Here is a 57671-nt window from a genome sequence, read left to right as displayed (position 1 = left end):
ATGGACCGACCACGACAGCCAGGCAATCACGGACCTGTTGTCCGTGGTGTCCGACGACAGCGCGGGCCAGATCTCGCCGTCGGTCTACGAAACCGCACGTCTGGTGAGCGGCGCGCCATGGTTGGCCGGGCACTCCGCACGGGTACGTTTCCTGCTCTCAGCCCAGAATCCCGGCGGCGACTGGGGATCGCCCGACGGGTACGACGTCGTGCCCACGCTGAGCGCCACCGAGGCGTTGCTGACCGCGATGCGCCAGCCGGAGCCCATTTGCGACCTTGATCTCGGCGCTGTGATCCGGGCGACCACGGGTGGCCTGCGAGCGCTGGCCGGGCGGCTCGGCAGGCACCGGCCGGACCCGATACCCGACACCATCGCCGTTGAGCTGATCGTGCCGTGGCTGGTCGCGCGGCTCAACCAGCACTTGGGCGAGTTGCGCACCAAACCGATGGCAGGACTGGATTCATGGGTCACAGCCCGGCTCAACCTTCCCTCCAATCTGGACGGGACAGTAGCGGCGAAACTGCAGGCTGCTGTCCGCAATGGACATATCATCCCGGAGAAGACCTGGCACTCACTGGAAGTCTTCGACGACCACGCCCGGCAGGCGCCGTTCATCCGCCCGGAAGGCGGCGTGGTGTGCGGTTCCCCGGCCGCCACCGCAACCTGGACGGGCCCGGGTATCCGGCATCGGCGATCACGCGAGTTCCTGGAGGAGTTGCAGGCCCGGCACGGCGGAGCCGTCCCCGGCGTCACGTCGATCGAGTTCTTCGAACGCGCCTGGGTGACCGCGATGCTGGCCGACGCGAACATCAACACGGCCGTCCCGGACAATATCCCCGCAAGCATGCGGGCCGGACTCACCGAGTACGGCCTCGGAGCGGGTTCCGGCCTTCCAGCGGACGCCGACGACACCGCCGCAGTGCTCTACGCGCTGGCGAGGCTTGGGTTCCCCGGCCCGATCGACTCGTTGCACGACTACGAGCTGGACGGCTACTTTTGTTGTTTCCCAGGCGAACAAACCCCTTCGATCAGCACCAACGCGCACGTCCTCGACGCGTACGGGCTGCACCTGCTGCTCGCCCCCGAGCGCCCGGACCGGCTGAAGGCCGGTATCCGCAAGGTCTCCGCCTGGCTGCTCGCCCACCAGCGATCCGACGGGAGCTGGCAGGACAAGTGGCACGCATCCGACTACTACGCGACAATGTGCTGCACCGTCGCGCTGGCAAGGTTCGGCGGGCCTACAGCGTACGAGGCGATCGCGACGGCAATCTCCTGGACATTGGCAACGCAACGCGCCGACGGTTCCTGGGGCCGTTGGGAGGGCACGGTCGAGGAGACGTCCTACGCCGTCCAACTGTTGTTGCACAGCACGGCTCCCTGGAGTGATGACGCGGCCGCCGTGGCTGCCGCTCGCGGCCGGGACTTCCTGCGCAGGATGGGCGACACCGCGTCACACCCGCCTCTGTGGCACGACAAGGATCTCTACACACCCATCGCCGTCGTCCGGGCCGCGGGACTGGCGGCCCTGCATCTCGCCGCCATCCGCAGCGACGTGGCGCTGATGTCCGAGGTGGCCAAATGACGTTGCGGGAGCTGAGCTTCGCCTTTCATCCACTGTCGTTTCTGGACAGTCAGCGGACACGTCCGGACAAGCTCGCCGAGCTGTGCCCGTTCCCCCGGCGCAAGGTGCTGGTGTGGCAGCCGGAGGCACTCGGCCAGATCTTCCGGTCCGAACGGTACATGCGGCTCGACGGCTCCAGCACGCTGGAACCACTGGTCGGGCGCCATTCGCTGTTGTTCGCCAACGGTCCGCGTCACGTCGCGTACCGCAAGGTGATCGGCAGCCGGCTACGCGGCCGGGAGCTCGCCAGCCAGTACGAAACCATCAGAAGCGTCACCGAATCCACGGTCGACCTACTGCGGCCCGGGACGGTGATAGACGTCCCGGAATGGACACGGGCGCTGACACTGCGGATCATCTCGTTGATCATCTTCGGCCGGATCGACCAGCCGCTGCTGACCCGTTTCACCGACTGGACGCACAGCGCGCTGGGCGGCAGACAGCGGGCCCTGGTCTACCGGCACTTCCGACCACCGACCGGATTTCCTTCGCCCTGGCGGACCTTCCTGAGCGAGCGGGACCTTCTGCGTCAGGAAATCCTCGACGCGGCAAAGGAATCCGACGGCACAGGGCTGATCGGTCTGCTCGTGTCCGGGCAGCCACCACTTGGCCACCTCGGTGAAGACGAGCTCGTCGACCAGGTGCTGTCCATGCTTTTCGCCGGGCATGAGACGACGGCGTCCGCGACGACTTCCGCCTTGTACTGGATCGCGCGGGACGACCGATTGCTTGCCGACATCCGGGACGAGTTGGCGGCCGGAGACGCTACGTTCCCGCTGCTGGAAGCTGTGTGCCAAGAGACTCTGCGCATCTCCCCGCCCGCGATGGTCGCCGGAAACCGGGTGCTCACGCGGGAAATCACCGTTCTCGGTCAGCGCATGGCCGCGGGAACACGCCTGACTCCGTGCATCTACCTCGCACACAGCCAGCCGGACAGCTTTCCCGATCCGCACAGATTCGATCCCACCCGGTTCCTCGGCAACCGCCTTTCCGCGCATCACTACCTGCCGTTCGGCGGTGGCACACGGCGGTGTCTCGGCGCCGACCTCGCGATGCTGGAGATGCGGACGATCCTGGCGACCCTGCTGCGCCGCTGGACGTTGCGCCACATCGGTGGCACGGTGGCGAAGTTCACCACCCGCGGCCCCGCACTGGGCTTCGGCCCCGCGCTGCCCATGGTGGTCCAGCCGACCAGGGGAAACGGATGACAGTTCCGGACGTCCTGGCTCGTGTGCTCGACGAGGACACCATCGCCGATCCCTACCCGTACCTCAGCTGGGTCCGAGAGAACCACCCTGTGCACCAGGCCAAGTCCGGTGCTTATCTGCTCACCAGGCACGCCGACTGTATGGCCGTACAACTCGGCGGCCCGTTCCGGATGCCGGACGAGAACCAGCTCCCGGACATGCACGCCAAGGCGGCGCGGCATCGCTCGGTGTGGTTGCTGACCAAGACAATGACCATGCACAACCCGCCGGGGCACACCAGATTGCGCCGGCTGCTCAGCCGGGACTTCACCCGCAGGCGTATGGACGCGCTGCGGGCGGCGACCGAGCAGATCTGCGACGAATTGCTGTGTGCCGTCGAGGAACCTTTACGCGACGGTGAGGTCGTCGACCTGCACGGCGCGTTGTCGGTGCCGCTGCCTGTGCGCGTGATCTCGGACCTGATGGGCTTTCCCGAGCAGGACCGGACATGGCTGTTCGGCAAGGTGCCCACGGTGCTGGGCGCGATCGCTCCCGGAGCGTCCGAGGAAGTTCTCGCCTTGGCCGACAAGGAGAACGAGGCGATCGAGCAGTACATGATCGACCTGCTCGCCCGGCGCAGCCGGGACCCGAAGGAGGACCTCGCGACGGCGTGGGCACTTTCGCACGCCGAGGACGCCGACCGGTTCACGCACGACGAGTTGATCAGCATGCTCTGGGGAATGCTCGCCGGCGGGCTGGCGACCACCGCCGCGGCGATCAGCAACGGCATCAACCACATCACCCGCCACCCCGGCCAGACACACTGGCTTCGCGACGATGCCGCGAAGTTCGTCGACGAATCACTCCGGTACGAGTCACCCTCGATGGTCTCCGGCGTTCCCCGCTACACCGCTGAGGATGTCGAGCTCAGTGGCGTGCCGATCCCGCGGGGCAGCGAGGTGCGAACCATGCTGGCGCCGGCCAACCGGGATCCCGCGGTCTTCCCCGACCCGGACCGTTTCGACCCGTCCCGCGACACATCCAAGAGCCTGACCTTCGGCCACGGTATCCACCACTGTCTCGGCTTCAACCTCGCCCGGATGGAGCTGACAATTCTGTTGTCCGCGCTGCACCGGCGTTTTCCGGACCTCCGGCTCGCCGAAGCACCGCACTGGCGGCGTTCCCTGCCGGTCCGCGCGATCGAATCCCTGCCCGCGACACTCAACTGATCCGAGGAACACCATGCTCGCCAACAAGACGGACATCTTCGCCGCCCTCGCCGACCCGGAAACCCAGGGCACGGGCCTCTGGCAGCTGTGTTCCTGGCTGCGCGAGAACGACCCCGTGCACCGGACGGAAAGAGGAGTCGTGATGGTCAGCCGCTATCACGACACCGTGCGGCTGCTCACCGACCCGACTGTCCGCGCGCCCGAACCCGAACAGTTCGAGCGGATGTACCAAGGTGTGATCAGCGACCGCGCCCGCACGATGGTGACCAGCAGCTTCCCGACAACCAATCCACCCCGGCAGACCTTCCTGCGCAAGGTCGCGTCCAAGGGCTTCAACCAACGCGTCGTACGAGCCCTCCAACAGTCCACCACCCAGAAATGCACGGCGCTGCTCACCACACTCGCCGAGCGGCTGCGCGACGGAGAAACAGTCGACCTGCAAACCGGTTTCCTCGAACCGCTGGCCCTCGACGTGATCGGCACCCTGCTCGGCGTACCCGCCGACGACTGGGCATGGCTGGCCAGACTGGTCCCCCAGACCGTGGTCCTCGCCAACCCGGCCGCCAGCAAGGAACAACTCGCCGAGGCAGACCGCGTCACCCACACGATCGTCGACTACATCGAAGAACTGACAACCCGCCGCACCCCCGGTGACGACCTGATCTCCGTCTGGACAGCCGAATCCCGTGCGAATCCAACCGAGTTCTCCACCGACGACCTGATCGCCATGATCCGCCCAATCTGGCTGGGCGGCTTCGAAACAACGGCAACGGCGATCGGCGACGGAATCCTCAACATGATCGAACACCCCCACGAAGCCCCCCGCCTGACCGGGGACGCGGCCCAAGCAGGAAAATTCATCGACGAATCCCTGAGGCACGGTTCCCCAGTCCTGCTCACCGGCGCCCTAAGACTGGCCGGCGCCCCCATAACCCTCGACGACGGCACAGTAATCCCCACAGGCACCCGCCTCAGCGCCCTCATCGGCTCAGCCAACCACGACCCCGCCGTCTACCCGGACCCAGAGAAGTTCGACCCCGACCGCACCAACCCACCATCCCTCGCCTTCGGCCGAGGCATCCACAACTGCATCGGCCAGGTCCTCGCCCGAATGGAACTCCACACAGCGCTCCCTCAGATCCACCAACGCCTCCCCCACCTCACCCTCGCCGAGGAACCAAAACGCCGCGGCGGCCTCCCCTTCCGTTCCTTCGCCCGCCTAGCCGTAACCCACCCTCAATAAGAATTTCCACGTAGCTCTTGCGCAGCAGCGGCGCGACCTCGTCGGACTTGAACAGCTTCTGCCGCACAACGCAGTCGGGGCACCAGTCTGCCCCGAAGTCGAGCAGTGCCCATGATCATCCCCCAGATCGGCGATCTATGAGCCTACAATCATAGGCCCACTGTCCAGCGCAAGCGGAACCGGGAAAGCACACTCGAAATACACTGGCGCATGTACGAATTCCTTCAGCAATCGGCCGGAATCATGTTCTTGCGCGCCAATTGATCGGCGTGACACCATCCCGATCCGTGAATTGACGCCCGCGATGGGGAGAGTTTCTGGTGACCAATACGGCCAGGGCGAAGCTGGCGACCGATTTGGACGAACTGCGGCTGTTGGCGGGGTTGTCGTACCGCGAGTTGGCGCGCCGCAGTGGATGTGCGCGTAGCACGTTGCATGACGCGTTGACTGGGCGGCGGTTTCCCCGGCTGGAAACTGTGCTGGCTATCGTGCAGGCAGGCGGCGGGAATGTCGCGAACTGGCGGGAACGCTGGACCTGCGCGGTCAGGCAAAGACCGGACGAATACCCGCTTCACGCGCCGGGAACGGCCGCGAGAATGTCGCGGCAGTCGACCAGCCCCAGCTGACGGGAGTCCTGCGACCGGGGATTGTCGCCCGCCACGGCCACGTATCCGGCGGGCACGTGCGGCACGTCGGGCAGGACCGGGGTCAGCCAGTCGGGCAGCGGATCGCCCGCGATGGCCGCCACTCGCTTGATTCGGTGCGCGAGCTGGTCGTCCTGCACGCGGAACACGATCACTTCGCTGCGGCGTGGGTCCCGGCGCAATCGGCGTGCCAGCAGTCGCTGACCGTCCCGCAAGGTGGGCGACATGCTGTTGCCCTGCACGATCACTCTGATCCACCACATCAGCGCACCCTCGCGTCCTGGTAGCCGTCCGCCTGCAGGCTGAACAGGCGGGCGTACTCGCCTCCGGCGTTCATCAGTTCGTCATGACTGCCCTGCTCGGCGATCCGGCCGTCGACGAGCGTGACGATCTTCTCGGCGCCACGCAGTGCGGACAGCCGGTGTGAGATCAGCAGACGGGTGCGCCCCTCAGCGTGCTCGCGCAGGGTGGCGTGCACGCGGTGCTCCCCTTCGGCGTCGAGGCCTGAGGTCGGTTCATCGAGCACCATCAGCTCCGCGTCGGTGCGCATCAGGCACCGTGCGAGTGCAATCCGCTGCCATTGCCCGCCGGACAGCGTCACGCCCGTCTGCTCCTCGTCCGCGAACGTCCTGGACAGTACGGTGTCGTATCCGTTCGGCAGCGCTGCCACCGTCTCAGCGACGCGTGCCGCTTCGGCCGCGGCGACGATCCGGGACCGGTCGTTCAGCTGCTGGAGCTGCCCGATGCCGATGTTCTCCGCCGCGGTCAGGTCGTACGTCATGAACTCCTGGAACACCACACCGATCCGTTCGCGCAACGCAGCGATGTCCAGCTCACGGATGTCCGTGCCGCCCCACGTGATCGTGCCCCGCTGCGGGTCGTAGAACCGGCACAGCAACTTCACGAGCGTGCTCTTGCCCGCTCCGTTGACGCCGACGATGCCGACGGCCGCACCAGCGGGGATGGTCAGGTTCACGCCGCGTAGCACCCACGGACCGTCGTCGCCGTATCGGAACCACACGTCCCGCAGTTCGATCGTCGCCGGTCGGACTGGCGTGCCCGTGCCCACAGGCAGGTCGTCGTCGGTGTCGAGGACGTCGAGGTAATGACCGAACAGCCGCACCGCGCGGCCGGTCTCGCCCAGTTGAACCACCACACCGGACAGTCCGGTCTGTACGCCCGCCACCGCGCCGAGAAACAGTACGAGATCACCGACCGACGATCGACCGGTGACGACACCCACCGCGACCACAACCGTCCCTGCGCCGGTCACGGTCGCGCTCAGCAGCGCGAGCCCGCTCTGCACCAGCATACCGCGACGTGCCGCGGACAGCCGTGCGCTGGAGACCGTTGCCAGCGAATCGACCATCCTGGTGTGCAACAGTGAGCCGAGGCCGAACAGCCGGATCTCTTTGGCGGCACGCACATCGGTGAGCAGCGCGCGGTAGAACAGGCGGCGTCGGTCCGTCGCCACCCACGCCTCCTCCGTGGCCGCCTCGCGGCGCGCGATCGCCAGTCTGGCGAGCACGGCGGTCACTACCGATGCGAGCAACAGCAACGTCATCGGCGGCCACACCACGAGCAACGCGCCCGCGAAGCTGGCGAGCAGCACCACGGAGCGGATCAGCTCCTGAGTGAACTGCGAGATCGTGCCGGGTGCTTCCTGCGCCGCCTGTTCAGCGAGCCGCAACCGGTCGTGGAACGCGGGATCCTCGATGTGGCCGAGACCCGGCAATGTCGCGATCCGGCGGAACAGCCTGCTCTCCACGGTCAGCGTGACCCGTTGCTGGACGACCTCGGCAAGGTGACCGCCGAGGTAGAGCAGCGCGATGGTCAGCCCGCCGACAACAGCCGACGCGATGGCGAGGAACGCCGCACGGCCCGTGCTCGCAGCGCCGGACGTGAGCTCGTCGACAAGCAGCATCGTCAGCCAGGCCCCGGTTGCCGGCGCGGCACCGGCGAACACCGTGAGCGCAACAGTGACGGTGGCGACAAACGGTGTGGCTGAAAAGGGAAGCGCGAGCGCCGAGGCCGCCGCTCGGCGAACGGACCGGGTCATGCCACCGGCGACGGCTGGTCGGTGAAGTGGCTGAGCTTGGAACCGGAAGCAGTCACCACGCCGCCATGTGTGTGCAGAAGCGTCGGGAACGCGATGACTCCGAACGCGGACAGCACGGGGTCGTCGACATCGACAACCGCGACCCGCCCGAGGCCGCTGAGCTTGTCGGCCAACCGTGCGGTCGCGCCGGCATCCGACGGATCTCCATCCACAATGGACACGAAACGTGCCGCCGGCGGGTCGGCCAGCAGGGCGTCGCTGAGGGTCCGGCACGGCCCACAGCCGACCGAGAAGAAGCCGACCTGCATCGGGCCGTCGAGATCCGCCTGCGTGAACGTGATGCCATTGGTGTCGGCGACCGAGAACGCGGGAATGACCGTGCCAGGCTGCGGCAGGTTCGAGTCACGGACCTGGGCACCCTGCTGTTGCAGTTCGTGGATTCTGGAGACCAGCCCGAAGGTGAACAGCAGGTGCAGCGCGACCACAACGGTGAGCAGCACAACGGCGGTCGTGAGCAGAGCCATCGATTCCCCCAAACGTCTACTGTGGACAAAATGGCGCCGGCGGGGCATGCCCCCGCCGGCACTCAGGTCACCTGCAGCTGCTGCTCCTGGACGAGCAAATGCCGTTGCAGTTGAAGCGGTAACCCCTCCTGCAACACTGGCCGTGCTCTGGCACGCACGCACCGGCCTCCACCCTCGGCAGCACCAACCCGACCAGCCGCTCGCCTGCCAGCTGTGCGAATCGCCTCATGTCCATTCCTTCCCGATGATCAACAAGGACACCGCACACGTTGGCCCGGCGCGATCGGCGGCGCAAGGAAGTCGGACGATCTCGGACAAGCTCGGACTCGCGGCCCGCACCCTCAGGCTGGTCGCGACTATCCTTCGAGGTCGGCCGGGATCAGGCTGTAGCCCGCGAGATCACCTCGGCCGGACCGAGTCATGGCAGCGTTGCGCTGGACGCCTTCGAAACGGAATCCCGCTGCCTCGGCCACTCGGATCGACGCGATGTTGCCGACCACTGCCATCAGGGCAATGCGAGCAATGCCCTGAGTAATCAGCGCCCATCGGGCCACGGTCCGCACCGACTCGGCGGCGTAGCCACTGCCTCGTCCCCAGGGCGCCGTCCAGTAGTGGATCTCGGTGACCATCCTGGTCCAGTCGGTGCCGAACAGCGTGACATGGCCGACCAGCCGCCCGTCCGCGCTGCGCTCGACGGCGAAGATCGGTCCGCCCGAACACCACTCGACGGCCAGTTGCAGGTCGGCCCCGGCTGCGGCGTGCCCGGCGGGTGCGAAGCGCAGGTAGGCCTCGTCCTGCCACACCGCATGCACGTCGGCCGCGTCCTGCGCCCGGAACGGACGCAGCAGCAGTCGTTCACTGGCCAGGTTCACCTGGGGAAACTCACGCTCAGTCATGATGATTTCACTGCTTCCCGCTTGGCCGGGCGCTGCATCAGGCCGGTGACCCGCCGGCCGACGATCAGGTAGAACGTGACGCTCAGCAGCGCGAGCGAGCCGACGCCCAGGAACATGACCGTACCGTTCCAGCCGGCCAGCAGCAGCCCGCCGAGATAGGGGCCGACGAACCCGCCGAGCTGCGAGAAGCTCTGCGCGCCGAAGTAGCTGCCCCGGCGGGCTTCCGGCGCGATGCGGTCGATGATCGCGAATTCCGAGGGCACGATGAAAGTCTCGCCGATACTGAACACCACCATGGCCGCCACGAACCACCATAGCGACGGCGCGAACGCGAACCCGGCCATACCCGCGAACAGCAGCACACCTCCGATGACGATCGCGGTGACCGGATCGAACCTGAGCACGATCCTGGACGCGAACAGCTGGAAGACCACCACGGTGACAGCGTTGGCCGTCATCACCGCGGCGAGGATCTCAGCGCCGTCGGTGAAACTGAGGTCGAGGTCCTGCGCAAGCAATGCCGACACGCGTAGATGCACGGCCTCGAGAAGCAACCCCGCGACGAGGAAGCACAACAGCCGCACGTCCGAGCCCACCGCGCGCACGCTGCCGAGGAACCGGTTGACCACGCCGGTGGTCTCGGCCTGCTCGGTGGAAGCAACCGGCCGCGTCACCCGGATGACCACGGCCATCACGGCGAGGTAGACCCCGTAACCCGCGGCGGCGACCAGGAACGCGGACCGGCCCCCGGACAGCCCGGCGTACACGCCCAACAGCGGGCCGGCCGCGTAACCGATGTTGATGACCAGGTACTGGTAGGAGAACCAGCGGACCCGGTCGGCGGCCGGAAGCAGATCACTGAGCAGCGCCTTGGCGACCGGGCTGAACGAACTCGTCGACAAGGCCATCACCGCGTTGGCCGCGAAGATCACGGCCACGTCCCGGGCGAGCGAGAACCCGATCAGCGCAAGGACGGCGCCTGACAGCGACAGCAGCAGGACCGGCGCCCGGCCGAAGATGTCCGACAGCGTGCCGCCGAGGAACCCGGCCAGGATCGAGAAGAACACCGACGAACCGATGAGCAACCCGATGGTCGCCGGACCGAGCCCCAGCTCACGGCCGAGATAGATCGCCAGGAAGGGAATCGTGATCGAGTTGGCGAGGCTCATGATCCCGCCACCGCAGACAAGAAGTCTGGCCAGCAGAGGAGCTCGTGTCGGCGCGGTCATCGTCACCTTCCGGAACGCACTAATACGGTACGGGGGTACCGTAGCCAGAACCGGCCCGTCCCGGAAGGAGCCGACCAGACACAGTCCGTTCTTATTGCATATTATGTGCAGGTGCAAAATCCTTGCACAAGGGTGACGGTCGCGACATCGGCCACTGGCGGACGCCAGCTGTCACGTGAGCGGCTTGCCGCCGGTTACTCCCAGTACCTCGCCAGTGACGTAGCTTGACTCCTGGGAGGCGAAGTACACATAGGCCGGTGCGAGCTCGGCCGGTTGGGCGGCACGGCCCAACGGTGTCTGTGCGCCGAACGAGTCGACTTTGTCGGCAGGCATCGTGGCAGGGATCAGGGGCGTCCACACTGGACCTGGGGCGACTGAGTTGACGCGGATGCCCTTGCTGATCAGGTCGGCGGAAAGACCCTTGGTGAAGTCGACGATCCCGGCCTTGGTCACCGCGTAGTCGAGCAGATGCGACGAAGGCTGGAACGCCTGGATGGACGACGTGTTGACGATGCTGGCACCCGGCGGCATGTGCGGCACGGCCGCTTTGCACAACCAGAACAACGAATAGAGGTTCGTCTTGAGCACGCGGTCGAACTGTTCGGTCGTGATCTCGAGGAGCCCGCCGTCCTGGGACATCTGATACGCGGCGTTGTTCACCAGGACGTCGATCCGGCCGAACTCGGCCACTGCCCGGTCGGCCACGTGCCGGCACCGCGACTCGTCCTGGAGGTCGCCCGCCACCAGCACGGCCTGCCGGCCGGCGTCCCGGATCAGATCGGCCGTCTGCTTGGCGTCGTCCTCCTCCTGCTCCATAAAGGACAAAAGGACATCCGCGCCCTCACGGGCGAACGCCAGCGCCACAGCCCGGCCGATGCCCGAGTCACCGCCGGTGATCACCGTCTTGCGGTCCACGAGCCGGCCACACCCGCGGTAGGACTCCTCGCCGTGGTCGGGACGTGGCGCCATCCGGTCACCTGTACCCGGATGGCCCTGTTGCTGTCCCTGCTGACGGTCCGGTGACGGATACTGCGATCGGGGGTCCTGCTGGGCATACTGGTCCTGCACCATGAGCAACACTCCTTTCCCACTCCGCACACGGGATGCCCGCCGGACCGGGTCGTCAATCTGATCCGAATCGGGAACTTCATGTGTCGTACCGCGTTGAAATGGGTAAGAATGATCAACAGCGGCACCGGTGCCACTTCATCGATCCCTCTTGCCTGGAGTTGACCTCATGCGTGACCATTCGACCATGGTTGAACACTGGCTCGGGCTGGCTCACACGGATCTCACAGAGCACGTCCGAAGAGCCGTCCGTGGCGGATCGGCAGCGACGGCGCCATGGTCGGAGGTAGCGGCCCATCCTGTGCTGGCCGCCCGGGTCCGCGGCATCCTCTCGGTGATTCAGTCCCAAATGGCCGATCACCGCGACCACGCCATGTGGACACTGTGGATCAATGCCGCCCGCCGCGCACTGAACACCGCCCCGCCACAGGCACCAGCACCGGTCAAGACCCGGCCCGCGCGGCCCGCGGCTCCCGCTCCGGTCGAAGAGATCCCCGAAATCACGCTCGCCACCGCTCCCCCGCCGCGTAGCCAACGCCACGTGGTCCCACCGGTCACGTTCCTGGCCGCCGGTCAGATACCGGCCAGCTCGACCGAGTAACGACTTCACGCTGATCGCTGGTCCCGCAGGCCGGCAAGCAGATCCGCCAGGCCGCCACGGGCTCGCCCCCGAGTCCGTGAGCTGGTCACCACCGGCGCCGCAGCAGTCGTCACGGCCCGGTAGCCGGCGAGTTTGACCCGATCCCAGAGGTGCCGGTCCTCCCCTGCCGACAGCGGCCCGAAGCCGCCGACCGCGAGGTAGACGTCACCGCGCAGGCCCAGGTTCGCGCCGTAGATCCGCTCCCGGCTCCCGCGACCGTCCTCGTCCAGGGCCGCGATCAACGCCCGGTCCAGGTGGTGTGCGCCAGGGCAGAAACGCACGGTGCCGTTCAGCCTGCGGCCAAGCAACAGCGCACCGGTACCGCCGGACCGCGCCGCCCTAACACCGTAGAGGGCATCTGGCACGGGCTTGCGCCCGGCCTCGGCCAGGATGGCGATCGCGTCGGCCAAGACGTGCGAGCACTGCCCACCGCGCGGCCGTCTCGCCGCCACCAGGCAGCGGAAGGTCCAGCTCGCCCGCGGCCGTGAGTGTGCGCAGCTCGGTCATCACTGTGTCGACGTCTCGCGGCCATCGGATCCGGGGAGGTGGTTCGACGTCAAGCATGTCGGCTGGCTACCCGTGAAATCATCCGCTCAACCCCGGCCGGTCAGTCCTACATGGACTCAAACGTGGTGCTTGACGATCCGGTTTGACGGGGTCTCACGCGGGTAGCCGATCTGATGACTACAGCGAATCAACCCCGCGTGCTCGCGCTGGTGTGTACCTTGACGCCCTCACCAGCCGGTTCCAGCAGCGATCTGCTCGCGCAGCAGGTCCTGGAACAGTTCGAGGCGAACGGCGTGCCGGGCCAGGCGATCCGGGTGGTCAACCGGGACGTGCGCCCGGGGGTGGCCGTCGACATGGGCGACGGCGACGCCTGGCCGGAGATCCGGGAAAAGCTGCTGGCCTCGGACATCCTGCTGCTGGCCACACCGATCTGGCTGGGACATCCGTCCAGCATCGCGCAGCGCGTGCTGGAACGGCTGGACGGTGAACTGTCCGAGACCGACGACAACGGGCTGCCGTACATGTACAACAAAGTCGCGACGGTGGCCGTGGTCGGCAACGAGGACGGTGCCCACAAGGTGAGCGCGGACCTGTTCCAGGCCCTGGACGACATCGGTTTCAGCATCCCCGCCGGGGGCGTCACGTACTGGGTGGGCGAGGCGATGCAAGGGACCGACTTCAAGGATCTCGACAAGGTGCCCGACACCGTGGCCCAGACCACCGAGCAGTTGGCCAAGAACGCCACACACCTGGCTCGGCTGTTGCGAGCTTCCCCCTACCCCGCATAGCCGCCTGGTTCTACGGGCGAAGACTGGCTTCGCCCGTAGAAGTGGCGTCAGCAGCAGCTGCCTGGCCCGCAGGAACCGCCTCGGGCGGCGACCATCGGGCAGGCGAAGCCGTAGTCCGGGTGGGGTACGAGCGGAAGTCGTTCCCTTCCACCGGCTCCTGCCTTGACCTTCACCGGGCCGTTGGTGACGAGCTGGACGTTGGTGCCGCTGTCCTGGGCGTCGTACGCACCCTTGGTCAGCGACACGATCTCGACGCCCCGGGCGAGGTCGGCGACGAAGACGTTGCCCTTGTGCCAGTACGGTGCCCAGGAGACCGCTGCGTCCGGTCGCCAGTACGCGATCTGGATCGGCTTGGCGGGGTCGGAGATGTCGATGAACCGGGTGCCCTGCTCGTACCAGGAGTAGGCCACGACCCGCTGCTGCACGTCAAAATAGTGCGCGGAGCACGTGACGTCGCCAGGGATCGTGCCTTCCTTGTCGTCCGGGCTCCACACGCCGACGGTCTTCATCTCCTTGGTCATCTCACCGTTCTCGGTGCCCTTCAGCGACGAGATGACGAAACGCCCCTGGTCCTTGCACGTCGAGGAGCCGAACGCCTCCTCGGTGTGCAGCAGCAGGCTGCCTGCCGGGTTCTCGCGCGTCGGCCTCGGGCCGTCGTGCAACGTCCGGCCCACCGGGCGGAACGAGTTGTGGGTGAACCTGGTCGGCATGTCGATCTGCGGCACGGTGCCACCCGCGTACGCCACCGGGTCCGCCGCGGTCGCCTTGCGGACCTTCCCGGTCAACGGATCACGGTGCCAGCCGTCGGTCCAGTAGCCGCGGGTGCCGTCATCGCCTGCGACCCAGGCGATTCCCTGGGCGTCGACCTGAACGTCGTGCGTGATCTTGCCCGCGCCACGCACGTCGACCGAGACCGGCAGCTCCTTGGGGTTGCGGGGATCCCGCAGATCCGTGACGAAGATCCGGCCGGTGTTGTCGGCCGACCGGTCGCGCCCGGCCGTCCAGAGGTACTGGCAGTCGTTGACGCATGTGCTGGTGTGGCCGGTGTTCTGCCGGTGGAAGGTCAGGATCTTCAGATCCGCCGGGTCTGCCGCGGACACGATGTAGTTGCCGGTGGGCCGGTCGCCCGGCAGCGCACGGCCGAACGAGTTGACCTCACGCGCCAGGAACGCGAGTTTGCGCTTCGGGTCGACGTTGATGTCCTCGTTCTCCCAGAAGCGCTGCGACGGGTCGTCGCCGGGCAGTGCCATCTCCTGCTTGGTCAGGTGGTCGAGCAGCCGCGGCCGGTCGACGTCGGTCACGTCGAAGGTCTTGAGCCCGAACTCGCCGCTGACGAACGCGACGTCCTTACGGCCGTACTGGGCGAACGCGATCGAGATCGCCCGTTCGGTCTCGGGAAGCGTGGTCCGCAGCCGGACGTTCTTGGCCGCCGGCGCCAGGCGTGGTTTCTCGGCTTCCTGCTGCTGAGGCCCTTCGACCTGCGCTGCCGAAGTGCCCTGCAGGGTCAGAGCCGTCAACAGGGTTGCAGTCAACACTGCGAGAACTCTCATGCACCGAGCGTGCCAAACACCGCACAAGGCGGCTACGGCCGAACGATCCGTCCACACAGGACCCGTAACCCGGTGACCGATTTTCGTCCTTCCGATCTTGGCAACCATCCGGTCGCCCCGATCGTGAACACCAGCGTGCAGAAGCTACTCAAGACCCTCGCGGCCGCCGCCTGCCTGGCGGCCGCGCTGACACTGGCCACCGCCGAGGCGCACAGCGTGTCTACCATGCTTACAGTGTCTACCTCGGAATACACGCTCGGCGACACCGCGTTCCACGTGCCCGGTTTCCACCCCTTCGACCCGGTCACCGGTGCGCCGGATCCCAACCGGATGGCCGATATCGAGCTCACCGGCGTGGTGCACTACCCGAGCGGGCGCGGCCCGTTCCCGATGGTGATCCTGGCGCACGGCCTGTTCGACACGTGCGCGGATCGGCAGGCAGGCAACACGTGGGAGGACGCGTTCCGCAAGATGGGAACCACCACCGACCCTGCCGAGCAGGAACGTCTCCAGGCGATCCTCGACGAAGCCATAGTGAAACTGAACCGCTGGCCGTGCGCGCCGGGCATAGCTCCGTTGCCGAGCTACCGGGGCTACGACTACCTCGGCCGGCGCCTGGCCGAGCAGGGCTTTGTCGTGGTGTCGATCAGCGCCAACGGCGTCAACGTCGGCGAACTCGGCGAGCCGCAGGACATGGCACGGGCGGCACTGGTCAACCAGCACCTGCGGCTTTGGCAGCAGCTTTCCACCGGCACCGGGCCGCTCGTCGCCAAGTTCGGCGATCGGTTCAAGGGCAAGGTGGACCTCACCCGGGTCGGCACAATGGGCCACTCACGAGGCGGACGCGGCATGATGCGCCAGGCCGCCGACATCCACCGGGCAGAATGGCCGGCCGGGGTCAAGATCAAGGCTGTCGTCCCGTTGGCCCCCGCGGGCTATTTCTCCCCCGACGGCGCCCCGCACCCGGACTACCAGGTCACCGACATCCCGTTCGCGGTCGTGGCCGGAACATGCGACCTGACCGCCAGCCCCATGTACTTCACCAACACCAAGGCGGTCAACCGAGCGCCGATCCATCTTTGGACTGTGCGCGGCGCGAACCACAACTTCTTCAACGTCCAATGGTCGCCAAGCAGCGGTCAGGTGATGGCCCACGACGACGCCCGCGACCGTAGCCACAACACGATACCGCCGGGTCAATGCGTCAACGTGCGCACCGAAGTGCTGGAACCACAGCTGTCGGAAAGCGCCCAACGCGAGTTCGCAGTCGGCTACCTGTCCGCGTTCTTCCGCCGTCACCTCCGCGCTGAAACGCGATTCGACCCCATGCTCAACGGCATCACACACCCGCTCGCCCACGTGGCGACCGTGGACGTCGAGACAGACCTGCCGTAGATGAGGTGACCGGCGGCCACCGGCCGTCGGTCACCCTTGCTTCAGAGGTTCTTGAGCACGTCGTGGGTGATCCCGATGCCGGGGAAGGCGGCCAGCGCCGACAGCGGGAAGTTGCCGATGACCTTGCGTAGTTCCTCGTCACCGAGAATGCCCTGATCGACGCCCACAGCCGCGACGAGGGCCGCGCGACCATCCGGGTCGGCGAGCCACTCTTCGAGCGTCGAGAACGCAGTCAGCGCAACGCGAGGCGAGGCTACCTCGACGCGGACTGTCTCTTGTAGACGGATGTCGCGGGACGAAGCCCCGGCCTCGATGACGAAGTCGCCGCCTTCGACCAGCCACTGGTGGTGTCGCGTCGACCAGTAGGCGAGGTCACGCGAACCGAGCGTGAATTCGACGCTCGTTTCCGCGCCAGGTTCGAGCGAGATCTTGGCGAATCGCTTGAGCTCATGCAGTGGACGGGACACACTGCTCTCCGGATCCGCCACATACAGCTGCACAACCTCCGCACCGATCCGGACACCGGTATTACGGACGGTCACAGTGACCGTGATCGTCAGGTCTCCGGTGTCGTGGCTGCCGGTCGTCGATACGGCCAGGTCGGTGTACTCGAAAGTGGTGTAGGACAGGCCATGCCCGAACGGGTACGCCACGTCGAGCCCGGTCGCGTCGTAACCGCGATAACCGACGAAAATGCCCTCGCCGTAACGAACATGCCCGTCTTCGCCTGGGAAGCTGAGAAACGCCGGGTTGTCCTGCAGCCGCAGCGGGATGGTCTCGGTGAGCCGGCCGGACGGATTCACCGCACCGGTGAGGACATCAGCAATCGCCGCTCCGGCGGCCTGCCCGCCGAGCCAGCACTCGACGATGGCTGCCACCCGGTCGTGCCAGGACGTGACGAGCACAGTGGACCCGTTGGCCAGTACGACGACCACTGGGGCTGGGCCGTCAAGCAACCGTTGCAGGAGCGCCGTTTGCGCGGCAGGAAGGTCCATAGTGGTCCGGTCGAAGCCTTCGGACTCCTCCTCGGACGGCAGCCCGAGGAAGGCGACCACGACGTCCGCATTCGATGCGGCAGTCACTGCCTCGTCAGCCAGTTCCGCGTTCCTGGCCGATTCGGTGAGCTCGAATCCGGCGGCGAAGCTGATTTCGGTAGCTGGCATGGCGTGGCGCAGTTCGTCGAGCGCGTTGTCGACCCGGGTGGGGTTCACTTGGGAGCTACCAGACCCCTGGAATCGCGGCGTACGCGCGAATTCGCCGACGACGCAGACACGACTCTGCGTCAAAGGCAGCACCCCGTCGGTGTTCTTGAGCAACACGATGCTCGCCGCCGCGGCACGCCGGGCAAGCGCGTGATGGGCATCGACGTCGATGGTCGCAGGCTGGCGTGCTGCTGTCCGGTCAACCAACTGGAGCACGCGCCGGACCGACGTGTCCAGGTCGGTTTCCTTGAGCTCCCCTGAATCGACCGCACGGACCAGGGCGGCGTCGCTGATCCCCAGGTTGGGCGGCATCTCCAGATCCAGGCCGGCCCGCAGTGCGGCGACCCGGTCGTGCACCGCACCCCAGTCGGACATCACGAGCCCGTCGAAACCCCACTCGGTACACAGGATGTCGGTGAGCAGTTCGCGGTGTTGTGAGACGTGCACTCCGTTCACGCGGTTGTACGCGCACATCACTGTCCACGGGCGGGCAGTGGTGACGATGTGCTCGAAGGCAGGCAAGTAGATCTCACGCAGTGTGCGTTCGTCGATGTCGGCGCTGACCCTGAGCCGGTCGGTCTCCTGGTTGTTGGCGGCGTAGTGCTTCACCGATGCACCCACGCCCTGTGACTGAATACCACGCACGAGTGCGGCGCCCAGCGCACCGGCCAGGTATGGATCCTCGCTGAAGTACTCGAAGTTACGGCCGCACAGCGGAGACCTCTTGATGTTGATCCCCGGGCCGAGCACCACGTCCACGCCCTGGCTGCGTGCTTCGACACCGATCGCCGACCCGACCTCGTCGATCAGCGTGACATCCCAGGAGGAGCCGAGCGCGGAGGCGGTAGGAAAGCACGTGGCCGGCAGGCTGCCGGAGATCCCGGCGGCGTCCGGCCCTTCCGGCTTCACCCGCAGTCCGTGCGGGCCGTCGGACAGCGTGAGGCTCCGGACGCCGAGCCGTTCGATCGCCGCGGTGTGCCAGATGTCGCCACCCAGGCACAGCGACGCCTTCTCCTCGACGGTCAGGTTCGAGACCACATCCTGCGTTTCCGGCACTGGCGGCGTTCCTTTCGTCACTAACACATACCGACACGTGTCAGTTATGGTGGCACAACAAGTTGTCAACAGTAGAGGGGCGAGGACCGGGTGTGACCGCGCGCGAGGGCAAGAGGATCACCAGTGCGGACGTCGCGCGTGAGGCCGGTTTGTCCCGTTCCACCGTGAGCTACGTCCTCAACGACACCCCGAACCAGACGATCCCGGACGCCACGCGCAAGCGCGTGCTGGACGCGGCCACCAAGCTCGGGTACGCCCCCTCGGCCGCCGCGCGAACCCTCCGCAGTGGACGGTCCGACGTGGTGCTCGGCCTTGTCCCGGACTGGCCCCTCGGCCACGCCGTCGGAAGCCTGGTCCAGCACATGACGACTGCTTTCGCCCGACACAAGCTCACGTTCCTCGTGCACTCCAATACCCGCGCGGCCCGCCCGTTGAGCGAGGTGTGGAAGGCCATCACTCCGGCAGCCGTGCTGGCGTTGGACACGTTCTCCAACGCCGACGCCACGGCGATGCGGGCTGCCGGTGTCGAGGTCATCGTGGCGCTGCACGCGTCGACCCGGCGCAAATGGCGTGAGATACGCACGCCCGAGAACCCGATCGGCGCCTTGCAGGCCCGGCACCTCGCCGCCACGCACCAACGGCTGGGATACGCCTATCCCGACGACGAGCGGGTCGCGGTTTTCGCCGAACCCCGCCTGGACGGGGTCCGCGAGGTCTGCGCCGAACTGGGTCTGCCCGAACCCGATGTCCGGACCGTTCCCCTCAAGCCGAACGCGGCCGCGGATGCCGTCCAGGCCTGGCTTGCCGAGAAACCGGCGGTGACCGGCATCTGCGCGTTCAACGACGAGATCGCCATGGCTGTGCTGACCGGCCTGTCGCGTCTGGGCCTCCAGGCGCCGAGGGACATGGCCGTGGTCGGCGTGGACGACATCCCCAGCGCGGCTGTCGCCCACCCGCCGTTGACCACTGTGGCCCGGGACTTCATTGTCATCGCCGAGCACTACGCGCAGACCGTCGTCGCCGCGCTGGGCGGCAAACGCCGCCCAGCGGAGCCCATCGAGGCCGAATACCGGCTGGAGATCCGTGAATCCGCCTGACGTCAAGACATCTCCGCCCGCAGAGACTCTGAATTGGACGTGCTGGACTTGCCGGTGACCAGTGGTTGCTCGATCTGGCTGGCCTTGGGCAGCTTGGGCACCCAGAACAATCCGATGACGGTCGCGACGAGCGTGAAGCCGAACAGCAGGGCGAACAGCAGTCGCGGGTTGGCCGCGGCGAGCGCCGGAGTGCCGAACGCCGCCAGACCCGCGATCACCCGGGTGAAGGCCATCGTCAGGCCGCTGGACGTGCTCCGCAGCAGGGTCGGCACCAACTCCTGCGACCACACCTTGTAGATGCTCTCGCCGGCGAAGGCGTTGCCCAGACCGGACACCAGCAGCACGGCGACCAGGGTGAACCTGCTCGGCCCCAGCAGCGCGGGCAACGCCCAGGCGACGAGGATCAGGATCGAGCCGCCGACGAACCAGAAATTGCGTGAGGGCCGGTCGATCGCCCGCATGAAGATCAGGCCGGCCACGAAACCGACCGGCAGGCCGAGCAGCGTCAGCTGGGAGAACTCCGCGACGCCGCCGCCGGTCAGCGTGGTCCACAGGTAGGTCCCGAAGCTGCCGAGCGTGGACGCGCCGAGATTCCAGCTGGCGTAGTACAACCCGGTGGCGACCACCGCGAACAGCACCGGCGGACGGAAGAGCTGACCGACCCGGCTGAAGTGGACCCGCTCGGTGTCCACATGCGTGTCCACCGCCTGGCGTGCCGCGGCCCATTCCGCCGACTCACGCAGCGTCATCCGCAGGATCAGCACGATCACCGCCACACCCAGCAGGTGCGCGAACATGATCCGGCCACCGAGCACGCCCCACGAGCCCACGATCGAGCTCAGCACCACCACCGCCACGATCCCGGCCAGCCACAGCATCCCGGAGTACACGACGAGCCGGCCCTTCTTGCCCTCCGGTGCCTCCTCGTTGATCAACGCCAGTGACACCGGCAGATCCGCGCCGATCGCGAAACCGACCGCGATCACCCCGAGGTACAGCAGCCCGGTCGAGGCCGCGATCAGCAGCAGCGCGATGCCGGCCGCGTACAGCACCAGCGACAGGCTGAAGATCCGGCGCCGGCCGAACCGGTCCCCCAGCCGCCCGCCGACCAGGGCGCCGGCGGCGAACATCAACGTCTGCAGGCCGAGCAACGCTCCGATCGTCCCCGCGTCGAGCCCGAGCGCGCCCGCGTAGGAGCCGCCGATCGCGATTCCGGACGTGACCAGTGCTCCCGAATCGAGGTACGAGGCCATCCCGGCCAGGGTCGCCGTCTTCCACGGGCGGTTCGCCCGCTGCGTAGCACCAGACATCGGTTCTCCTCGTTGAGTGTCGGCCGGCGTGACCTGAGTCTGATTTGAACGTTTCAAGCACTACCGGGGAACAACCTCGGCGTACGAGGTTCCCCGACCGGGTCGATGATCGCTTTTCACGGCCGGGCAGCTGACACGTGTCAGCTCGGCTGCCAGCCCAATGTAGGCCGCTGTATCCGGATTGACAAGGCACAAGTTTGCCTGTTGACGCCCCGCGACCAGTCGTCCTAGCTTGGTATCCCGCGAATGAATCGTTTCACCACCGCCGCCGTGGACGTTCGACCCGAAAGGTGCCTCGCCTGTGATCACCGCCGTGACAGACCTGCGCGTCGAGCACCTCGATGAGGCGTTCGGCATCCGCGTCACCGACCCCCGGCTGTCGTGGCGGCTGCCCGTCGGCGCGGCCGGGCAGACCGCCTACCGGATCGAGACGAGCAACGGCTGGGACAGCGGGCGCGTCGAGTCCCGGGACCATCTCCTGATCCCGTACACCGGTCCCGCGCTGCGGTCCGGTGAGCGCGTGCAGTGGTGGGTGAAGGTCTGGACCGACCTCGGCGAGAGCGAGTGGTCGCCACCGGCGGCGTTCGAGATGGGCCTGCTCGATGCCCGTGACTGGCAGGCCGAATGGATCACGCCAGGCGAGAATCCCGCTGGTGCACCGGGAAACCGGCCCGCGTCGCTGCTGCGCTGCGAGTTCGATGTGGACAAACCGGTGATCTCGGCACGCCTGTACGCGACCGCCCACGGCGTCTACGAAGGATTTCTCAACGGCGGCCGGATCGGGAACGCGGAACTCACGCCCGGATTCACCCAGTACCGCACCCGTCTGCAGGTGCAGAGCTATGACGTCACCGAGAGTGTGCAGCAGGGCCGCAACGCCATCGCCGTCATCCTGGCGGACGGCTGGTATCGCGGCCTGATCGGTTACTTCCGGGTCGCCGACCAATGGGGCGATCGGCCCGCACTGCTGGCGCAACTGCACCTCACGCATGCCGATGGCACCGAAAACGTGCTGGGCACGGGCCGGGACTGGCTGAGCGCACAAGGACATGTCACGGCCGCGGATCTGATCGAAGGTGAGCGCTGGGATCTCTGCCGGCTGCCGCGCGGCTGGTCGCATGCTGGATTCGACGACACGTCATGGTCACCGATCGTGACCGATCCCCGCGGATTCGGCGAGCTGACCGACTCCCCCGCCCCACCGGTCCGCCGGGTACAGGAGCTGACCCCGATGTCGGTGCGCCGGCTGGACGATCGGCGGCAGATCGTCGATCTGGGCCAGAACATCAACGGCTGGGTCCGGCTGTCCAACCTGGGCCCGGTGGGCACCACAGTCCGGCTTGTGCACGGCGAATGGCTCGATCCCGACGGCGATGTGACGACTGAGAATCTCCGCCCGTTCGCACCCGCGGGGACGGGGTTCCTACCGGCCGGGCAGATCGACGAGGTGACGTCCGCGGGCATCCCCGGCGACGCGTTCGAACCACGCCGCACCACACACGGATTCCAATATGTACGGATCGAAGGCCATCCCGAGGACCTGACCCCGCAGGACGTCACGGGAGTCGTGGTGCACACCGATCTGCGGCGTACCGGCTGGTTCTCCTGCAGCGACGAGCGGATCAACCGGTTGCACGAGGCCGTCGTGTGGAGCCTGCGGGACAACGCCTGCGACATCCCGACCGACTGCCCGCACCGGGAAAGGGCGGGCTGGACCGGCGACTGGCAACTGTTCGTGCCGACCGCCGCGTTCCTGTTCGATGTGGCCGGTTTCTCGGCGAAATGGCTCCGCGATGTCGCCGCCGACCAGTGGCCCGACGGCACGGTCGCCAACATCAGCCCGTGCGCTCCGGGCGAAGGCCTGGCCGGCCAGGTCGAGCATCTCAACGGCTCCGCGGGCTGGGGTGACGCCGCCGTGATCGTGCCGTGGGAGTTGTACCGCGCGTACGGCGACACCCGGATCCTGACCGAATCATGGCCCATGATCGTGGCCTGGCTGGAACGCGCCGGGCGCGCCGCCCGGACCCAGCGGCACCCCGACCGGGTGGCCAAGCGCCCGCAACCGGCGCCGCACGAGCAGTACTTGTGGGACACCGGCTTTCACTGGGGCGAATGGCTGGTCCCTGGCGAGGAGATCGACCTTCCGTCGTTTCCCAAGCTCGACCGGGGCGACCTCGCCACGGCTTTCTACGCGCACAGTTCGCGCCTGGCGAGCCGGATCGCCGACGTACTCGGCCTTGAGGACGAAGCCAAACACTATTCGGCTCTCAGCGACGACATCCGCGCAGCTTGGCGGACCGAATACATCACGCCCGACGGACGCCTGACCCAGGACACCCAGGCCAATCATGTCCGTGCGCTCGCCTTCGATCTCGTTCCCGACGAACTACGAGCCAGCATTGCGGCGCATCTGATCGAGCTGGTGCGTCAGGCAGGCACCCATCTCGGGACCGGGTTCCTCGCCACCCCGTACCTGCTGCCCGCGCTGGCCGACATGGGCCACCTGGACATCGCATACGAGTTGTTGTTGCAGGACACCGCGCCCTCCTGGCTCGCGATGATCGACCGCGGCGCCACCACCGTGTGGGAGGATTGGAACGGCGTGTCGGCGGACGGAAAAGTCAGCGCCTCGCTGAACCACTACTCCAAAGGCGCCGTCATCTCGTTCCTGCACCAGTACGTGGCAGGCATCGAGCTACTCGACGACGGACCCGCGTACCGGCGCTTCCGCGTCCAGCCACGGCCAGGCGGTGGCATCACCTGGGCCGAGGCTGCCCACGAATCACCGTACGGTCGTATCAAGTCCGCCTGGCGGCTCGAAGGTGGTCAGTTGCACCTCCGCGTGGTCGTGCCCGCCGGAACGCAAGCGACCGTGGTGTTGCCCAACGGGCGGCAGGAGACCGCCACGCCAGGCACCCACACGTACGTCGATTAGACGCCGCAGACCTGGACGAGCTGCCATTGCTGGTCGAGCGCGCCCGTGTCGGTCCACTGAACGACTCGGGCACCGTCCGCTGTGGACGCCTGCCACACCGCCAGGACCTTGCCTGCGTGCCGGTTCACGATCTTGTAGTAGGAGCCGACCGGCACGAGTTGCCATTGCTGGTCACCGCCGTTGTTCTCGACCCACTGGACGGCGTCGGCCCCGTCGGCGGTACCCGTGGCCCAGATCGACAGCGTGCGGCCACTGTTGCGGTTGAACAAAGTCCGGTAGCCACCGCCGATGTCGGTCACGTGCCATTGCTGGTTGTGCCCGCCGTTGTCCGCCCACTGCACAACCTGGGCGCCGTCCTGCAAGTTGGCCTGGTACACGTCGAGTGCCTTGCCGCTGCGACGGTTGATGAGCTTGTAGTACGGGCCAGCGGAGTTGCCGAGGTCCACGTCGCCGTAGTAGACACTGTTGCGTCCGCCGACCCAGAAACCCTCGACCGACAGGATGAGCATGCGGCCGGTGCCACGGACGTACTGCAGCATCCGGCTGTACCCGCGTGGCATGGTCGTGCGGACTGGTGTCCAGGCGCCTGTGCCGTTGTTCGTGTTGATCCGGATGTCCCCTGAGCCGTAGGAGTTATAGGCCAGACGGCCGTTCGGCAGTGTCGTGACGAACGGGCTGCCGCCGTGGTCGATCGTTGTTCCGCCGTCAGAGGCGTTCCAGGACTCCGGGTTCGCGGAGATCTTGTAGTTGTTGGGTGTATTGGGCTGTCCGACCATCTCGAACACCATGAGGTACTGGCCGTTGACCATCCTCGTCACCACCGGCATGCCTGGCCGCAGTGCGCGGTCGGCCATTGCGACGTCTTCGACGACCGGGCCCCAACTGCGGCCGTCGGTTGAGGTCTGGTGCACGAGCTTCTGGTCGTGGTTCGCCTTGTCGCGCTCGTCGGAGTAGTAGACGATCAGCTTGTTGTTCGCCACCAGGAGGTACGGCTCCCAGATCGGCGTGGGGTTCGCGCTCCCCCATTCGCCGCCGCCCACCGCGACCTCGCTGACCCACGTCCAGCTGAAGCCGTCGTCGTTGCTCCGGTACAGCTCGATCGCGGTCCCCGAACGGTCCGGCGGCGAGGCGATCCCCGCGAGCAGCACGGTACCGGCCGGCATGCTGCCGATCCGCTGCGGCAGAACGTAGAGGTACGGGTTGGTCCAGTTACTGCCCCAGCGCCTGGGCGACTTGTCCGCCACGGCGGCGATCTTCGTCCAGGATCTCCCGTTGTCCGTACTGCTGAAGATCGGGAGCGTCTGCCCGGCCGCGGGCTGGTTGTTGTCCTCGAAGCTGGCGAGAATCCGGCCTGAGTTCGTCTGCACCGACTTGGCGTACGTCGTGCAGTATGCACGGTTGCAGTCGCCTGACGGCGCGAACATCACCGACGGCCCGAAGGCATTGGCCGGAGTGGACGCGAGCAGCCCACTCGCGACGAGAATCATCACGAGGATCGCGGACCGCAGCCTCTTCATTGATCTCCTCCGTTCTTGGCAGTGAAGACGCGTACGTCCCACGGATCGAGGCTCAGCGCGAACCCTGCGGGCAGGGAACGCTTCTCCAGTACGTCGGTCAGTGCCATGGGGGCCAGCACCCGAACGGGCTCCCAGCTCCAGTTGTGGACAATGTGGACACGACGGCCGTCCGCGGACGAACCCGTGGTGACGGTGACCGACGCGGGTAGTTGGTGCCATTCACTGCATGCTGTGGGTGCCAGCCATCGGGCCAGCGCCTGGGCAAAGTGGCGGCCAGGAACTGTGCCGATGCAGGTGACGCGCCCTTCACCGTGATGACGGGTCGTGGCCGCGGGCCAGCGACCGAAATGCGGGTGGTCATACTCGGCGAGCACTTCGGCGTCGATGACGGTGAGGCCGTCGACCCACTGTGTCGCGGTCGCGTCTTCCGGAAGTTCGAGTTCGTTGCCGCGGACTGGGATGCCGTGCAGCAGATTGCTGAACTCGTCGTATCGCACACCCGCAGCCTCGACGAGACGACCTGGAGCAGGTTCGTGGCGCGCACGGCCTTCGTGATCGCCGTACGCGGTTCGCGGGCCAAGAACGAGGTGGCCGCCCGCACGGGCGTAAGCCTCGAGCCAGTCGATTGTGGCGTCGTCGACAACATACAGAGCCGGCACGACCAGAACAGGGTGGCGTCGTGCAGCTTCTTCGGGTGTTACGCCTTCCCTGCTCGGGTCATGAAGCTGCCTGATATGGACGATACGAACCTGCCGGCCGGTGTCGAACGCGCCTCGGTAGAACGGATCGAAGAACCGATGGTAGGCATTCGCATCCGGTTCACCGTCCGCTATGGACAGTGGCGGGTACTTCTGCATGAGCCACTTACTCGGCGTCGAGTAGACCATGGTGATGTCGGCATCGGGTTCGAGCCCGACCACAAGCGGCCCGGCGATGTCGAACTCGGCGCCGAGGCGTGCCAGTTCCTTGTAGGTACGGCCGGGCTGACCGCTGTGCGGAAGCACTCCGCCCCAGTAGGTTTCCGCGCCGAAGTGCAGCGTGTGCCAGTGCCAGTACTCGATCATCCGAGCACCACGCGAGACGAGTGCCCACGCCGCCTGCCGCCATTGACCGTCATAGGCGGGCCGGTTGTCCCATGGCGTGCCGATGTGCATCGCGTTGGTCTCGGTGACCAGGAAAGGCGCCTGGCGTGAGGAGAACATCCAGTCCGCTGTCTGGTACAGCGCCCATACGCCGACGGTCTTCCACTTCTGCTCGGCGTCGTCAGCCGCCGGATCAGGCAGGGCCAAGGCATCCTGCATTACGTAGTACGGGTTGCCCGCGGCGATGTCGAGGCTGTCAGTCAGTTCGTCGTCCTCGACCGCGGGGCGCGTGTAGGAGATGCAGGTGGTGACGAACTGGTCCGGGTTGGCGTACTCACGGACGATCGCGGCCTGCCAGGCGATGAACTCGGTGGTCTGACGCGCCTGGAACGCCCGCCATGCGACATCGTACTGCGGCTGTATGTTGCCATCCGGTGTCCACAGATCGGCCCATGTGGACAGTCGGTGCGACCAGTAGACCAGGCCCCACTCGCGGTTGAGCGTCTCGACATCGCCGTACTTGGCACGCAGGTGGTCGACGAAACGCTGGAAGACCCCGTGGTTGTGGAACAGTTCCAGGCCTGGTTCGTTGTCCACTTGAAACCCGATCACCGCCGGGTGCGCGGCGTACCGGGCAACGATCTTGCGGATGGCGCGTTCGGCGTGGAACAGGAAGGCCGGGTGGGTGAAGTCGACCTCCTGGCGGGCGCCCCAGCCGATGCGCTGCCCGGTGGCGCGTTCGCCGGTGATCTCCGGGTACTGCCGGGCCAGCCACGGCGGCACGGCGTAGGTCGGGGTGCCCAGGATGACCGAGATCCCGCGTTCGTGCGCGCCGTCGAGCACCGGCTGCAGCCAGTCGAGGTCGAACCGGCCGTTCTCCGGCTCCCAGGTCGACCAGACCGACTCGCCGACCCGGATGACCGTGAAATGTGCTTCCACCATCAGGTCAAGGTCGGTCTTGAGCCGGTCGTAGGGCTGGTATTCGTGGTAGTAGGCAGCGCCGAACAGCACGCGGGCGGGCAGAACCGCCATAGGTCAACCTCCACAAAGGATCGATGTCACTGCTTGACGGCGCCGGTGGCCAGCCCGCTCTGCCAATACCGTTGCAGCAGCAGGAAAGCCACGACGAGCGGGATGACCGACAACAGCGATCCGGTCACCACGAGCGGCATCATCTCGCTGCTGGCCCCGGCCCCGCCGTTCTGCGCCTGCGCGGCCCAGGATGCGAGCCCGACCGTGACCGGGTACAGCCCCGGGTCGTTGAGCATGATCAGCGGCAGGAAGTAGTTGTTCCAGGTGGCGACCAGTGTGAACAACAGAACCGTCACCAGGCCCGGTCCCAGCAGTTTCAACGCGATCTGCAGGAAGATCCGGCCTTCACTGGCGCCGTCGATCCGCGCGGCCTCGATGAGGCTGTCCGGCACGGCGTCCTGCGCGTAGATGCGCATCAGGTACAGCCCGAACGGGTTGATCAGCGACGGCAGGATGATCGCCCAGGGCGTGTTGACCAGGCCCACTTCGGCAAACAGCAGGTAGGTCGGGATCGCCAGGGCCGTGGCCGGCACCATGACCGCCCCGATCACCAGGTTGAAGGCAGCACCGTGACCACGGAACCGGTACTTGGCGAATCCGTACCCTGCCGCAGCCGCCAGCAGGGCCGCCCCGACCGCACTGACCACGGCGTACAGAACCGTGTTGACCAGCCACTGCACGAAGACCCCGCCGTTGTGGGTCAACGTGTCCTGGGCGTTGGTCAGCAGCTGCGGAGCGCGCGAGAACCACAGCCCGAAGGTCGTGAACAGGTCCTGGGTGCTCTTGGTGGACGCCACGACCAGCCATAACAACGGCAGCAGGAAGTAGGCCAGGGCGGCCAGCATGGCGATCGTCAACGGAGTACTACGCCGGCGAGTCACGACGCCTCCTGCGGTTCGCGGTGAACAGGACGACATAGGACACGATCACGATGACCAGACCGAGCAGGAACGACACCGTGGCCGCGTAGTTGACTTGCTGACCGGTGAACGCCAACGAATAGGCATAGAGGTTCGCCGTGTACGCGCTGTCGATGACTGATGGAGCGAATCGCTGCAACAGATTCGGCTCGTTGAACAGCTGGAAGCTCCCGATCACCGAGAACAGCAGCGTGAGCATGAGCGCGGGCCGCAACGCGGGAAGCTTGATCGACCAGGCGATCCGCCACGCACCGGCGCCGTCCACCGCGGCGGCCTCGTAGAGGTCCGGCGGAATGGTCCGCAGTGCCGCGTACAGGATGATCATGTTGTAGCCGACGAACTCCCACGTCACGATGTTCGCGAGACTGCCGAGCATCCAGTCCTCGCTCAGGAAACGCGGCACGGCGATGTCCAGCATCCGGCCGAGCTGCGCGAACGGGCCGTAGTCCGGTCCGTAGAGGTATCCCCACATCAGCGCGGCGATCGCGGCTGGAACGGCGTATGGCAGGAAGATGCCCAGCCGTACCACCCTCGCCAGCCGCATCAGACCGCTGTCGAGAGCGAGCGCGAAAAGCAATGCCAGCAACAGCATCACAGGAACCTGGACCACGAAGAACGTCGCGACCCGCAGCACCCCGCGTAGGAACTGCGGGTCGGTGACGGCCTTCACGTAGTTGTCCAGCCCGACGAAGACCGTCCCGCCGATCAGCTTGTGCTGGAACAGGCTGAGGTAGGCGGCATAGCCGAGCGGAGTCAGGAACAACAACACGAACAGCACGAGAAACGGGGCTATGAAAAGAAACCCTGCCGTTCCGTGCCGCGTGCGACCGGTGACGGCTACCATCATCGCCCCTGGACGGTGAAGCCCTGGTTCTTGGCGAAGGTCGTGATCCGGGACTGCCACTGGGCACTCGCGGCGACCGTGTCAGCCTTGTCGGCCAACGACTTTCCGACGGTCTCGGTCCAGTCCGTGGCCACCTGGTCGAGGAACGGCGGCCACTGGAAGGAAACGTTGACGGTGTTGCCGATGTCGGCGAACACCTGGTTGACCTTCTGGCCGCCGTAGAACGCGGGCGCGTCGCCGACGTAGGCGGGATCGGCCAGCAGTGCCTTGGTCGCGGGGAAGAAGAACTGCTTGGTGGCGAACAGCTTCGCGCTTTCCGGGTCACTGTTGACGAACTGGGCGAACTGCGCGGCCGCAATGGGGTTCTTGGTGCTCTTGATGACCGCGCTCGTCGAGCCGCCCCAGTTGCCGGAACTCGGCTTCGAGGCGTCCCACTGTGGCAGGGGCGCCGCGCGCCACTTCCCGGCGGTGGCTTTGGCCGAGCCGGACAGGAACACCGGGCCCCAGGCTGCGGTGATCCACGTGGCGTACTTGCCGCTGTTGAGGGCGGCGTACCAGGCGTCGGTGAAGTCCGGCTCGACGCCGATGACGCCGTCCTTGGCCAGTCCGCCCCAGTACGTGGCGAGTTTCCTGGCGATGTCGTCGTCGACGTTGATGGAGATGTCGCTCTTGCTGGTGCTCCCGTACGGCTTGGCCCCGGCCTGCCACATCAGGCCGTGCCACGCGGCGGGCTGGTTCTGGGCAAGGTTGGTCAGATAGATCTCCGGATTGGCCGCGTGGAGTTTGCGCGCCGCGGCAGCGAAGTCGTCCCAGGTCTTGGGGACGGCAATACCGTACTGATCGAAGATGTCCTGCCGGTACAGCAGGCCCATCGGCCCGGTGTCCTGCGGGATCGCCCAGATCTCACCGCCGGAACCGGTGACCTGTCCCCACGTCCAGTCGACGAACTTGTCCTTCAGCGCCGAGGCACCGTAGGGCCGCAGGTCCAGCAGGCTGTCGATGACCGCGAAGGTCGGGATGTACTGGAACTCGATCTGCACCACGTCGGGGGCACCGCTGCCGGCCTGCAGGGCAGTGCGCAACTTCGTGTACTGGGGCGTTCCCTGGCCCGCGTTGACCACGTTGATCTTGATGGCCGGGTACTTCGTCTCGAACAGCGCGACTTCCTGCTGGATGTCCGGGACCCAGGTCCAGAACGTCAACTCGGTCGGCGCCGACATCGCCTTGTCGATGTCGGCCTGGCTGACCGCCTGGGTCGCGGCGCCGCCACTGGCGTCGCCGCTGCACGCGGCTAATGCCGCGGTCAAGGATGTGGCTCCCACCGCGCTGAGGAAGGACCGGCGGCTGAACCCGGAGCGGCTGGTGAGGTTTTCAGGCATGGCGAACTCCCGCCGAGGAGGGGTGAGCGGCACGCCTGGCGATGGCGTGCGCGGGGAACTGAGGCCTATTCCGGGGTCGTCCGGGACGGCGGCGGTGCTGTGGAGGCGCGCACGACGAGGTCGACTGGTGGGTCACCGGCCGGCAACGGGTCCGCGTCGGGGTTCTCGATGGCGTGCACGAGTAGCTCGAGTCCCTGCTTGGCCACCGCGTCGAACGGCTGACGCACGGTGGTCAGGCGAGGAGTGACGTAGGCGGCGACCGGGATGTCGTCGAAACCGACGACGCTGACGTCCTCCGGTACCCGCCTGCCTGCTTCCAGCAATGCGCGGATCAGGCCGATGGCCATGTCGTCGTTCGCGGCGAACACCGCGGTGACGTCTTGATCGGCGGCCAGCTCACGGCCCACCTCATAGCCGGACGCGGCCGACCAGTCCCCCTCGACCACCGCAGGCAGGTACGCCCCGCGGTCCGTCAGTGCTGCCCGCCAGCCCTCCAGCCGGTCCCGCGCGGAATACCACCGCTGCGGACCAGCGAGATGATGGACAGTCGCATGCCCCAGATCCAGCAGATGCTCGGTGGCCGCGCGGGCCAGCAGATCGGACCGAACGCCCGCCGCCACAGCCCGTGGACCAGCGATATCAGCAGGCGCGCCGAGCACCAGCACGGGCACGTCCACACGGAGCGTGACCTCGCCCTGGTCGATCGGCTCGGAAATGACGATCCCGTCCACACCCTGGTCCAGCAACGACTCCACGGCACCCGCGATACCCGCCGGAGCCCCGTCAGCCGTGTTGACCACGCGCACGGTGTATCCGGTGTCGCGCGCAGCTCGCTCGATACCGACCAGCAGCGAGGCAGGTCCGTACAACGCCGTCCCCAGCGTCACGACACCGATCGTCCGCGTCCGTCCGGACGCCAATGCCCGCGCCGCGTTGTTCAACCGGTAACCCAGCTCTTCAGCGGCACCCAGAACGCGTTGACGCACCTCGTCGGACACGTACGGCTCATTGTTGAACACCCGTGACACCGTTTTCTGCGACACGCCCGCCAGCCGGGCCACGTCCACGCTTCGCGGCGCGGCGGAACCCCCACCTCGGCCCAGTTGCGTCATCGCATCTCCCGGCGGTCACTCGTCCATTCGACGAGGTCAACAGTGTGACTGCGTAGTCATGTCTACGCAGTCAGAGACCAGCCGTCAAGAGCCTGGAACTCATCCGTTACCGGGCCCTCACCGCGCCGCCCGCCGGAAATCCGTTCATGGATGATCATCGCTGCTGCTACGGTTCGCGAGCCGGCCGTGGGACTACGGTGCGACTTCCGGAACCCGCCTTTACAGCGATGCTTCGCTGCTCGTGCCCCCATTCCCCGGCCGGCGCCTGGCCTGGGGAGGAACGATGGATCGCGTCACCGCTGAGGACATGCTCATGTTCGTCAACGCGGCGATCACGTCAAGCGGTCAGCGCGAGTTCCACAGTGCCGCCAACGAGCAGCGGCTGTCGCTGGACTTCCTGCACGAGTACATGATCGGCAACTACCGGGACCTGTACGCCGCGGTCCTGGCGTTGGACATCAACGACCACAACGCCGTTCTGATCACGCACCGGCTGCTGGCGACGTCCGGCGATGCCGGCCTGGAGCAGCGCCGCATCGAAGGGCAGCTGATTGGCCGTCGGCTGCGTCTTGTTGCGCCGCAACGGGTGTACGAGCTGTTCCGCAGGCTACGGCAGTACCGGGTGAACAACCGGCGCACGAGGGCGATCATCCGGGACTGGCTGGCGCATCGGCCTGATCCCGCGTTCGATGCCGTGAAGTACCGCACGCCCCTCAAGCAGGCGGTGCGGCATGCGCACGTCAATCCTGCGGGCGAAGAGCTCGGACCTTTCCTGTTCACCGGGAAGACCCGTTACGACACACCGATCCTGGAGTCCTGGCGCCGGGCACACTACGAGCGTGCGGCTGTCTACGACCTGCCGTACACGGTCGCGGAAGGCTTCGCCGCCAAACACAAAATCGACCGGGCCAAGTTCCTTGAGCAGATCACGCCCCGGATGACACGGCTGGAACGCCTGCGGCTGCAGGAATCCGCCCGTCGTAGCAAGGTCGACCTCGGCACGGACCTGACATCGATGCCGTTGACACGTCTTGCTTCGTACGTCCTGTCGTTGCCATTGCCGGACCGTGCTGCGCGGCGTGAGGAGCTCACTGCTGCCCTGCGGAGCGCGGCGGCACGGGTGGCCAACCACCGTTGGGGACGGGTCGCCGCGGTGCTGGACGACAGCTTTTCGGCATCCGGGTCCAGGCAGAAACGCAGGCGCCCGTTGGCGGTCGCGCTCGCCTGCCACTACCTGTTCGAGGCGATGTCCGACAGCTACTTTCCACTGTGGACGTCCGGGCGACCAGACGCGTTGATGACGTACCCATACGGCATGACACCGCTGGGTGAACGCGTGCTCGACGCGTTGGAGCACAACCCGGACCGGCTGTTGATCGTGTCCGACGGTTGGGACAACGCGCCGGACGGGCTGGCCGGAGAGGTGCTGCGGGTCTGGCGAACCCGGCTGGATCCCGGCCATCAGGTCAGCGTCGTCCACCTCAATCCCGAGTACGACGCGGACACTTTCGACGTAAAGCGGCTCGGCCACGTGCCCACGGTCGGGGTGCGTGACGCCGAGGACGTGCCGGCCCTCGTCGAGTTCGCCGGGTTCACCGAAGGCCGGACGGGCCTTGACGAGCTGCGTGCACACTTCGACGACCGGATCGCCCGATTCCTGGAGGGATGATGGCCACACTCGATCTCACCGGCGTGTCCGTCCGGCCTTCCCAGGTGTGGGGCGGTGTCCGGCTCGTGCCGCTCGTCCGCGACGAGCCGATCCGGACCTTGCGGCTGCACGCCGAGATCTACGGTGACAGCCTCGGCATTGTCGAAGTCGACCGCCGAACCTCGTACATGTCATACATCCCACATGGGTTCGTGGCGACATGGTCCGACGACGACACTCCCGCCGCCGCGTACGGCACCGAGATCAAAGAGACCGGCACCTCGCCTTCGGCCTGCATTCCCTTGCATTTCCACCGGAAGATGGCACGGCGGGCCGACAAGAACCGGCTGCGTTTCCTGCCGATGCACCTCGCGGTCGAGGGATATCTGGCCCTGCATTTCGGCGGGCCGACGCTCGTGTGGGAAGAGTGGTCGCAGCGCGCGATCCGGAACGGTCTGTCGCCACGTGCCGAACAGGCGTACGTCGGTGCCGCGGTCGCCGGTCTCGGGGACGCGCTGCGGATCTTCGAAATCCACCCCGGTCAGTGCGGGGTCCTGCTCTACGTGGCCGACACGCTGGCGGCGGCGTTCGTGGTGCCGCACCCCGACGACTACCGCGCGCTGCACCCCACCCTCATCCAGGATCTCTACGGCGACCTGGTCTATCAGTACGCGACATACGCCACGCCCGTCCCGCAGTTCCGTGTGCAGTTGAACGAAACCCACGTCCAGACTCTCGCCGACCTGCGGGCCGCCGCCGCGCGGCAGCAGCTCGCGTGGCCGCAGTTCCACTCCTCGACCATGGCCTCAGGTCTGCTGGACGCCACGTACGACATGCGCCGCGTCTACCGCATGGGCGACTACACGCTGACCCGCTTCCTGCCTGGCTTCCAGCTCAAGCAGGAGAACCACATCGGCGAGCTGATCACCGACCGGCACGGCCGCACGGCGTACCTGAAGACCTTCCGGCTGTCGGAGAACCAGATCCGCCGTGGCCACCTGCTGACCCAGCTCGCCGGCCATGACTGGCACCTGCCGAGCACCGCCGAGTCCCTCGGCCTGACCGAGGCCCAGCTCGGCCTGCGCATCGAATCCGCCGGATTCGGATCATTGCTCCGCGAGGACGTACTGGCGCGATATCGGGCCAGTCAGCGAAAACCGCGGTAATTGATCCAGAGGTTGTTACCCGCCAGGCGGCCCAGGCCAGTCTGCACCTGGGCGCCGGTGCCGCTTCGGTCGTGGCGATCTTCGTGACCGGCCGTGCCGCCGTTCCCCTGTTCTCCAGACAGGTCAAGGAAAAACGGGCCGCCGGACCTTAGCGGCCGGTGTGGACCAGCGGTGCCCAGAGATAAGGGTGCGCGGGTCTCTTCTTGCGAAGCTGCAATGTGATCTGGTGCAACGTCCGCGCGGCGCTGTCCGCGCTGGACACCTGACCGTAGAACGCCTCGGCGGCTTGTCCGGCGACCGAGTCGTTCATGGGCCAGAGACTGGCGATGACATGCCGGAATCCGGCGAGCTGGAACGCCGACGCGATGTGTAGCGCTTCGTCCGCGTGCTGCCATCCCGGCGTAGCGGTGGAACAGGCCGACAGGTAGGCCAGCTCCGCGTTGTCCAGGCGCAGCCTGCTGATCTGTGGCAGCGACAGGATTCCGTCGGCCAGCTCCAGCCCACTGCGCGACGGGGTTTCGGCGTTGGCCACGGCGTGGCAGGCGAAGTGTCCCCAGGTGCATTCCTGAAGCGCGGTCAGGACTCGTTGCCGTGTGGCCTGATCATCGGCCAAGAGCGGCATGTGCGGAAAGCGTGTGTGCAGGAACTCCGCTTCGGCTCTCGTGCCAGGCAGCCCGTCATCCTCCTTGCCTGTCACGACAAGCTGACGCCGGGGTTCGGTTGGTACGCCAGACTTCAGACGCGCCAAGGTATGCAGGGTCAATGTGTACGAGGACACCACCTTGTCCAGAGCACCGGGTTCGCCGACATGCCCAGCCGCGTGCAGGGGCAAAAGACCGAGCAGACCGGTCGGCATCCACCACACCCGGGGCAGCGGATCGCTGCCGGGCAGAGCGTCGAGGATCGGCTTGACCGCGCAGTCCCAGAGCCAGCCCGTGATTTCGGTGATGACCCGCGATGTCCGCTCCGGGTCGTCAACGTCGCCGCCGGTTTCCTCGATCAGCGTGTGGATGTGACGGCGGACGTCCGCCGGTTTCATGTCCGGCAGGGCGACATGCCGCAACCCACCGTCGATGATCACCGCGTCACTGCGCCGGCTGCCGGAGTTGACCATGATGACCGGCCCGTCGGGCAACGCCGAGGTCAGGCCGGCCCGCAGGTCGAACTGGGCGCTCAGCAGGATCGCCCGGCCCTGCTCGGCGACCCGCACCGCCTCGCCGTACTCCTGAAGTGCACAGTGGACGGCCACCGCTTCCGAGATCAGGCCGGTGTGCTGGCCCAGGGTGTGTTCCTGGTCCTCCCAGTCCGATTCCCGGGGATACAACGACGGCAGCAACTCCACCGCGCGGTCGAGCAGATCCGCTGCCAGCCGGTGTTCCCCCGCGGCATGCGCGAGCGTACCTGCCTCGAACCTGACCCGGGCCTGGTCCGCCGGAGGTGCTGTGTCCGTCTGTTCGGCTTCCGTCACGAGCTTTCGTGCGACTTCGGGATCAACCTCATCGCGCTGCAGGTGTACGCGACACAGCGTGGCGAGTCTTCCCGCGCGGGCGGGATGGTCAACGGCTGTCGTGTCCACCGCTTCGGTGGCCGCTCGCAGCGCCCGGTCGAGGTCTTGTGGTATTCCCGTGCGCTCGAACCGGTTTCGGCAGGCGATCGCCAGGTTGGACAGGTACATCGAGCGGTCGGGGACGTCGCCGGGTGTGGCGGCGATGGCCTGCTCGTACAACTCGATCGCCCGGTCCAGGTCCGCGATCATATCATTGTGTCCGAATTGGACAACATAGGCCGCGCCGAGGTTGACCTGGTATCCGGCCCGGTTCGGGTGATCGGGCGCGGTGGCGTGCAACGCCTGCTGGTGCAGATCGATCGCGCGCTCGAGGCTCTCCTCTTCGCCGGTGCGTTCGAACACGTTCATGTGCACTCTGCCGAGGTTCGAGGCCAGCTGTGCCCTGGTGGGATCCTCAGCCGAGACACCTTCGAGCGCCTCTTCGTACAACTGCTCCGCGCGCCGGAGGTCTGCCAGTACCCGGGTCCGGCCGTACCGGCTCTTGTAGGCCAGGCCCAGATTGGCCAGATATCTGGCGTGAAACGCGTCCACGTCGGGACTGGCCAGTACCTGTTCGCCCAGGTCGATGGCCTGGTCCAGGCTCGCCAGGCGTCCGGTGCGTTCGAACTGGCACTGGTAGGCGTAGGCAAGGTTCGACAGCCGGCTCGACCGTCGGGGGTCCTCAGGCAGGGTTCCGCGCACCGACTGTTCGTACAACTCGATCGACCTGGCGAGATCGCCGGGACTTCCGGTGCGCTCGAACCGGTTCAGCAGGGCCGACGCCAGATTGGCCTGGTACATCGGCATATCCGGGTGATCGTGCGCGACCGTCCGGAGAATGTCGCCGAAGACCTCGATCGCGCGGGCCAGGTCGGCCAAATCCCCGTTCCGCACGGATCGCAGCCGGAACGCCACCGCGAGCCTGAACTGGTACAGCGACCGGCCGGGATGATCCTCCGGCGCGGCTTCGACAGCCGCTGTACCGTACTCGATCGCCTTGTCCAGATCGGCTTTCGCCCCCGTACGCGCGAAGCGGACGTTGTGCGCAGCACCGAGGTTGGACAGGAATCCCACCCATTCCTCGTGCTCTGGGGTGACAGCGGCCAAAGCCGTTGTGCTCAGGTCGATCGCCTTGTCCAGGTCTGTCAGTTCACCCGTCCGGTCATACCGCAGCTGATATGTCGCACTGAGATTCGACAGCATTCCCGGCCGGTTGGGATGACTGTCCTCGACGGCGAGAGCCTGCGTCCCCGTCTCGATGGCGGCGGCCAGGTCCTGCACTGATCCGGTCCGTTTGGCGCGCATCCGGTAGGCGGCGCCCAGATCCGAAAGACGTCCCGCGTCGTTTGAGGAAGCCGCCGCAGTGTAGAGGTCGATCGCGGTGTCGAGCAGGACAGGGTGAGCCATTCGCACCGCCGCGCCGGTCATTTCGCCGGCGATACCGATCTGCCGGGCCGGCTCCGCGGCAGGCCCCAGCACACGACGAACCGGTGCGGGAATCATGTCGGGATCGGAGCTCAAAGCTGCCAGGTAACGCAACGAAAGCCCGAAATCGACCAGCGCGCTCTCGTCAGGCCGCGCCTGCGAGCGAAAATAGAAGAAGTAACCCAATGCGCGCAGGGCTTCGGGCCGCTCAGGCGTGGCCTCCGCGAGCCGCTCGGCGTCCGCGAGTGCGTCCTCGGACAGGATGACATCCGCGTCTGCGGACTCCTGATGAGTCATGATGCGCCGCACGACCGAATCGAGCAGTTCCTCAAAGGACATTCGACTGTTCTCCGGATCGGTGCGAGAGTGGCTCCGGTTGACTGACCGCCAGCAATGCACGGACGTACGCTGCGGCGGCGAGGGCCGCATACCTGCGCCAGGGAGTGCCGAACGACTTGTCGGCGTAGTCGCTGATGCCGCGCACCATGAACCAGTGCCGGTCGTTGAGAAAGGCGCTGGTTCCCACGCCCGCGCCTTCCATCTCGAATGCGCGCAGGCCGTACTGGGCGGCCAGCTGGTCGCGGATCCGGCCGTCCCGCAACGACACGTTCGCGCTACCGATCCGGCCCTGGTGGACTTTGGGCCACCCGGCCCGGTGCTTGCTCGCCGAACGCCTGGGATGCCTGGGCCGCACGCCGTCCGGACCGGGCGCGAGCAGGTCGGTGTCGTCCGACGGGCGGGCATATCGGGCCAGGCTGGGCGTGGCGCTGACGTCCAGCCACTGCTCCCATGGCCGTAGGTCCTCCTCCTCGTCGGCCTCCAGCCGGTCGGCACCCCGGCACAGCTTCTGCCACGGCCGGGGAAACGTCTCCCGCAGCTCGACTCCCTCGCCCTCCCGGACGACGACGTGCTCGTACTCGACGATGCCCCAGCTGGCGACCACGATGTCGCCAAGACGGACATGCCGTTGCGGGTCACGCGGGTCCGGTACGCCCGCGGCGATGCCGGTCATGATCAGGCCGGTGACAGTCGGAAAGCTGCGCGCCATGTTCGTGGCCGCGTCAGCAGCCGGGTTGGTGCCAGTGGCCCCGGTCTGGGCGAGAACAACGTGGTGAGGGCTGTCGGGATCGAGGCTTGGCAGCACGCCACGCACGTAACGCGCGTGATCGAGAGGCAACGTGGCTTCCTGGACGTCGTCCAGCAGGGACCGCATCGCGTGGAATTCCAACGGCATCGCGGTGAGGATGCCGATGGTCGGCTCGCTTGTCCGGATCGGGGAAACGGACACGCTCCGGGTCCGCGCAGGTGATCGAACAGCCGTGATCTCACGTGCCTCGCGGAGCAGGTCCTGGTCGGCGCGCAGGTACGCGATCTCGTCGTCGAGCTGCGCCGGGAAGATCTCCGCCAACGCGCGGTCGTCGCCGAACATGTCGTGGCCCTGACCGGCCGGTACGGCATCGGCCAGGTTGAGCATCATGTTGTGGGTCGCGATCTCGACTGTCTGCTTCATGGTCAGCAGCGCGGCCAGCGCCGAGGCGACATCCAGTTCCACGTCGCGCAGCCCGGGGTCCTGGTCGTCGGATCCCGCCCGGATCCGGGCGAAACTGTCCGCGGCCCTGGCCCGCAGGCCGCGCAGGCTCTTGCCCCGGTCCCAGACCCGCATCTGGTAACGGATCTTCGCCATGTGCAGCAGGTAACCGGCCAACGGCGGTGCGCCTGGATGGCCTGCCGACCACACCCAGGCGCTGAGCCGGGCGTCGTGCTGCTCCGGCGTGAGCACCAGGATGCGGCGCAGTGTGCGGGAATCGTCCCTCGGCGAGATCTCCCACACCGGAAATCCCGCGGTGGTCGTGATGCCGGTCGTCTGCCATCCCGGTTGTTCCGGCACTGGTGGCAGTGACCGGCGTGCCGCGTCGGCGAGGCCGGTCGACGCGGTCAGCGGCAAGTCGTCGGACTCCGGCACTTTGCCGTAGTAGATACGCACTTCACCGACCAGTGCGTCCTCGAAACCGGCGAGCAGGCCCTCCCACTGCCGTTCGAAATCCGCCCAGGCCCCAGATCGTGAGCCCCCAACGGCTGCGAACGCGATGGACAGGTTCAGCACATCGTGTCGACGCCGCAGCACAGCCTGGCAGTCACCGCCGACGCTCTCCTGACCGGCGATGACGGCCTCGGCGACGAACCCGTCGGGCAGTTCGGCGGCATCGGCGGGCAGGTGCACGGGCAGGTCCGTGCCGACGATCGCCCGGCCCATCAGTGGCCGGCAGTTCTCCCACAGCTCACGAAGCCGCTGGTAGGGCCGGTCGCCGGTGAACTCGTCCAGGACGACGAAGACGTGGACGAGCAGTTCCTCATCGCCGATCGTCAGCTCTGTCATGCCCGTCATGCCCGTCGTCCCCCCGATCGTCCGCGCCGGGCCGGGCCGCCGACTCGGTCAGGGTGTGCTGGAGCCGGTTCACCCGTTCGCGGACTTGCGCAGGAGCCTCGACCTTGTCCGAACCGATACGGGTGATCCGGTACGAGCTTTGCAGTTCCAGAGCTGCGGTCGCGGACTCCAGCATGGTGAGATCACCGTCGCGGACAGCGTCGTCGATGGACTGGACGATCTCGGCCACCCGTTGCCACCGTGGCTCCGGAAACCGCCACGCCAGCACGTCTTTCAACTGCCTGTGCGCCTCCGCTCGCGCCTCGGCCATCGCGAGATCCCACTCGGCCCCGTCGTTCATCGGCATGGCAGCACTGTCCTCCATGATGATCCGCAGCCGGGCACTCGCCATATTCTGCCGCCCCGGACCACACCGGTCCCGCACATCCGCGCCGCACACCGGAACATGTCCCGAAAATGTCCACAATCAGCCCATCGTGCGACGCCCGCACCGTCGATATTTTCATCGAATGGAGCAAGACGTCACCGATCTGATCGAGTATGGGCACCACGCCTTTGAGACGTACGTCGACAGCCGTGAACTATCCGATCTGGACAATGCGATCAACGCGCTGGACAACGGTTTCACCGCCGGTGGCAGGACCGACCTCGACCTCGGCGATACCCTTGCGAACGCCTACCGGATGCGCTTTCGGCTTACCGGCGACGAAGTCGACCTCGAGGCGGCGATCGGCCTGCGGAGACACTCGGTGGCCCACAGCCCCGCGGGCAGCTTCGAACTGGCCGACCGCGAGGCATGGCTCGCGGAGGATCTGCAGACCCGCTACGACGAAAGAGACGCAGACGCCGACATCACCGAAGCCATCGACAGGGCGCACACCGCAGTAGAACTGTCCGCAGGTTACGCGGCTTTGGCCGAACACCAACGCCTCCATGCCGACTGCCTGCTGACCAGGTACGAACGACGAGGTGACGAGGCCGACCTCCTCGCGGCCGTCGAAGGGCACAGGCAGGCCGCAGCGAATGCAGCGCCCGAAGACCGGTGGAAGCACCTGTCCAGCGTTGGAAATGTGCTGACCGTGCAGTTCTCCGCCACGGACGAAGTCTCCGTGCTCGACGAGGCGATCGCAGCGCTGCGTGAGTGTGTACGTACGCGGCCGGAGGGCAATGTCCCGCGCAGGCACATCGGTCCCGGCAACCTGGCACACGCGCTTTGCCTGCGATACGACCGGTTCGGTCGCCTGGAAGATCTGGACGAGGCGATCGGGCAGGCGCGGCAGGCGGTGGACGAAGCCACCGACGACCCGCCCCTTCTCGCGAACTGGCGGGAAATCCTTGGCGCAGCCGAACGTATGCGCTATGAGCGGACCGCCGATCCCGACGACCTCAACGGCGCGGTGGCAGTACTGCGTGACGCGCTCGCCGACGACCCTGCCCACCCGGGCCGGCTGCGCGAGCTGGGGGTGATCCTCCGTGAGCAGTTCGAGCTCACCGGATCGCGGACAACTCTCGACGAGGCGGTCCGGCTGCAGCAGCAAGCAGTGGCCGGCACTCGCGAAGGCCACCCGGAGGCAGGTTCCTGGCTGGTCAGCCTGGCCAACGCGCATCTGTTGCGGTACACGAGTTTCGGCACGGCCGACGACCTGGACGAAGCGGTCGTGACGTCCGCGTCGGGGATCGCCGCCTTCGCGCCGGACCATCCGGAGCTGACGGCGTGGCGCGCGGCGCACGCGGAGATCCTGCTGGCACGGTTCGACGCGCGTGGCGACTTCCGTGACCTGGACGAGGCGGTGGACACGCTCGCCGAGGTCGTCCGGGTCACGGCGGCCGACCATCGGCAGAGACCCCGGTGGGTCAGCGGTCTGGCCGACGCGCTCCAGGTCCGGCACCGTCAGCGAGGGTCGGCCGCCGACCTCAACCTGGCCAGGGAGCTGCTCGCCTCGCTCGCGCCGGACGACCCCGACTTCGAGCAGCTCAACGCCTCCGCGATCGCACTGCACTCCAGTTACCTGTCCAGCAAGGATCCGCGGTTCCTGGCGGACGCCATCGTCATGGGCACGCGTGCGGTGGAGCGCGCACCGCATGACCGTGTCCGCCGTCCGGAAGTCCTGCAGAACCTGGCGGTGTACCTGTTGGCCCGCTTCGAACTCACCGAGTCGGGCAACGACCTCGACAACACGCAACACCTTCTGACCCACGCTGCCGGAGAGCTGCCCGACGGTCACCGATGGCACGCATCGGTCTTGATCAACCTCGCCCGGGTACACGTCCTCAGATACCAGCACACGAACGGCGTCGATCATCATCTCGCCGACGAGGCCATCGCGTGCTGCAAGAAGGCGTCGGCCGTCCCGAACATCGATCGCGACGACGCGGTCAAACTCACGGAAGTGCAGTCCATCGCGGTACGGATGCGGTTCGAGCGCCGCGGGACAGCTGCCGACCGTGCGGATCTCGTCGAGACGGAGGTCCAGCTGGGACAGCTGATCACGCAGCTCGCTGAAGAGCGCGGCAACAGCCGCCGGACCGACCTGTTGCACGAGCACGCCCGCGTCCAACGCGCACTGGGTCAGGCCGATCTCGCGCGGGCCACGGCCCGGGAAGCCCTTCGCGGGCACATGTGGGACTTGCTGGTACAGCCTTCCACGACAGAGGCGGTCCACAGTGCACAACGGACAGTCGACAAGAGCGCCGCGCACATCAGATGGTGCTTGGACGACGAAGCTCACGCCGAAGCACTGAAAGTGGTCGAATCGCTGCGGGCCCTGGTCGTGCACTCGGTGACCGCCCGGACCACCGTCACCGAACTGCTGGACGCCGCCGGGCTAACCCAGCTGCGGGACGAATGGCTCAACGCGACCAGACGCCACCCGAACCGCGCGATCACCGGCGCGGAAATCGACGACGAACTACGCCACCGTGTGCTGCAGGCGCTCACCCACAGCGGTGACACCAGGGCTCGCGCAATCGCCGACCTGCTCGACGCCCCGGAACCTGCTGATCTGGCCGCAGGCTGCCGCGCTCTGGGCGTGGACGCGTTGGTCTATCTCGTTCAGGGCGTCAAGGAACAAGCAGGTGTGGCCCTGATGGTGCACGCCAACGGTCATGTCACCGCGAAACGGCTCAACGCTCTCGTGGAAACCAAGCGAGGTGCGATGAAACGGTTCGCCACCGCGCATGACCGTAGGCTCGCCGACCCGGAGGATCCGGACCGAACTCGCCGGTGGCGGACCGCGTTGGACGCAGTGCTGTCCTGGGCGTGGCAAGCCGCGATGAGGCAGGTCATCGCCGAGGTAGCCAGGCATGTCACGGGACCACCCAGACTGGTGCTGATCCCGACCGGCTCGCTGGGACTGATCCCGTGGCACGTGGCCCGCCGCAAGATCCCCGGCACCGGGAGGCCCCGCTATCGCTATGCGTTGGAGGAGGCCGTCATCAGCTACGCCCCTTCTGCGCGGGTGCTGCAGCGGTTCGCTCGTACCGAGTTGATCCCGATGAACGGGCACGGTCTGGTAGTGGTCGATCCCACCCACGACCTGCCGCACGCCCGCGAAGAAGGGGAAAGCATCCTGCGCGACCACTACCCCCGCGCGATTCGTCTCGGTGGCCCACAGGAACCCGGCATCCAGCCTGCGACACCCGAATCGGTGCTGGACTCCCCCGATGACCTGCCGGTGTTGCATTTCGCCTGCCACGGGATGAGCACGGCACCGTCCGTGGACTCACATCTGCTTCTGGCCGACGAGCAACGCCTGACAGTCGACAACCTCCTCGACCGCGGCAGGCTGGCCCGCGGGCCGTTGGTTGTGCTGTCCGTGTGTTCCAGCGCGATACCGGTCGAGCAGTACGACGAAGCCCTGAGCCTGGCCACGGTGTTCGCCGCGATCGGTGCCGGAGCCGTCATAGGGTCACTGTGGGCGGTCTCCGACGCATCGACTCGCACGCTGCTGGAGACCTTCCATACCCTGCTGAACAAAGATGCTCTCGCCCCAGCCGACGCACTGCGAACCGCACAGTTGCGATCGCTGGAGACAGCACGGAGCAGGCACTCCCCCAATGCCAAGGACGATCCATGGCACTGGGCCGCGTTCGTCCACTATGGCCGTTGACCGGAAAGTCCGCTCAGAGCGGATCTGCCCACAGCAGCGAGGCCAGCGGACGGCACTGGATCGACGGCATCGTCAGAGGTATGACGAACAACGAGAAACAGCCACTGTTCGACCACCGGCTCCGGGAACGGTTCTTCAGTCAGCGGGTGCTGGTCCTCGACGGTGTGCTCGACGACGACAACGGGACAGTGCTCGCCACCCAGCTGCTGTCCCTGGCGAGCGAGGATCCCGGCAAGGACATCGCGCTGTGGATCCACTCGCCGGGTGGCTCGGTCCCCGCGATGCTGGCCATCCGAGACGTGATGCGACTCGTGCCGTGTGACGTGGCCACGCTCGCGCTGGGACTCGCGTGCAGTGCGGGGCAGTTCCTGCTGTCCGCGGGCACACCGGGCAAACGGTTCGCCCTGCCGCACGCCCGGATCCTGATGCACCAGGGCTCGTCGGGAATCAGCGGATCGGCGGTCGAACTGGAGGTGCAGGCCGACGACCTGCGGCACACCCGGGACACGGTGCTCGCGATCATCGCGGAGGACACCGGCCAGCCGATCGACCGGATCTTCACCGACTCGCTGCACGACCGCTGGTTCACCACCGAGCAGGCCCGGGAATACGGCTTCATCGACCACATCGTCGGCAATCTCGGCCAGGTTGTGCCCGTGCGCACCCACGAGCTGGGACTCCGTCCGGCAACGGGAGCGCGCGCATGAGCACCTACACCATTCCCAACGTCATCACGCGCAGCCCAGGCGGCGAGCGGATCATGGACGTCTACTCGCACCTGCTGTCGGAGCGGATCGTCTATCTCGGCACCGCGATCGACTCCGGCGTGGCCAACGCGTTGATCGCCCAGTTGCTGCACCTGGAAGCCGACAACCCGGACCAGGAGATCAACCTGTACATCAACTCCGAGGGCGGTGACCCGTCGGCGATGCTCGCGCTGTACGACACCATGCGCTTCATCAAGGCGCCGGTGGCCACGACATGCGTCGGCCAGGCGGTCGCGGCCGGTGCGGTACTGCTGGCCGCGGGTCAGGCCGGGCACCGCTTCGTGCTGCCCCACACCCGCGTGGTGCTGCACCAGCCCGCGGCGCAGGGCCGTGGCACCATCCCGGACCTGATTCTCCAGGCCGACGAGGTCGTGCGGGTACGCACCCAACTGGAGGAGATCCTCTCGAAACACACCGGTCGCGGAGTCGCAGACCTGCGCCACGACACCGACCGGGACCGCGTGTTCGACGCGTCCGGCGCCGTCGCCTACGGCCTCGCCGACCACGTCATCGATCACAGGACCTAAGCGGCCATGAGCACGGGACCTGTGCTGCGGTGCTGCCGGACCTCGCGCACGATGCCGACGAGCAGATCGGCCAGATCAACGCCCAGCGCACCGGTGACCGCGGCGATCATCTCGCTCGACGGCTCCTTGCGACCGCGTTCGATCTCGGACAGATACTGCGGTGAGATGCCGGCCCGCTCCGCGATGTCGACCAGGCGGTCACCCCGCTCCTCCCTGGTCGCACGCAGGTTCCGGCCCAGCGCCTCACGCCACAGCGGCTCCGGCGTGCGCTTCTGGTGGAAGGGGAGAATGTCCGCCATACCGTCATCCTGGCACCCGCCCGGCGCCCAGGGGCCACGGTTCGCTCTGAGCCGAAAACCCTTCTCAGGAGGTCAACGCGGCCAAAGCCTGGCCCACCGGTAGTGAGCCCGGCTGCGGGGATGTGGTCGCCGGGCGTGGCACGCGGCGCAGCGCGGAGCCGTAACGGACCAGCGCGGCGAAATCAGCCGGGTAGCGACGTTGGTCCACTCCCATGAAACTGACGTCGACCCCGGCATCACTCAGCCTGTCCCGCCACAGTCCGGGCTCGGCGATTCCCCGCGAGCGCACACCATGCGGGAAGAGACCGATGTGGACAGATCGGTACCTGCCCGACCGCAGGTAGTCATGCGTCGCCTCGATCGCGGACTCGACGGGGAACATCGTCCACATCGGAACAAGGCCGGCCTGCCTGGTCCGGGTCGGGTCGATCAGCAGGAACGACTCGACGAGCAGACGGTCCGCGGTGATCCCGGCGCCGGTCAGCCACGCGCGCTGGATGTCGGCAACCGGGCCGGACAGGGCGTGGGTGCCGGGATACCGCACAACATGAACAGGATGTCCTGCAGCATCGGCGAATCGCCGCACGTCGTCGAGCAGGGCAGGGTCGAATCCCCATTCGGCCTCCGGCGCGTCGGTGTCCGTCTCGATGCCATGGCGGTCGTAGTCCTGCGGGCCCATCCCGCCCTGCGCACCGACTTGGAAGAAGTGCCGGTCGTCGACAGTCGTCACCGGCCAGGTCGAACTGTCCGCAAGCACGATGATCGGCGCGCCTGGAGCAAGACGTTCCCGCAGAAAACGTTCATAGGCGAGCCCAAGACGGCGGCGCTTCACCCTGAAGTACGCCATCTGCCCGATCATCAGCTGGTCCTGATTGGCGTCGTGCATATGGTGCAGCACGACATCAGGGTTGCGGCGCAACAGTTGTGGCGCGGCCGAAGCACCGAACTCCAGCGCACGATCCGGCCGCCCAGGTTCGTTTCCCCGCCAACGCACCGGAACAAGCAGAGTCTGTGGCAGCCAAGGCGCACCGAGTGCCGTGGCCAGATGCACGGCGGCACCGTTGGACGAACCCAGCATCACTGCCGGATACTTCTTGTCAGGGTAGTGATCAGTCACCCAACCGGCCACGGCGTCGAGATCCACCGCGCCAAGCCGATCCGGCATCACTCCTTCCGCGCCCCCTGCCACGGCGTAAAGCCGCTGCCGCACTGTTCTCGGCAACAGGTTCGCGGCGTGCAGCGTGGCCGCGAACAGGCGTCCACGGCCTACCCGGTCAAAAGGTTCGTTCCGCAGGCCTCGAGCAGTGGCTTCCAGCATGGAACTGGCGGAGTCGAACGCGGCGACCGCGTCGGCGGGTTCAATGGTTTCGCTCATGACGGCTCCGTTCCGGACAGGACGTCGGCGAACGCACCAGGAGCCTGATACGGGAATGCATGTGCCAGGCCAGGTATCTTGACAAGGTTCCGGTCCTCGCCCTGGGCCAGGCGTTGCGCCCACTCCGGCGTCGATATCGGGTCGTGCTCGGCCCGGGCGACCACAACCGGGCACGTCACATGGCTCAGCGAGGTTTCCAGATCGTCGGCAAGCATGGAGCGGGTCAACCGGAACAACCGTGCCGCCCCTGCCCGGCGCCACTCCGGCTGCTGGGTCCGTGTGAGGGATTTGGGCTCCAGCCGACCGTCACGTACCCACCTGAGCAGTGCCTTCGGCCAGGAGCGGTAACGCGGATCCACCGTCGGACTGCCCAGCACAAGCCGTTGAACCAGATCGGGCTCGGCCGCCGCGACCCGGGCGGCGATCTGGGTTCCGCAGGAATGCCCGATCAGAGTCACCTGCTCAAGATCCCTGTCCCGTAACCAGTGCGCGAAAACCGCCGCGATCTCCCCGATATCAAGCGGATGCGGTGGATCGCCGCTGTCACCGAACCCGGGAGGATCGGCCAGCCAGGCCCGGAAGCCGGCCGCACCCAGCGAGCACACGCTCTGCCTCAGGTAGACCGAAACGCCAAGTCCCGGAACAACAACCACATCGCCCTTGTCCGGCACACCAGCCACCAGTGCGTGCACTGCTCCCCACGGGGTCGCCGTCCACACAGGACCCATCATCGACTGGCTCACACACTCACCGGCCTCGCACGACACCAGCAATGCCAAGACCGATCGCCAGCGCGGCACCAGCGACCACACCGGGATGCTCGGCCATCCATAGCTGCGCGCTGTGCGCATGAGCGGTGTCGTCGAAGTCGCCGTGTGCGCCCTGATCGGTTCCGGACCTGTCGTCTGCGGGTTTCCAAAGGTTCGCGGGCTGCTGCGGATCCCGTGGTGCGCTCGTCTGCTGGGACGCGTACCCGGACCGCGCCAGGTAGTGATCTAGCAGGCCAGGAATCAGCTTGTCCCCCAACAGAGTCGCGACGGTGGACATGCCGACCCAGCGCTCACGCCGCCGAGGGTGGTCTGCGGCGTGCATGATGGCTCGCGCCGCGACCTCTGGCTGGTAGATCGGGGGCACCGGCTGCGCACGCCGCGGCAATCGGGACAGCACCCAGCCGAACTGGGGTGTGTTCGTCGCGGGCAACTGCACCATCGTGACCCGTACACCGGACTTAGCGTGCAACAACTCGCACCGCAGCGATTCGTGAAATCCCTGGATCGCATGCTTGGCCCCGCAGTACGCCGACTGAAGCGGAATCCCCCGGTACGCCAACGCCGAACCGACCTGGACGATGACGCCGCGATCGCGCGGCAGCATCCGTTTCAGGGCGGCTTTCGTGCCGTGCACATATCCCAGATAGCTGACCTCGGTGACCCTGCGGAACTCCGCCGGTTCGATCTCGGTGACCGGCGCGAACACTCCCACGAACGCATCGTTGACCCACACGTCGATCGGCCCCAGTTCACGTTCCACCCGCTCCGCGGTGGCCTCGACCGCGTTGTGATCAGCCACATCGGCGGCAACCACCAGCGGCTGCCCGCCCGCTGCCCGGACATCCGCCGCCGCACTGTCCAAACCGGACTGCCCACGGGCGATCAGCGCCACCCGGTCGCCCCGGCGGGCGAACGCCCGCGCCACAGCACGCCCGACGCCGCCACTCGCGCCTGTGATCACCACCACCTTGCCGGCCACAACTCACTCCGTCCGTCCGTGTTGCCCTGGCAGCGCCGACGTGCTCGCTTGGCGGCACGTCGGATCTGTTCGGCCGTTCGCACAGACGAGGAGTACCCGCTTCGGGCACGGACATGCGTGTTACTGGCCTGCGGTGGACAGTGCCAGCCGGACCCGGAATCCGCCGCCCGGGATGGGGCCGGCTTCCACGGTGCCGCCGAGCAGTTCGGCGCGTTCACGTAGGCCGATGAGTCCGTGGTGCGCGCTGGGCAGCTGGACTGCGGGGCGGGTCGGGCGGGTGTTGGTGATCGTGACGGTCAGGTCGGTGTCTTCTCGTTCGATGTGGACGGTGGCGGTGGCGCCGGGTGCGTGTTTGCGGACGTTGGTCAGCGCTTCCTGCACTGTGCGGTAGATCGCTCGCTGCGAGTGGGCACCGATGCCGGTGGGCAGCTCGCCGTCCAGCCGGACGTGGATGCCACTGCTTCTGATGAGCTGTTCGAGTTGTGCCAGCGTGGGTTGCGGGCTGAGTTCGGTGTCCAGGCTGCCGGAGGCGCGCAACAGGGTGACCATGTGCCGCAGCTCGTCGAGGGTGTCGGCGCTCAGGCGGCGGATGGTGGACGCCGCGTCCTTGGCGTCCGCATCGGCGGTGCTGACCTGCAGGGCACCGGCTCGCACGGCGATCAGGCTGACCTGATGGGACACAACGTCGTGCATTTCCCGCGCCAGCTGGGCGCGTTCCTTGGCCAGGACTGTCTGTGCGATCAGCTCGCGCTCGTGCTCACGGGCCTCGTCGATCTCCTTCAGCCGCAACGAAAGAAGATGGCGGGCACGCACCAGCTGACCGAGGAACACCGGCGCGGCAGCGGTCATCACCGCGTAGACGACGCTGAGCAGGAGCGCCTTGCCCGGAGTCTCCGAGAACTCCTGCGGCGGCCAGGGAAAGGCGTAACCACAGGCGACCACGAGACCTGCCAGGGCCAGCACACGCCGATCACGGGTGAGTCTCGCGGCTGTGTAGAGCGCGACCAGTGTGGCGACCATGGACTGCGACACGAACCACGTCGGCAACGTCACCAGGAACGACACCCAGGGCAGACTCCGGCGAACCACCAGACCGAGCGCCGCGATCACCGTGAAGGCGATCACCAGGAGATCGGTCCCGTCAGTGAAGACATCCGCGGTCAGCCACGCGTCGAAGCCGGCCAAGCCCACCAGCAAGGCATCGACCACCCGATCCCGCGTGATCATCGCTCGCTGTCACCCTGCCGCAGCAGCCCGGCACGCTCCGCGAGCAACGCCGCCTGCACACGACTGCCCACCCGCAGCTTGGTCAGAATCGCACTGACGTGATCCTTGATCGTGCCCACACTCAGATGCACCTGGGCACCGATGTCCGCATTGGACAGTCCAGCCGCGATGAGCACCAGCACATCACGTTCCCGTTCGGTCAGCTGCGCCACCCGGTCGGCTGCCTCCGTGCCGGCACCCGCGTCCAGATAGCCGTCCACCACCGCCCGGGTGACCTTCGGCGACAGCACCACCCCGCCGCTGGCCAACGTCCGGACCAGCTGGGCCAACTGCTCCGGGTCGGTGTCCTTCAGCAGGAACCCGGCCGCGCCCGACCGCAGCGCCGCCGCGATGTACTCGTCGGAATCGAACGTGGTCAGCATGGCCACGATGGGCGGCTCCGGCATGGCCCGCAGCTGACGCAGAATGGTCAGCCCGTCGACGTCCGGCATCCGGATGTCCAGCAGGACGACGTCCGGCTTCTGCAACGAGATCTCCCGCACCGCCTGGGCACCGCTGGCCGTTGCCACCACGTCGATGTCGCCCGCGGCCCGCAGGATCAGCTCGAAACCCGAGCGGACCAGCGCCTCGTCGTCCACCACCACTACCCGAATCACAACACAACTCCTAGCAGAACCAATAGTCGCCTGGCACACTGGAGGATAGGGCCCCGCCGGCACTGTTGCCGCAGGTCAACCCGCACCGCCGACCAACGGCGGGCAAGATCCAGCCAACTGGCTGACGCCGCCCCCGCCGGGCAGCGGGAGCGCCGCACGCCGGGCAGGCACCGCCACCAGCCGGTACACGGATGGGCACCGGCCTCCCTGCCTCCGGACGATGCTGGCATGCAATTGTTCACATGACAGGACCGCCTGTGAAGCGATTCCGCCGTGGACGCAAACGCGCCAGTCACGATGTCGACGTCGCCATCGTAGGAGCGGACATCGCCGGACTCACAGCGGCTCATGTGATCGCCGGCAGCGGCCGGACCGTCACCGTGGTCGATGCCTCCGCCCAGGCCAGTCTCCACACCATGACGGGAAACACGCACGCGAGGCATATCCACGCCCAGACACACACATGGGCCGGTGACAACGATGTGCTCTTCCTGGCCGAGCGGCAGTCGTGATCCCGAAAATTTCGGAGACCACTCCGACCAGCCCGCAGTGCGGCAATCCTGGGAGCGCTCCCAGGAATCTCGCTCACGGTAGAACCTCCATCACCCGCGCGTCAAGGTCCACACTCACATGCAGTAGTCGCAGATCTTGCGAAATGCTGCTTGAACAGGTGGGATGGCGCTCACAACACGTGCTCACCGCGAGGTTGACCTGATCGCCGGCCTGCCGCTACATTGGCTGAAATTTGTCTTGACAGCAGCGAAAGTTTCGATCCGGAGTCGCGCCGGAATGGCGGTGCGGCTTGTCCGTCAACGGTGACGATGGGACTTTCCCTATGCGTGCAGCACGCCGGTGCGCGGGCATCGACCAGGCCATGGAGATCAACTCCTGCCGGATGCAGTACCCGTACCAGGGCATGGCCCCAGGTTCCAGCGGTGACCACAACAAGCTGCCCTGACTGCTCACCCAAGCAACTCCCACTGCTGAGAGAGGTGATCCCGATGCACAGAATTCGTACCCTCGTCGTCGGTACGGCCCTCGTACTTGCCAGCGCCACGACACCCGCGGCCGCCGAGTCCAACGGCGGCGTCCGGGTCATGCCGCTGGGCGACTCCATCACGCACGGCACGCAGATCCCTGGCGGATACCGGATCGGGCTCTGGCAGAGCTTCGTCAACGGCCGTTACCGGGTGGACTTCGTCGGCAACCAGTTCAACGGCCCGGCCGCCCTGTGGGACCACGACCACCAGGGCCACCCCGGCTGGCGCATCGACCAGATCGACGCCAACATCGTGATCTGGGTCCGTGCCACGAACCCGCGTTCGGTGCTGCTGCACATCGGCACCAACGATGTGATCCAGAACTTCAACCTGGGCGGCGCACCCGGCCGGCTGTCCACATTGATCGATCGGATCACCGCGACCGCCCCCGGCGCCGACGTGTTCGTGGCCACGATCATCCCGCTGTCCAACGCCGGCTGGCAGAACGCGGCCCGCACCTTCAACGCCGCGATCCCGGGGATCGTGCAGAGCAAGGTCAACCAGGGCAAGCGCGTCCGCCTGGTGAACATGCACACCGCGCTCACCACCGCCGACCTGATCGACGGCGTGCACCCCAATGCCAACGGCTACAACAAGATGGCTGCCACCTGGTTCAACGCCCTGCGATCGGTGCCCGGCAGCATCGGCAACCCCACGAGGGCAGCCTCGTGATCAAAAGAACCGCCCTCGGGTGTGTGTTCGCGGTCCTGCTGGCTCTGCTCGCGCCGCCGTCCGCTTCGGCGGCGTCGCTGGTCCAGGTGACGAACTTCGGCAACAACCCGAGCAACCTGCAGATGCACATCTACGTTCCGGACCGGCCGATGAGCCCGCGGCCGATCCTGGTGGCCGTGCACTACTGCACCGGCTCCGGGCCGGCGTTCTTCAGCGGCACCGAGTTCGCCCGGCTGGCCGACCAGTACGGCTTCATGATCGTCTACCCGACCGTCACCCGCAGCAGCAAGTGCTTCGACGTGTACACCCAGCAAGCCTTGCGCCGCAACGGTGGCAGCGACCCGGTCGGCATCCGGTCCATGGTGGACTGGGCGATCCAGAACCGCAACGGCGACCGCAACCGGGTCTACGTCACCGGCGCGTCCTCGGGCGCGATGATGACCAACGTCCTGCTCGGCGACTACCCGGACGTGTTCAAGGCGGGCGCGGCGTTCGCGGGCGTGCCCGCCACCTGCTTCGCCACCACGCCACCGAACGAGTGGAACAGCAACTGCTCGGGCGGAAACATCATCAAGAGCGCGCAGCAGTGGGGCGACGCGGCCCGCGCGATGTACCCCGGCTACACCGGACCACGCCCCCGCATGCAACTCTGGCACGGTACCAACGACAACACCCTCCGCTACCCCAACTACGGCGAAGAGATCAAGCAGTGGACCAACGTCGCCGGTCTGAGCCAGACACCCTCGTACACCGACAGTCCGCAGTCCGGCTGGACTCGCACCCGCTACGGCGGTACGGGCCCCACAGCCCAGGTCGAAGGCATCTCCATCCAGAACGGCGGGCATGATCTGCCCCGGCCTGGCATGGCTGCCAGAGCGATCGCCTTCTTCGGCCTCGGCGGCTGACCCGATCGCGGTGCGGGCCTGCGGGCTCGCACCGCGTTTCAGGTTCTGGACAACGGATGTTTAGCGCCGCCTCCGCCGGGGTAACTGAGCGTGCGACGAGACGGGGTTGAGACGTTGACTGAACACGAAATGGACGAGCCCATTCGTTGCCAGGTCGAACAGCGCGGGCACACAGTCATCGTGTCGGTGACCGGAGCGATCGACCTGGCCTCACAAGCCACCTTCGCCGAGACAGTCCGGGATGCCCTGCGGCGCGGGACGTCGTCGGTGGTGATCGACCTCGCGGGCGTCACCTTCCTCGCCTCACCCGGCCTCGCGGTCCTGGTGGATGCCCATGAAGACGCGATGCGCACGAACAAGGACCTGCAGGTGGCAGTCGGCAACGAGATCGTCGGACGGTCGATCGAACTGACCGGCCTGGCCCAGATCCTGTCGTTGGTCCCGGACGTGCGGACAGCTCTGGGCGACTAGTGCCGGTCGTTCACGAACGGCGGCGGCTGGTAGCGAACGAACGCCGCACCACCGAGATTGAGCGATTCGGCGGTGGCCTGCAACGCCTCCGGGGTGGCTGACCGCCAGGTTCCCGTTCGAATCCGGTTCTGGACCGCGAGCAACGCGGCGACATGCTCGGCCGGAGTGAAGGCACAGTGCCCGATCCGGGACACGTATGTCTGGCGCAGCAACGGTTCGGCGCCCGCCCTACGGACTTTGCCGCCGTACTCCTGGTGGTACTCGACTGGCGCCAAGCTGTCGGCCAGGGTGTGCAGAGTGAGTTCGGGTATCGAGAGCCGGCCGGTCGGCACGGAAGTACGCGCCAGCCAGCGAACCGCGGCGGGCTCCGGAGCGATCGTCGCGTTCCTGGACAACGTGGCCAGGTCCGCCCTCAGGTCCAGGCCCGCCTGCCGGTACAAACCGGCCACTTGGGACGACTGCGCCGATTCGTGCAGCAACTTGGCGTAGTTCACGCCGACGTTCCATGAACTGTCACCGCCGGCCACGGCGTTGATCGTGATGCGAGCCGGTATCACAAACGGCAATGTGCCCACCAGCCAGTTGTATTGCGCTTCCTGCTGAACGGCCCAGTCCCGTGCGGACGGAGGCGTCGGCCCGGTGAACCAAGTCGGAGCATTCATCATCGCTCCGGCCAGAGCAATCCGGGCACGCCCTGCGGGCGTTGCCTGGGCGGTCCTCAGTGCATTTGTCAGTGCACTGACGGTCGCGTTGGCCTCGGCCGGGGTGGTGAACCTCGTCAGCTGGATCGGTTGTCCTGGCAGGAGCAGCTGGGCCATCGCGTACGTACCGTCGAGCTGGTAGTTGTTCAGGTTCAGTGCACCACCGACCAATCCGCACGTAGTCAGTGCGCCATCGATGTTCCGGCCGGAGCGCTCGGCGAGCAATGCACTGACCAAGCCACCCATCGACTGCCCGAGCGCAATGACCTCGCGCGCCGGACCCACGTGCCGACGCAGTGCTGCGAGCGTGTCCAGCTGATCCTGAACGGCAGTGTCCAGTGCCCAGCCCGGGCGCGCATAGGAGGATCCGGCCAGCGCGAAACCCTTTGCCAGCAAGGCATCCGCAGTCGCCGGGTCAGGCGAGTCGGCAGCCGGGTTCTCCGGCCCCGGCCGAAAACCGTGACTGAACAGCACCACAGTGCCGTTCCACCCGGACGGCACCCGCGCGACCCAGGTCGCGCCATCCGGCAGCGTCCCCGAATAGCCGGTCGGTGCGGTTTGCGCCGAAGCACTCGGCGTCACCAGAACAGTCGCTCCGAGAACGGCGGCGACAAAGCAAGTCAGTGCTCTCTTCATGCTCAACATGAGGCTCCCGCCCTACGGCTCCAGGCCCTGACTCCGATCCTCGTGCCGCCCGACGTTATAAGCATCCACGACGGCCGTCAATAATCTGCCCAATATCAGGTTGTGACCGTCGCGCCACGGAGGGGAACCATTTGCCGGGGCAATTACGCTCTCGCCATGCTCACGGCTCTCGTCACCGGCGCCACAGCCGGAATCGGCGCGCGGTTCGCCCGTCATCTCGCCGGCGAAGGCTACAACCTGGTCCTGGTCGCACGGGACAAGAACCGGCTCGACCAGGCGGCCGCGACACACTGCGCCGACCACGGAATTGCTGTCGAGGTGCTCGTGGCCGACCTGTCCACCGACGAAGGGATCGCGGCGGTCGAGCACCGGGTGGCCGAAGGCGTCGACCTGGTGGTCAACAACGCCGGATTCGGACAGCAGGGCAGTTTCCTCTCCTCGGAGCTCACCGAGGAGATCGACATGCTGAAGGTGCACTGCGAGGCCGTCCTGCGGATCACCCGCGCGGCCCTGCCACCCATGCTGGAACGCGGCCGCGGCGGTGTCATCAATGTCGCCTCAGTGGCCGCGTTCTTCTCCCGCGGCACCTACAGCGCCTCCAAGATGTGGGTCGTCACCTTCAGCGACAGCGTCCGCCAGCAGATCACCGGCAGCGGCGTGCACGTGATGGCCTTGTGTCCCGGCTGGGTCCGCACCGAGTTCCACGAACGGTCCGGAATGGACACCGCAGGGATCCCCGGATTCATGTGGCTGGACGCGGCCCGGCTCGTGACAGAGGCCATGCGAGACCTCCGCAACGGCGTTCCCGTCAGCATGCCGGGCATCGCCTACAGGGTGCTCACCGGACTCGGCAAAATCCTGCCACGCCGCGTCACCAGTGCCCTGTCCGCCCGCATGGGCAGCCGGCATCACAGCTGAACACACCCGTGTTCTTCCGGGCGCATACCGGGTTTCCCAAGGATGATCACCCCCATGCCGTACACCGCGTCGCCCGCCCTGGTGCGTCAGACCGAACGTTGGTTCGTCCAGGACGGAACGCCCACGATGATCGAGGGATACAGCTTCGGCAAGCATGTGCTTGCTCGCATGTTGCCGGCACTGGCCTTTGTCACCCTCGCCAGCCTGGCCTGGCTCGTCCCGCTCAAGTCAGCGGGGTCAGGGCGCTGGGTCCTGCTCGCGGTGGTGTTCGCGGCGACCGTGGCCGTATGGCTGACGATCAGGTTGTTCGTCCGGCGGTTGCCCCGTTTCACCCGCGCGGCCACCATTGCGGTCCTCATCGCCTACGCCGCGATGCCCGTCGCTGTCCCCCTGTTGCAGATCGCCGTCGACGACGACGTCACGCCGCCTGGAGGTGGCGGCCTTCTGGGGTTCGTTCTCTTCTTTGCCGCGGTCTTCGCAGCCACCCTCCTGGCGACCACGTACGGCCTCGGCACACTGCTGCGCCGAGCCATCCGGCACACGATCTACGACCTACGCAACAGCGTGCATCTCCTGGGCCGGGCGCTGCCCGCGATGCTGTTCGTCACGCTGTTCCTGTTCTTCACCGGTGAACTCTGGCAGGCGATGAATCGCCTCACCTGGTGGCGGCTCACCCTGGTCGTCGGCCTGTTCGCCGCAGTCACCGTGCTCGCCGCGGCGGCCCGCCTGCGAACCGAAATCGGCCGCGTCGAACAGGACCTCAGCCCGCCCCGGCTGGCCGCGGCATGCAAGAACACACCCCTGGCCAAGGTACCGATCGACGAGCTCACACCCGACGGCCCGCTACGCGCGGTCCCACTGAACGGGCGCCAGGTCCGCAACCTTCTGCTCATGCTCGCCACCCGCCAGCTCGTGCAGGCAGTCGTAGTCGGCCTGGCCCTGTTCGCGTTCTTCCTGATCCTGGGCCTGATCGTGGTCACCCCCGACACAGCCGAACAATGGATCGGCAACCCACCCGCCTATTCGACCCTGCTTCCAACAATGCCAGTCGCTTTGCTGCGCAACGCCACCCTGTTCGCCGCCTTCGGCAGCATGTACTTCGCGATCACCTCAATGAGCGACGCCGACCACCGCGAGCAGTTCTTCGCCCCAATCATCGACGAGATCGAACGCACACTGACCGTCCGCGCGGTCTACCTCGCCACCCAGAACATCTCCCACAACACCGGAAACAGCGCAGGCCCGTCAACGGGCATCATGGTCGTATGACCGGGCCTGAACCACCTGACAGCACGAGGATCTGACAGAAATCGAGATGGCTGTGCGGGCCACCTCCCGAAGGTGGCCCGCACAGCCGTTTCTACTCCACCGGC

The 57671-nt window shown here is 66.8% G+C and carries 49 protein-coding genes (2 of these 49 running past the window's edge); 22 read left to right on the top strand and 27 right to left on the bottom strand.

Translation table 11 applies throughout. The features are described 5' to 3' along the window. The 5 genes from JOF56_RS34955 to JOF56_RS60825 form a co-directional block, all read left to right on the top strand. On the top strand, positions 1-1582 hold the 3' portion of the coding sequence (locus JOF56_RS34955; protein WP_209643712.1) for a prenyltransferase/squalene oxidase repeat-containing protein. 17 nt of this gene lie to the left of the window's left edge; 1582 of the gene's 1599 nt are visible here — the last part of the coding sequence; its start codon lies beyond the left edge, outside the window; the stop codon is at positions 1580-1582. Continuing rightward, a complete protein-coding gene (locus JOF56_RS34950) occupies positions 1579-2829 on the top strand; it encodes a cytochrome P450 (protein ID WP_209643711.1) in 1251 nt (416 codons plus the stop codon). Before JOF56_RS34955 ends, JOF56_RS34950 begins: the two co-directional genes overlap by 4 nt. Further along, positions 2826-4037: a cytochrome P450 gene (locus JOF56_RS34945; protein ID WP_209643710.1), complete on the top strand. Its 1212-nt coding sequence runs from the start codon at positions 2826-2828 to the stop codon at positions 4035-4037. The genes JOF56_RS34950 and JOF56_RS34945 overlap by 4 nt, the downstream gene beginning before the upstream one ends. Positions 4038-4050: 13 nt before the next feature. Further along, positions 4051-5280, top strand: a complete 1230-nt coding sequence (locus JOF56_RS34940; protein ID WP_209643709.1) for a cytochrome P450 — start codon at positions 4051-4053, stop codon at positions 5278-5280. A 320-nt stretch (positions 5281-5600) separates the two neighbouring features. Continuing rightward, a complete protein-coding gene (locus tag JOF56_RS60825; RefSeq protein ID WP_209643708.1) occupies positions 5601-5906 on the top strand; it encodes a helix-turn-helix domain-containing protein in 306 nt (101 codons plus the stop codon). Here the strand turns inward: JOF56_RS60825 and JOF56_RS34930 are convergent. The 6 genes from JOF56_RS34930 to JOF56_RS34905 form a co-directional block, all read right to left on the bottom strand. Further along, positions 5852-6187, bottom strand: a complete 336-nt coding sequence (locus tag JOF56_RS34930; protein ID WP_209643707.1) for a S26 family signal peptidase — start codon at positions 6185-6187, stop codon at positions 5852-5854. The two genes, JOF56_RS60825 and JOF56_RS34930, sit on opposite strands and share 55 nt — an antisense overlap. Further along, positions 6187-7983, bottom strand: a complete 1797-nt coding sequence (locus JOF56_RS34925; RefSeq protein ID WP_209643706.1) for an ABC transporter ATP-binding protein — start codon at positions 7981-7983, stop codon at positions 6187-6189. The genes JOF56_RS34930 and JOF56_RS34925 overlap by 1 nt, the downstream gene beginning before the upstream one ends. Continuing rightward, positions 7980-8507, bottom strand: coding sequence for a TlpA family protein disulfide reductase (locus JOF56_RS34920; RefSeq protein ID WP_209643705.1), 528 nt, complete (start codon positions 8505-8507; stop codon positions 7980-7982). The genes JOF56_RS34925 and JOF56_RS34920 overlap by 4 nt, the downstream gene beginning before the upstream one ends. Before the next feature lie 356 nt (positions 8508-8863). Further along, complete coding sequence (locus JOF56_RS34915) at positions 8864-9403, bottom strand: GNAT family N-acetyltransferase (protein ID WP_209643704.1); 540 nt, start codon at positions 9401-9403, stop codon at positions 8864-8866. Next, entirely contained in the window at positions 9400-10632 is a 1233-nt protein-coding gene (locus JOF56_RS34910) for an MFS transporter (RefSeq protein ID WP_209643703.1), read from the bottom strand. Before JOF56_RS34910 ends, JOF56_RS34915 begins: the two co-directional genes overlap by 4 nt. 171 nt (positions 10633-10803) lie before the next feature. Next, positions 10804-11703, bottom strand: a complete 900-nt coding sequence (locus JOF56_RS34905; protein WP_209643702.1) for an SDR family oxidoreductase — start codon at positions 11701-11703, stop codon at positions 10804-10806. A 184-nt stretch (positions 11704-11887) separates the two neighbouring features. Between JOF56_RS34905 and JOF56_RS34900 the strand changes: the two genes are divergently transcribed. Then, positions 11888-12301, top strand: coding sequence for a hypothetical protein (locus JOF56_RS34900; RefSeq protein ID WP_209643701.1), 414 nt, complete (start codon positions 11888-11890; stop codon positions 12299-12301). A gap of 5 nt (positions 12302-12306) precedes the next feature. Here JOF56_RS34900 and JOF56_RS34895 read toward each other — a convergent pair whose 3' ends face one another. Then, positions 12307-12792, bottom strand: coding sequence for a glycosyltransferase family 2 protein (locus JOF56_RS34895; RefSeq protein WP_209643700.1), 486 nt, complete (start codon positions 12790-12792; stop codon positions 12307-12309). Positions 12793-13020: 228 nt separating this feature from the next. On the opposite strand from JOF56_RS34895, the gene JOF56_RS34890 reads away from it, so the two are divergent. Then, positions 13021-13635, top strand: a complete 615-nt coding sequence (locus JOF56_RS34890; RefSeq protein WP_209643699.1) for a flavodoxin family protein — start codon at positions 13021-13023, stop codon at positions 13633-13635. Between the two features lie 47 nt (positions 13636-13682). Here the strand turns inward: JOF56_RS34890 and JOF56_RS34885 are convergent, their stop codons facing one another. Beyond that, positions 13683-15185, bottom strand: coding sequence for an LVIVD repeat-containing protein (locus JOF56_RS34885; RefSeq protein ID WP_209643698.1), 1503 nt, complete (start codon positions 15183-15185; stop codon positions 13683-13685). 72 nt (positions 15186-15257) lie between these two features. Between JOF56_RS34885 and JOF56_RS34880 the strand changes: the two genes are divergently transcribed. After that, positions 15258-16580, top strand: a complete 1323-nt coding sequence (locus tag JOF56_RS34880) for a poly(ethylene terephthalate) hydrolase family protein (protein ID WP_209643697.1) — start codon at positions 15258-15260, stop codon at positions 16578-16580. Between the two features lie 41 nt (positions 16581-16621). On the opposite strand, the gene JOF56_RS34875 is transcribed toward JOF56_RS34880, so the two are convergent. Beyond that, positions 16622-18838, bottom strand: a complete 2217-nt coding sequence (locus JOF56_RS34875) for a glycoside hydrolase family 3 C-terminal domain-containing protein (RefSeq protein ID WP_307855392.1) — start codon at positions 18836-18838, stop codon at positions 16622-16624. 92 nt (positions 18839-18930) lie between these two features. Between JOF56_RS34875 and JOF56_RS34870 the strand changes: the two genes are divergently transcribed. After that, positions 18931-19935: a LacI family DNA-binding transcriptional regulator gene (locus JOF56_RS34870; protein ID WP_209643696.1), complete on the top strand. Its 1005-nt coding sequence runs from the start codon at positions 18931-18933 to the stop codon at positions 19933-19935. 2 nt (positions 19936-19937) lie between these two features. Here JOF56_RS34870 and JOF56_RS34865 read toward each other — a convergent pair whose 3' ends face one another. Continuing rightward, entirely contained in the window at positions 19938-21245 is a 1308-nt protein-coding gene (locus JOF56_RS34865) for an MFS transporter (protein WP_209643695.1), read from the bottom strand. A gap of 301 nt (positions 21246-21546) precedes the next feature. Between JOF56_RS34865 and JOF56_RS34860 the strand changes: the two genes are divergently transcribed. Continuing rightward, complete coding sequence (locus JOF56_RS34860) at positions 21547-24180, top strand: family 78 glycoside hydrolase catalytic domain (RefSeq protein WP_307855391.1); 2634 nt, start codon at positions 21547-21549, stop codon at positions 24178-24180. On the opposite strand, the gene JOF56_RS34855 is transcribed toward JOF56_RS34860, so the two are convergent. The 6 genes from JOF56_RS34855 to JOF56_RS34830 form a co-directional block, all read right to left on the bottom strand. Further along, positions 24177-25697 (bottom strand): RICIN domain-containing protein, encoded by a 1521-nt coding sequence (locus tag JOF56_RS34855; protein WP_209643694.1) that lies wholly within the window; start codon positions 25695-25697, stop codon positions 24177-24179. The two genes, JOF56_RS34860 and JOF56_RS34855, sit on opposite strands and share 4 nt — an antisense overlap. Further along, complete coding sequence (locus JOF56_RS34850) at positions 25694-27811, bottom strand: beta-galactosidase (protein ID WP_245378506.1); 2118 nt, start codon at positions 27809-27811, stop codon at positions 25694-25696. The genes JOF56_RS34855 and JOF56_RS34850 overlap by 4 nt, the downstream gene beginning before the upstream one ends. 26 nt (positions 27812-27837) lie before the next feature. Further along, positions 27838-28728, bottom strand: a complete 891-nt coding sequence (locus JOF56_RS34845) for a carbohydrate ABC transporter permease (protein WP_209643693.1) — start codon at positions 28726-28728, stop codon at positions 27838-27840. Next, complete coding sequence (locus JOF56_RS34840) at positions 28676-29509, bottom strand: carbohydrate ABC transporter permease (RefSeq protein WP_307855390.1); 834 nt, start codon at positions 29507-29509, stop codon at positions 28676-28678. Before JOF56_RS34840 ends, JOF56_RS34845 begins: the two co-directional genes overlap by 53 nt. A 65-nt stretch (positions 29510-29574) precedes the next feature. Beyond that, the gene (locus tag JOF56_RS34835) at positions 29575-30954 is read right to left on the bottom strand and encodes an extracellular solute-binding protein (RefSeq protein WP_209643691.1); all 1380 of its coding nucleotides are present in this window, start codon (positions 30952-30954) and stop codon (positions 29575-29577) included. Between the two features lie 65 nt (positions 30955-31019). After that, the gene (locus tag JOF56_RS34830; protein WP_209643690.1) at positions 31020-32066 is read right to left on the bottom strand and encodes a LacI family DNA-binding transcriptional regulator; all 1047 of its coding nucleotides are present in this window, start codon (positions 32064-32066) and stop codon (positions 31020-31022) included. Between the two features lie 283 nt (positions 32067-32349). Here JOF56_RS34830 and JOF56_RS34825 point away from each other — a divergent pair, with 283 nt between their 5' ends. Together JOF56_RS34825 and JOF56_RS34820 are read left to right on the top strand one after the other, a co-directional pair. Then, a complete protein-coding gene (locus JOF56_RS34825) occupies positions 32350-33735 on the top strand; it encodes a hypothetical protein (RefSeq protein WP_209643689.1) in 1386 nt (461 codons plus the stop codon). Further along, positions 33735-34880, top strand: a complete 1146-nt coding sequence (locus JOF56_RS34820) for an ARPP-2 domain-containing protein (RefSeq protein ID WP_209643688.1) — start codon at positions 33735-33737, stop codon at positions 34878-34880. The genes JOF56_RS34825 and JOF56_RS34820 overlap by 1 nt, the downstream gene beginning before the upstream one ends. A gap of 148 nt (positions 34881-35028) precedes the next feature. Here JOF56_RS34820 and JOF56_RS34815 read toward each other — a convergent pair whose 3' ends face one another. Genes JOF56_RS34815 through JOF56_RS34805 form a run of 3 tightly spaced genes read right to left on the bottom strand, consistent with a single transcriptional unit; the run spans position 35029 to position 40628 of the window. Then, the gene (locus JOF56_RS34815) at positions 35029-38190 is read right to left on the bottom strand and encodes a CHAT domain-containing protein (RefSeq protein WP_209643687.1); all 3162 of its coding nucleotides are present in this window, start codon (positions 38188-38190) and stop codon (positions 35029-35031) included. Then, the gene (locus tag JOF56_RS34810) at positions 38180-40237 is read right to left on the bottom strand and encodes a CATRA conflict system CASPASE/TPR repeat-associated protein (protein WP_209643686.1); all 2058 of its coding nucleotides are present in this window, start codon (positions 40235-40237) and stop codon (positions 38180-38182) included. The genes JOF56_RS34815 and JOF56_RS34810 overlap by 11 nt, the downstream gene beginning before the upstream one ends. After that, positions 40203-40628 carry a CATRA system-associated protein gene (locus JOF56_RS34805; RefSeq protein ID WP_209643685.1) on the bottom strand — a complete coding sequence of 142 codons (426 nt, stop codon included), beginning with the start codon at positions 40626-40628 and terminating at the stop codon, positions 40203-40205. Before JOF56_RS34805 ends, JOF56_RS34810 begins: the two co-directional genes overlap by 35 nt. Positions 40629-40746: 118 nt before the next feature. Between JOF56_RS34805 and JOF56_RS34800 the strand changes: the two genes are divergently transcribed. From JOF56_RS34800 to JOF56_RS34790, 3 genes are all read left to right on the top strand, one after another. Then, the gene (locus tag JOF56_RS34800) at positions 40747-44346 is read left to right on the top strand and encodes a CHAT domain-containing protein (RefSeq protein WP_209643684.1); all 3600 of its coding nucleotides are present in this window, start codon (positions 40747-40749) and stop codon (positions 44344-44346) included. 80 nt (positions 44347-44426) lie between these two features. Next, positions 44427-45053 carry a ClpP family protease gene (locus JOF56_RS34795; protein WP_209643683.1) on the top strand — a complete coding sequence of 209 codons (627 nt, stop codon included), beginning with the start codon at positions 44427-44429 and terminating at the stop codon, positions 45051-45053. Then, on the top strand, positions 45050-45640 hold the full coding sequence (locus JOF56_RS34790; RefSeq protein WP_209643682.1) for a ClpP family protease: 591 nt from the start codon (positions 45050-45052) through the stop codon (positions 45638-45640). Before JOF56_RS34795 ends, JOF56_RS34790 begins: the two co-directional genes overlap by 4 nt. Here the strand turns inward: JOF56_RS34790 and JOF56_RS34785 are convergent. The 6 genes from JOF56_RS34785 to JOF56_RS34760 form a co-directional block, all read right to left on the bottom strand. Then, a complete protein-coding gene (locus JOF56_RS34785) occupies positions 45637-45939 on the bottom strand; it encodes a helix-turn-helix domain-containing protein (protein WP_209643681.1) in 303 nt (100 codons plus the stop codon). The genes JOF56_RS34790 and JOF56_RS34785 overlap by 4 nt on opposite strands. Before the next feature lie 64 nt (positions 45940-46003). Continuing rightward, complete coding sequence (locus JOF56_RS34780) at positions 46004-47314, bottom strand: hypothetical protein (RefSeq protein WP_209643680.1); 1311 nt, start codon at positions 47312-47314, stop codon at positions 46004-46006. Continuing rightward, on the bottom strand, positions 47311-48033 hold the full coding sequence (locus JOF56_RS34775) for an alpha/beta fold hydrolase (protein WP_209643679.1): 723 nt from the start codon (positions 48031-48033) through the stop codon (positions 47311-47313). The genes JOF56_RS34780 and JOF56_RS34775 overlap by 4 nt, the downstream gene beginning before the upstream one ends. A 28-nt stretch (positions 48034-48061) precedes the next feature. Then, a complete protein-coding gene (locus tag JOF56_RS34770; RefSeq protein ID WP_307855389.1) occupies positions 48062-49063 on the bottom strand; it encodes an SDR family oxidoreductase in 1002 nt (333 codons plus the stop codon). Between the two features lie 120 nt (positions 49064-49183). Next, the gene (locus JOF56_RS34765) at positions 49184-50290 is read right to left on the bottom strand and encodes a sensor histidine kinase (RefSeq protein ID WP_209643678.1); all 1107 of its coding nucleotides are present in this window, start codon (positions 50288-50290) and stop codon (positions 49184-49186) included. Continuing rightward, positions 50287-50946 carry a response regulator gene (locus tag JOF56_RS34760; protein ID WP_209643677.1) on the bottom strand — a complete coding sequence of 220 codons (660 nt, stop codon included), beginning with the start codon at positions 50944-50946 and terminating at the stop codon, positions 50287-50289. The genes JOF56_RS34765 and JOF56_RS34760 overlap by 4 nt, the downstream gene beginning before the upstream one ends. A 242-nt stretch (positions 50947-51188) precedes the next feature. Between JOF56_RS34760 and JOF56_RS34755 the strand changes: the two genes are divergently transcribed. The 5 genes from JOF56_RS34755 to JOF56_RS34740 all read left to right on the top strand — a co-directional run bounded on the left by JOF56_RS34755 (position 51189) and on the right by JOF56_RS34740 (position 54034). Then, entirely contained in the window at positions 51189-51458 is a 270-nt protein-coding gene (locus tag JOF56_RS34755) for an NAD(P)-binding protein (protein WP_209643676.1), read from the top strand. A gap of 323 nt (positions 51459-51781) precedes the next feature. Continuing rightward, positions 51782-51904, top strand: a complete 123-nt coding sequence (locus JOF56_RS59665) for a non-reducing end alpha-L-arabinofuranosidase family hydrolase (protein ID WP_281065532.1) — start codon at positions 51782-51784, stop codon at positions 51902-51904. Positions 51905-51947: 43 nt separating this feature from the next. Beyond that, complete coding sequence (locus JOF56_RS34750; RefSeq protein ID WP_209643675.1) at positions 51948-52658, top strand: SGNH/GDSL hydrolase family protein; 711 nt, start codon at positions 51948-51950, stop codon at positions 52656-52658. Further along, a complete protein-coding gene (locus JOF56_RS34745) occupies positions 52655-53563 on the top strand; it encodes an extracellular catalytic domain type 1 short-chain-length polyhydroxyalkanoate depolymerase (RefSeq protein WP_307855388.1) in 909 nt (302 codons plus the stop codon). The genes JOF56_RS34750 and JOF56_RS34745 overlap by 4 nt, the downstream gene beginning before the upstream one ends. A gap of 114 nt (positions 53564-53677) precedes the next feature. Next, the gene (locus JOF56_RS34740) at positions 53678-54034 is read left to right on the top strand and encodes an STAS domain-containing protein (protein ID WP_209643674.1); all 357 of its coding nucleotides are present in this window, start codon (positions 53678-53680) and stop codon (positions 54032-54034) included. Here the strand turns inward: JOF56_RS34740 and JOF56_RS34735 are convergent. Beyond that, complete coding sequence (locus JOF56_RS34735) at positions 54031-55371, bottom strand: alpha/beta fold hydrolase (RefSeq protein WP_209643673.1); 1341 nt, start codon at positions 55369-55371, stop codon at positions 54031-54033. The two genes, JOF56_RS34740 and JOF56_RS34735, sit on opposite strands and share 4 nt — an antisense overlap. Positions 55372-55536: 165 nt before the next feature. Between JOF56_RS34735 and JOF56_RS34730 the strand changes: the two genes are divergently transcribed. Both JOF56_RS34730 and JOF56_RS34725 read left to right on the top strand, forming a co-directional pair. Continuing rightward, positions 55537-56298, top strand: a complete 762-nt coding sequence (locus JOF56_RS34730; RefSeq protein WP_209643672.1) for an SDR family NAD(P)-dependent oxidoreductase — start codon at positions 55537-55539, stop codon at positions 56296-56298. A gap of 54 nt (positions 56299-56352) precedes the next feature. Next, positions 56353-57567: a hypothetical protein gene (locus JOF56_RS34725; RefSeq protein WP_209643671.1), complete on the top strand. Its 1215-nt coding sequence runs from the start codon at positions 56353-56355 to the stop codon at positions 57565-57567. Between the two features lie 91 nt (positions 57568-57658). Here JOF56_RS34725 and JOF56_RS34720 read toward each other — a convergent pair whose 3' ends face one another. Further along, positions 57659-57671, bottom strand: the 3' portion of a protein-coding gene (locus JOF56_RS34720; RefSeq protein ID WP_209643670.1) for an ABC transporter ATP-binding protein. Its footprint extends 1856 nt past the window's final position; 13 of the gene's 1869 nt are visible here — the last part of the coding sequence; its start codon lies beyond the right edge, outside the window; its stop codon occupies positions 57659-57661.

It is taken from the genome of Kibdelosporangium banguiense, from assembly GCF_017876405.1.
Lineage (GTDB): Bacteria > Actinomycetota > Actinomycetes > Mycobacteriales > Pseudonocardiaceae > Kibdelosporangium > Kibdelosporangium banguiense.
The sequence above is the reverse complement of the archived record's forward strand: the minus strand, read 5'-3'. Positions and strand labels throughout refer to the sequence as shown.

Coding starts and splice junctions, on each gene's coding strand:
- JOF56_RS34950 (WP_209643711.1), top strand. CDS start 1,579: ATGACGTTGCGGGAGCTGAGCTTCGCCTTTCATCCACTGTCGTTTCTG.
- JOF56_RS34945 (WP_209643710.1), top strand. CDS start 2,826: ATGACAGTTCCGGACGTCCTGGCTCGTGTGCTCGACGAGGACACCATC.
- JOF56_RS34940 (WP_209643709.1), top strand. CDS start 4,051: ATGCTCGCCAACAAGACGGACATCTTCGCCGCCCTCGCCGACCCGGAA.
- JOF56_RS34930 (WP_209643707.1), bottom strand. CDS start 6,187: ATGTGGTGGATCAGAGTGATCGTGCAGGGCAACAGCATGTCGCCCACC.
- JOF56_RS34925 (WP_209643706.1), bottom strand. CDS start 7,983: ATGACCCGGTCCGTTCGCCGAGCGGCGGCCTCGGCGCTCGCGCTTCCC.
- JOF56_RS34920 (WP_209643705.1), bottom strand. CDS start 8,507: ATGGCTCTGCTCACGACCGCCGTTGTGCTGCTCACCGTTGTGGTCGCG.
- JOF56_RS34915 (WP_209643704.1), bottom strand. CDS start 9,403: ATGACTGAGCGTGAGTTTCCCCAGGTGAACCTGGCCAGTGAACGACTG.
- JOF56_RS34910 (WP_209643703.1), bottom strand. CDS start 10,632: ATGACCGCGCCGACACGAGCTCCTCTGCTGGCCAGACTTCTTGTCTGC.
- JOF56_RS34905 (WP_209643702.1), bottom strand. CDS start 11,703: ATGGTGCAGGACCAGTATGCCCAGCAGGACCCCCGATCGCAGTATCCG.
- JOF56_RS34900 (WP_209643701.1), top strand. CDS start 11,888: ATGGTTGAACACTGGCTCGGGCTGGCTCACACGGATCTCACAGAGCAC.
- JOF56_RS34890 (WP_209643699.1), top strand. CDS start 13,021: ATGACTACAGCGAATCAACCCCGCGTGCTCGCGCTGGTGTGTACCTTG.
- JOF56_RS34885 (WP_209643698.1), bottom strand. CDS start 15,185: ATGAGAGTTCTCGCAGTGTTGACTGCAACCCTGTTGACGGCTCTGACC.
- JOF56_RS34865 (WP_209643695.1), bottom strand. CDS start 21,245: ATGTCTGGTGCTACGCAGCGGGCGAACCGCCCGTGGAAGACGGCGACC.
- JOF56_RS34855 (WP_209643694.1), bottom strand. CDS start 25,697: ATGAAGAGGCTGCGGTCCGCGATCCTCGTGATGATTCTCGTCGCGAGT.
- JOF56_RS34850 (WP_245378506.1), bottom strand. CDS start 27,811: ATGGCGGTTCTGCCCGCCCGCGTGCTGTTCGGCGCTGCCTACTACCAC.
- JOF56_RS34845 (WP_209643693.1), bottom strand. CDS start 28,728: ATGTCGTCCTGTTCACCGCGAACCGCAGGAGGCGTCGTGACTCGCCGG.
- JOF56_RS34835 (WP_209643691.1), bottom strand. CDS start 30,954: ATGCCTGAAAACCTCACCAGCCGCTCCGGGTTCAGCCGCCGGTCCTTC.
- JOF56_RS34830 (WP_209643690.1), bottom strand. CDS start 32,066: ATGACGCAACTGGGCCGAGGTGGGGGTTCCGCCGCGCCGCGAAGCGTG.
- JOF56_RS34825 (WP_209643689.1), top strand. CDS start 32,350: ATGGATCGCGTCACCGCTGAGGACATGCTCATGTTCGTCAACGCGGCG.
- JOF56_RS34820 (WP_209643688.1), top strand. CDS start 33,735: ATGGCCACACTCGATCTCACCGGCGTGTCCGTCCGGCCTTCCCAGGTG.
- JOF56_RS34815 (WP_209643687.1), bottom strand. CDS start 38,190: ATGTCCTTTGAGGAACTGCTCGATTCGGTCGTGCGGCGCATCATGACT.
- JOF56_RS34810 (WP_209643686.1), bottom strand. CDS start 40,237: ATGACGGGCATGACAGAGCTGACGATCGGCGATGAGGAACTGCTCGTC.
- JOF56_RS34805 (WP_209643685.1), bottom strand. CDS start 40,628: ATGGCGAGTGCCCGGCTGCGGATCATCATGGAGGACAGTGCTGCCATG.
- JOF56_RS34800 (WP_209643684.1), top strand. CDS start 40,747: ATGGAGCAAGACGTCACCGATCTGATCGAGTATGGGCACCACGCCTTT.
- JOF56_RS34795 (WP_209643683.1), top strand. CDS start 44,427: ATGACGAACAACGAGAAACAGCCACTGTTCGACCACCGGCTCCGGGAA.
- JOF56_RS34790 (WP_209643682.1), top strand. CDS start 45,050: ATGAGCACCTACACCATTCCCAACGTCATCACGCGCAGCCCAGGCGGC.
- JOF56_RS34785 (WP_209643681.1), bottom strand. CDS start 45,939: ATGGCGGACATTCTCCCCTTCCACCAGAAGCGCACGCCGGAGCCGCTG.
- JOF56_RS34780 (WP_209643680.1), bottom strand. CDS start 47,314: ATGAGCGAAACCATTGAACCCGCCGACGCGGTCGCCGCGTTCGACTCC.
- JOF56_RS34765 (WP_209643678.1), bottom strand. CDS start 50,290: ATGATCACGCGGGATCGGGTGGTCGATGCCTTGCTGGTGGGCTTGGCC.
- JOF56_RS34755 (WP_209643676.1), top strand. CDS start 51,189: ATGACAGGACCGCCTGTGAAGCGATTCCGCCGTGGACGCAAACGCGCC.
- JOF56_RS59665 (WP_281065532.1), top strand. CDS start 51,782: ATGCGTGCAGCACGCCGGTGCGCGGGCATCGACCAGGCCATGGAGATC.
- JOF56_RS34750 (WP_209643675.1), top strand. CDS start 51,948: ATGCACAGAATTCGTACCCTCGTCGTCGGTACGGCCCTCGTACTTGCC.
- JOF56_RS34735 (WP_209643673.1), bottom strand. CDS start 55,371: ATGAAGAGAGCACTGACTTGCTTTGTCGCCGCCGTTCTCGGAGCGACT.
- JOF56_RS34730 (WP_209643672.1), top strand. CDS start 55,537: ATGCTCACGGCTCTCGTCACCGGCGCCACAGCCGGAATCGGCGCGCGG.
- JOF56_RS34725 (WP_209643671.1), top strand. CDS start 56,353: ATGCCGTACACCGCGTCGCCCGCCCTGGTGCGTCAGACCGAACGTTGG.